Source organism: Bradyrhizobium sp. Mp19 (assembly GCF_029952935.1).
Classification (GTDB): Bacteria; Pseudomonadota; Alphaproteobacteria; order Rhizobiales; family Xanthobacteraceae; genus Bradyrhizobium; species Bradyrhizobium elkanii.
Map to the genome: position 1 here is coordinate 286897 of NZ_JASAUT010000003.1, position 57671 is coordinate 344567.

Here is a 57671-nt window from a genome sequence, read left to right on the forward strand (position 1 = left end):
TCAAGAGGGTCAATCTGGTTGAGCACGATGGTCGACACGCGCTCACGGATGAGCTGCGTTACCGACAAGGCTTCGAGCACGCTCGTACGCTTGGTCTGACCGCATTCCACAACGAAGACGAACTCATCGATGAAGCGCTCGATCAGCCTTGCGTCGACCACCGACATGATCGGCGCCACCTCCACCACGATGTAGTCATAGGATTTCCGTGCAACGGCGAGCAGGTTTTCCATTTCCTGCGAGCCCAGGAGCTCCGCGGCGTTTGGAATCCTGACCGTGCACGCATTTGGCAGGACATCCAGCCCCGAATGCGGCCGCTTGCAAACAAACTCGTCAAGACGAGAGGGATCTTCCAGCGCGTCGAAAAGCCCGACCTTCGCATCCGGGGAAAGTGCAGTCGTGAGATTCCGGAGATGAAGGTCGGCATCGATCAACAGCGTGCGCGATCCAGAGGACGACAATATGAGCGCGGCAAGATTGGCGGCAACGACTGTCTTTCCCTCTTTCGAAACCGCCGACACGACGCCGATGACTTTGCCCCCGGTCGCGGCGGACGAACGGTCGAGCATCGCCTTCACATTGCGAAGGCCTTCCGCGAAGCGCGAGAAGGGGGCAGCAAGGACATGCTCCTCGATTGGCAATTGACCAGCGTAGACGAAGGGCAGTCCGATGCACCGTGTTTCGGTCACCTGTTCGACGGCCTTGGGCGTACGGAATACGTCCGCCATCCATTCACGTCCGAAGGCAGAGCCTATGCCGAGAAACAGGCCAAGAAAAATGCTGCCTGCCGCCACGATGAGGGTCTTCTTGGAACTCTTTGTCAGCGGCGGAACTGCTCTTGCGATGATCTGCGCACTCTGGGCCGGAAGCGTCTCAGCCTGCGCCGCCTCGATCTCCTTATGCTTTTGCAGGAAGCCACTATAAAGATTGCGCAGCGCCTCGGCGGCGCTCTCGAGTTCGCGCAGCCGGCTTCCGGTCTCCGCGGAAAGCTTTGCGGCCGTGTCTTCGAGTTCGGTCTGTCGTGCCTTGGCGACTTCGTATTCGCTGGCGTAGGAATCGGTAATGCGCCCCTCGTCGGACCGAATGGCAGCGTCAACGCTGTTCAGCTGCGCACGAAGCTTGACGACAGCCGCGTGCTTGCGACCGACGCGAGCTTCCATTTCCGCAAGGCGAGACGCAAGGTCGCGCTTTTGCGTGCGGAGACGTGCAAGTTCGCTGTTGTTGAGCGCGAAGTTGATGACTGCCGCCCGCCTGTCGTTGAACAGCGCATCCGTCGACACGGCTGACGGAATCCCGTTTGCCTCTGTCCGCTTGATACGGTCGAGGCGCTCCTTTGCCTCGACTGCCGCGAACTTGGCATTCATCAGTTGGGTATTCAGACTTGCCAGGAGCTCGGTGTCCTGCGCGCCAGTGCTACTGAGGTTGTTAGCCGTCTTGAAGTCCTGCAGCGCCTTGTCCGCGTCGGCTACCTGCTTCTTCAGCTCGATGAGCCGCTCCTGCAGCCATCCGCTCACCTTCTGCGTCGACTTCAATTTTGCGTCCTGCAGGGACGCGAGATAGCTATCCACGATGCCGTTGGCGATCTTCGCGGCCTTCTCCGCACTCTGCGACTCGACCGTCACATTGATAACGTTGGCGACATCCTCTCGCGCAATTGTCACGCGCTTCAACAGAGCTTCGAGAGCAGCTCGTTCAGCCGCAGCTGTGGCTGCCGCCGTGCTGGCGCTCCCGTCTGTGGCGCTCGCAAGCGCAGATCGGCCGGCAAACTCGCTATCACTGGCCAGATTCAGCGAACGAATGACCGGCAGCATTACCCTGTCGGATGAAAGTACGTAAAGCTGACTGCCGACCTCCACTTCGTCCATCGTCGGTTGATCCACGATCTTGTTGGTCTGCAGATAACGATTGAGACTTCGATCGATGAGGATGCGCGCACTGCTCTTGTAGGGCGCCTTCATGACAACAACGGAAGCCCCGGCGACCGCCAGCCCAATCAACAGTCCGATAACGGGCAACCGCCATTCACGGCGCAGAACGTCAACGACGTCCCACAAGCCGAAAGTCGGTCGGGCCGCCGCTGGCGGACCGTAGTCTTCCGCAAGCGGCTGGCCGTATTCCTGAATGACCAATTGATTGGTTCTGGTGTCCATGGCTTCGTCTGATCAGTGGGCCGGTTGGGGAATCGACGGCGGCGGCGGTCTCGTATGCATCTCGGTATTCGACAAAAGATTGACGCTCGCTATGCCATCAGCTGGATGTTTCGGCCGACGGACATTCAGAAGATCATGCACGATCAGTTTGCTGGCGCGCCCGTCACCGAACGGATTGGCACCGAGAGACATGGCTTCGTGCTCCGCTGGCACATCGAGCAGGCGCTCGACGCCCGCAACAATGCGAGCCGGGTCGGTGGTGACCAGGCGAGCTACGCCGGCGTCAACGGCCTCCATGCGCTCGCTGGTATCTCGCATGACGAGCACGGGCTTGCGAAGCGCCGGTGCCTCCTCCTGAATTCCACCGGAATCGGTGAGGATGAGATATGAGCGCGTCATGAGGTAGACGAACTCGGGATAGTTCAAGGGTTCGATCAGGAAGATATTCGACGCATCGCGCAGATGATCAAATACCGGCCCGCGCACGTTCGGATTCAGATGAACGGGATACACGATCTGAATGTCGTCCCGCCGACTGATCGTCTTCAATGCCTCGCAAATTTGCCGGAACCCGGATCCAAAGCTCTCGCGCCGGTGTCCGGTCACGAGAACAAGTCGCTTCGACGTATCGAGCCATGAGTATTTCACCTCGAGCGACCGGCGAAGCTCGCCCGGTTGAGCGATATTTGCGGCCATGCGAAGCAGCCCGTCGATCACGGTATTGCCGGTGACAATGACGGCCTCTGGTGGATAGCCTTCCTTCAGCAGGGCAGAACGCGCACGCGACGTCGGTGCATAATGCCTCGTCGTAACGACCGCAGTGACTCGCCGATTGGCCTCCTCCGGCCATGGACTCATGAGATTGCCGGTTCGCAGTCCCGCCTCGACATGCCCGACACTGACCGACCGGAAGAACGCGGCAAGTGCGGCCGCCGTACTGGTTGCGGTGTCACCCTGTACAAGAACGTAGTCCGGCTTGTAGTCGGCGATGATCGGATCGATTCCGGTCATGACCGCGCTGAACACTTCGCTCAACGACTGGTTGGGTCGCATGATGTTCAGGTCGTAGTCAGCCTTCAGCGAGAACGCCGACATCACATCGTCGAGCATCTGACGATGCTGGCCCGTCACGCAGACGCGCGTTTCAATTCCTTCTGCTTCGCCCAGCGCCAGCACAAGCGGTGCCATCTTGATCGCCTCTGGACGAGTACCAAATACGCTAAGAATACGCATGAAGCCCGACGCCGCCTGTGTTCAAAAATTTTGCCGTTTTGAATATTCTTGCCGTGTCGAAATGATGCGGCACGCTACCGGATTTTCCCGACGCGTTCATCGCCAACGTTGGCTCGGCACATGTTAAATGAAATTTATAGCTAATTCTCGGGGTTGCCGCAGAGGGCGTTGCGCATCATCGAAGCCGGCTGTTGTCAGGCGGTTCCAGATTTAACTTTTTCGGGTTAACGCGCATCCAGTGATTGTCCGCTGACGTTTCTTCACTACCGCCGGCGAGTTCCAGATTTAACTTCTCCAGGTTAACGCGCATTCGCTGTACCGTTCGCAATCGTCATCGATGCATCCTCGGGCTTGCATTCGCAACGGCTCGGCGAGAATGCCCACGCGTGCAATGAACTCCAATGACAGGCTCGCATTATCCAATTTCGGGAAAACTTGGACAAAACAAGATTAAATAGCGTATGTGGACTTGCGTTGATTGGCACCGTCCGTGACGACGATCACCGCGCAACCCGCTGCTGGTCGGGGGATTCCGGAAGTCGTGTGGCCGGCACTTTCCGGCATTTGATAGATCGGAGGCAGCGCCTCGTGGAAGGCAAGGTTTTACTCCTCTCGCAGCGTCGGATTTCCGATCTTGTCGCATTTTGCCTCAGCTATGAGTTCGAGGACAATTTGGCGGCGATGACGCGCGCCGATCGGCTCGATGTTCAAGATCGTGCTGCACTGGAGTTCTCGCGGCGGGTCTACAAGTGGACGCGCCTTGCCTCAGGATCGACCAAACTGGCGGGTGTGCTGGCACCCTCCCCGCCGCAGTTGCGGCTGCAACGCGATTACGAACTGTTCTTTCCGATCTTCAGCAATGCGTATCAGCTCCACGCGCTCGCCGCAATTCCCGACTGGCGCAAGCGGTGTCGCAAGGCCGCATGCTTCATCACTGAAGTCTGGGCAGACGACATCCCGGAGTATCTGATCGAGCTCCTGTCCGGATTTGATCATATATTCGTCGGCCTGCATCACTGCGCACCGCAGATCGCGCGCATAGCGGGTCGACCGTGCAGCTATCTGCCGCTGGCTGTCGACGTGGAGCGGTTCGCGCCGAAGCCCGAGCAGCAGCGATCGATCGCCGTGTGCAACATCGGACGTCGTTCGGCGACGACCCACGCCGCGTTGCTGGCCGGCGCCGAGAGAGAGCGCTTCTTCTACTACTACGACACTGTGGCGGCGAGCGGTTCGAACCGGAAGGAAAGGACGTTCCGGGTCGACAATCCGGAAGAACACCGCATCATGATTGCGAATATCCTCCAGCGCAGCCGCTATTTCATTGCCAATCGCAGCCACGTCAACAACCCGGAGTTCACGGCCGGCCGTGACGAGATTTCCGCTCGCTATTATGAAGGTGCAGCAGCCGGGGCAGTGATGGTCGGAGAAGCGCCGCGCACCGAAGAATTTGCACGGCAGTTCGACTGGCCCGACGCCGTCATTCATGTGCCCTTCGATTCGCCGGACATTTGCCAGATCCTCGAAGCGCTGGACGCAGACCCGGCGCGACTGCGAGCGGTTCAGAACGCAAACGTCCGGGAAGCCGCGCTGCGGCACGATTGGCTCTACCGCATACAGACGGTATTCGACATCCTCGGTATTGCTCACACCGACCAGATGAGCGCACGAGCCAACCGTCTGCGCCAGATCGCCGGATCCTTTGAGCTGCCAGCAGCCGCCTGAAATTGTTCACCTCGAGTGATACGGAGCAATGCGGCATTTCCGCCGGTTTATGGTTAACGCCCTGTTAAGTGGCGGCTGCTACATCCCAGCAGGTAGGCGATCTCGATCATATGATCGCCAGGGTGTCGCGAACGTCCGCAACGGTGGACAAACGTCAAGCTGCGTATCCAGGCATGAAACGCTCCAGTCAGCTTCCCTCGGCTCAAGCGGCCACCCTGAATGCGCCGCCTTTGCCACGTCAGGCAGACAGGCTTGCTGCACCTCTGCGACGGCGTGGCGCCTGGACGCAATTCGTCGAAGCCCGCCTGCGCGAGCCCGTAAATCCGGAGCGCGATCCCGCCGGACCGCCAGACAGTCCGCCCGACAAGCAACCGACGGTCCTTGGCGAGGATCCGGGCTTGCCGAACGGTGGACCGACGAATGAAGCTCATCCGCTCCTTGACCTGGAGCAACCCCGGCAGCCGATTGTGGTCCCGCAGGATGAGGTCAGTCGGCGCCTGAATGAGGCCGCGGAGAACATCGGACGCCGGACGAACGTGACTCGGCCCGATGCCGGACCAGACGATCTGTCCATCTCCCCTGCGGCCGATCCAAACGATGTTTCAGCGGAGGAATCCGACAACCGCCTGCAGCCAGCACCACCGGACTCGCATGCCGGCTCAGCCGTAGCCCTGTACACGACTGAGGCAGATGAAGGAGAGGGATTCAGTCCGGCCGCGGAACCAGGTTCGAACTCGGTGCCACCGGCGTCAATCCGTCTAGCAGCGCAACCGCCCGTGCACACCAGCACTGCCGAGGCGAGCGTCGCGGTGCAGGGACAGCAGACGATACTAATCGAGAAGCTGATCGCCGAAGAACTTCAGAGCTCGCCGCGGGACCGACGTTCGGTCACCAGCGAATGGAAAGTGCGCAACTTTGTATGGTTCCTCGCTCCAACAACGGTTCTGCTCGCGATTGGGACCGGAATGCTCATGCGGGGCAATGTTGCATCCCTGTTCAGCACAGCACCCCAGGTTGTCAGCCATTCGAACGCGACGCCCGTTCAGCCGCCACCGCAAAGCAGACGCAAGCTGAAACCGGCAATTGCCACTTTCGTACATCGTGCTCCGATCGAAGCAGCCGCAACCGCACCACCCGCGCGTTCACTGCCGACGACATATGGGATTTTTGCGTCAAGCAACGGGCGGATGATCCGGCTCGAGCCGATGAACATCCGCCTTCCCGACAGCCGGATCGCCGTGTCGGTATTGACCACGAAGCCGGGCACCGTTGTGGTGCCGCACGGCCCGCTTTCGTTTGTCGCGTATCAGCGCGAGCTTATGACAAGCGCGCCCGACAATGCACAATTACGCATTCTCGCCCAGGTCGCACGAACAGCGTCGTCGCCGGCAGTCGCTATGGCCAACGATGCCTGGGCGATCCGGTCCGTTTCCGTCGACCTGACCGTAGCGCCGGTCCCTGAAAACCGCGAGATGGTCGAGCTGCAGCCAGTGAACCCCGATCTCGTCCTCTCACCCGGCCGTTACGTGCTGGTCTTCAAAAACCAGGCCTACGACTTTGTCGTAGCCGGCAAGGTTACCGATAAGGCACATTGCCTCGAGAGGGCGGAAACGCCGGACGGCGACAGGTTCACCGAGTGCCGCAAGCTCCCGTAATGTAGGGCGGCCCGGTCCTAGGGCGGCGTCGACGCGACCGCGGCTGGCGGCAACTTGGTTGCCTTCGCAGCGGCGGCACCGACGCTGAGCTGGCCGGTCCTACGCCAAAGCAGCAGCCCTGCTCCGCCGCCGATCGTACAGATCGCAAGCAGCACAATTTCCCCGCGCCCCAATCCTCCAGAGATCAGCGCGTAGGGCAGCATGCCCAGCCCCATCCAGAAGAGCTTTTGCCACTGGTAGGAGTCGTACCTCTTGCCAAGATTGCGACGCTTGAACCACAGGTCTTTCGCTTCGCGCGAAAACGGAAGAACACGCCGGCACACGGCCGGCACAAGGCGAAGCGCGAGCAGCAGGGCAAGAAACATCGGCAACGCGACCACGATACGATCGTCGCCGGCTGACAGCAGTCGGAACACCGGCAGAATGCAAAGGCCGAGGCCGATCCTCAGGAATGCCCCGGCGGGCCACGTGTCCAAGTTAATCAGGAAGCGCTCAAAGGAGGTCATGGACGTAATCCAGGATCAGGAGTTGACTTGCAGTCGTACAATGCCGAAATCGCGTAGCAAGGACCACGCGAGTTGCAGTGGCCGCGTGATCCTGAAAACCCCGACCACGACGGCCAGGTAGGCCGTCACACAGATCGCGCTCGCGACGGGGATTCGCAGCAACCGCGGCAATTCCTGCAGGAATGCCTCCTGTATCGAGAAAGCGACCGCGACGGCGACCAGCGCAGCGATGGTCTGCGGCGCTGTCGCGCGCAGGACATCCCCGATTGTGATCCCGACAGGCCTGCCGGCATAGACGAGCGCAGGAACGAACAGCACAAACATGGTGACCGTGTAGGCGATCGTCACTCCGACCACACCGAACGGCAGTCCGGCTGCAAGCGCAACCAGTTGGCAGATTGCACTGAAGATGCCCCATCGCATCCACCGATCGGGACGCCCGACCGCGACATGCACCCAGCCGAGAGTTCGCTCGATGCAGTCGGCAATGCCGCGAATGGCGAGGATGCAGAGCAAGGGGCCCGCGGGAGACCATTTCTCTCCGAGAAGTACGATCACGATGTCATGAGCGCTCACGGCCAGGGCCGCGAAGGCAGGCCCCGAAAAGTAGCAAAGCAATGAAAGCGCGCCTTCCCAGGAGCGCTTCAGTTCGGCTGCACTGTGCTGGAGCTTACTCAGCCCCGAAACCGCGATGTTATGCAGCGGCTCACTGAGAATCGACAGCAGGTTGTTGTAGATCGTAAAGGCGTTCTGAAAATAGCCAAGCGGCCCTGCACCGAGGAAATACCCCATCGCGATTCTGTCCGCCGAACGGGCGAAGTAATCCGTCATGGTGAAGCCGGTGACTCCCAGCCCGAACCGCAGCAGTTCCTTGACCATTGGCGTGAGCCTCGGCCTGCCCGGTATCCATCGACAGGCGGTCCAGGCTCCCACGACGGTCAAGGCCGACGTTATGATCGGCTTGGCGATCAGCGCCCAGTAGCCCCAGCCCGAAAGCGCCAGTCCAACGCTTGCAGCGCTTCCGATGATGTTCGCCGATATGTCGATCATCGCGATGCGGCGAAACTGCATTGCCCGACGCATCAGCGCATAATGTTGCGTCGACAAGGCCATCATCAGGAAGGTCACCGATAATGCCAACGCCATGCCCGCGAGCGATGGCTCGCCGAAGGCACGCGCTATCCACCGACCGGACGCAGCCAGCACGACAGCCAGCACGACGCCGATCAGAACATTCAGCCAGAACAACGTGCTGACCTCGGCGCGCGAGATGCTGCTCCGCTGGGCGGAGGCCTCGCTCATCCCGAGATCGACGAAAAGGGGAGCAAAGCCGATCAGGGCCAGCATCATGGCCACCAACCCGAAATCATGCGGTCCGAGCAGTCGCGCCAGTACGATCGTGGAGGCCAATTGAACGAAGATATTCAGTCCGCGCGCAGCGATGAAGGCCACGCCGCTGTGCAGCGACCTGCGGCCAAGGCCGGAGTATGGCTTGTTGTCCGCAAAATACTGATCGGTGCGTTCGTTCCGATGCACGCGTCGTTCCCGCTCAATTCGCTGGATTCTGGCTTTGAGGTACCCGCTCAAGCCAGATTTCCCGCCAATAGGGATAGATGGCGCGCGGGCAGAAGCGGCGGCAGATCGCATAGCGCGCCTCACACACGACATCCTTCAGGATGATCGCGTCCGTCTTGAAACGGACCATCTTGCACGAACCTTCGTCGATGATCTGCTTTTGACGCCTCTCGACCTCGTACTCGCGTTCCGTGAACGGTACCATCTCCGGATCGAAATACAGGCCGCGATTGCGGTAATTGCAGTCCAGTGTCTCGAGGATGTCCTTGTACGGCTTGACGCGCACGACGTCGCCCACCTGCAGATCAAGCCGGGACTGCGGGACCTTGCTACCCTCCGGCACGCCGAAGGGCCTGATCGGATAAGGTACGCCACCTCTCATGCGCTGGAATGTGTCGTAGATCCAGCGCATCGCGGTGCCAATGCCCAGCCCCGCTTCGGTGACCGTGCGCCAGACCGAGAAGGTCAATCCGGCGACGAGGTCCTGCAACCGCACGTTACCCGAAGTGTAGTCCTCGACATACTGACGCGGATCCCACCACTTCAGGGGTTGCGTGGCGAATTTGACCTGTGTGTTCTGGCAAACGTAGGTCGGCTCGGTTTCGCCGACCTTCGGCGGATGCTTGATCGTGCTCCACAGCGTTTCCTCGCTGCAGCCGCCAGACCTGAACGGCTTGCCAGCGCCAGCTGGCGACGGCCTTTTCTCGCCCGCCGGCTTCAACCAGGCGTCCTTCCAGAATATCAGGCAGGCCGCCTCGCAGCCGTCATGAGCCGCGCCGTTGCAGCGGATGTTCTCGAGATGAACCGTGTTCAGCATCTTGCGCCCGCCGATACCGAGCGCGGGATCGCAGGTCTTGTGAGCTCGCTTGCCGACGCGAAGCGTCTTGCCGCAATGCTTCAGCATCTCGGGCATGAAGGGCATTTCCTCCAGGCGGCCGTTGGCATCCAGCGTCGCGAGGATCTCCTCCTTGCTTCTGACCTCCACCAGGTCACCAGCGCGAAAGATGCTTGAAAATAGCGTGCTCATATCGTGCGCCTTGAGATACACCCTGCAATCAGAAATTCGCCGGCTGCGTGACGTCCGCGCAACCATCGTCAGATCAGTGTCAACTTTCGCCCGAAAAATGCCTCGGCGAAGCGTTCCGTAGCCCTGCACTCCATGCCCCGAATCCGTGCGAGGCCGCGAAAGGTGTCTGCATCGAACCACTGCTTGGATCGCTGCGTCCCGAAATGCCTGAGCAGGAGTTCAATCTTACGATCGAGCGCCGCCGCCGATACCGGCATGTAAACGTTGGGTTGACCGAAGTCGCCATCCCACTTCGGGATCTCGTATTCCAGAATCTGATGATCACGAAACGTGTTCCAGGTCAGGCGGCAGACCTGACGATGGTCCTGATGAGCATCATCCCTGCGATGCGTCAGAATGACGTCGGGCTCGACCCGCCGCTTCAGCGATTCAAACCATTCCTTGATGGCCTCTCCCCTTTCCGGGAAGAATCCATCGGGAAACGACAGCACCTCGACATTCGCGGATGCAGCCTCGCGCAAGAAGTCGGCCGCCGACGCTCTGGCCTCAGCCTCCCGTATGGCGCCACCGCTTAGAACGCACCAATGCACGTCCAGCTTGATGCCGCGCTCGATCAGCCCGAGCAGCGTCGCTCCCGCGCCGATTTCGATATCATCCGAATGGGCGCCAAGGCACAGGATCGACAGACGGTCTCCGGGCCTGGCAAGCTGCAATGCTCTCATTCCGGTTACGCTGCGCTGGCTACCGACGAGTGATTCAGCCGCCATGGCGTGTCGCCGCGCTCCACCATGTCCTCCAACACTTGTCTGTCGCGCAAGGTATCCATGGCGCGCCAAAAACCCTCATAGCGATAGGCCATGAGGTGACCGCCCTCGATCAAACGGTTGAACGGTTCCTGGACAAGCTCTTCTCCCTCCTTGATGTAGTCGAAGATTTCGTTGCGGAAGATGAAGTAGCCGCCGTTGATCCAGATCTCGGACTCCTGGCTGGAGCGAATCCGCTGCACCGACCCCTCGGCATCGAACTCGGCAAGGTGGAAGCTGATCGGTGGATGGATTGCCACGAAGCAACCGATCTTTCCGCTTTCCTTGAACTTCTGGATCATGTCAGGCAGCGGCGCGTCGGTCAGCCCGTCGCTGTAGTTCGCAAGAAACATCTCCTCGTCCTGGACGAGATGGCGGACGGCCAGCAAGCGCTGCCCGATGTTGCGCCATGTCCCCGTATCCACCAGCGAAACCCGCCAGTCCGGCTGATGTTCGCCGATCAGCTCGACCTTCTTGCCGTACTCCGAAATCACGCAGTCGCTGTTCGCAGTCGCGCGATAATTGAGGAAGTAATCCTTGATCACGTTCGCCTTGTAGCCAAGGCACAATATGAAATCATTGTGATTGTATTGGCTGTAATACTGCATCACATGCCAGAGGATCGGCTGATGGCCGATCGGGACCATCGGCTTCGGTATGCTCTCCGAATACTCGCGGATCCGCGTACCGAGACCGCCGCAAAAAAGGACAACCTTCATGGCGCAACCTCACGCGGATCGATGATTTCGACGTTAGGAATCGGAACGATGAACTTGCAGCCCCAGTCCGCGACATGCCGCATTTGCACGACGATTTCCCTCTTCAAATTCCAGGGCAGGATGAACAGGTAGTCGGGGCGAGCCTCGTCGATGGCTTCGACCGGGAGGATCGGAATGTGCATTCCCGGCGTATAGCGGCCGTGCTTGTAGGGGTTGCGGTCCACGGTGAAGTCGAGGAAGTCGGTACCGATGCCGCAGTAGTTCAGCAGCGTGTTGCCCTTGCCGGGAGCGCCATAGCCGCAGATCCGCGCCCCCTTGTTCTTGCTCGCGATCAAGAACGACAGCAGTTCGCGCTTGGTGCGATGAACCCGCGATGTAAACTGCTCGTACTGACCTATGTCTTCCAGGCCGATCCGACGCTCATGGGCCAGCAGTGCGGTCACCGCGGTGGAGACGGCGTGAGGCGCGTCGGCACGGCAGAGATAGACGCGAAGCGAGCCGCCATGCGTTGTGATCTGCTCGACGTCGAAAACCTTCAGGTCGTGCCGCCGCGCCAGACGATCGATCGTCACCAGCGAGAAATAGGAGAAATGCTCGTGATAAATGGTATCGAACTGATTTTCGTCGATGAGCCGCTCAAGATGCGGAAACTCGAGCGTAATCACTCCTTGCGGCGCGAGCAGGCAGGCCATTCCGGCGGTGAAATCGTTTAGATCCGGAACCTGGGCCAGCACGTTGTTGCCGATAATCAGATCGGCCCGCTTGCCATCCGAGACCAGCTTCTGCGCGAGCTCCAGGCCGAAGAACTCGACCATTGTCGGGACGTTCTTCTGCCTCGCAACTTCGGCCACGTTGGCCGCCGGCTCGATTCCCGTGACCGGCACCCCGAGCGGCAGGAAGTGCTGCAACAGGTAGCCATCGTTGCTCGCGATCTCGTAGACGCGGCTGTCGGCACCAAGGTTCAGCCTGGCCTTGATCATCTCACAGTAGCGCCGCGCATGTTCCACCCACGACGTCGAGTAGGACGAGAAGTAGGCATACTCGGTGAAGATATGCTCCGGTTTGACGTATTCCTGGAGTTGCACCAGGAAGCAGGATCCACAAACCACGGTGTGCAGCGGATAGTACGGCTCCATGGCGTCGGTCTGGTCGGCTGTGAGAAAACTTTCACACAGAGGCGACATTCCCAGATCGACAAACGTCGATTTCAACGTCGCGCCGCACAGACGGCAGTTACCGTGAGAGGATTTCGATCGAATCGATTCGAATCTCGAGTGAGCGTTCATTGGGCCGTACCATGAATATAGGATTGCCGAATATAAGATTGCCGGCGCTTAAATCGGGCTCGTTAGATTGAATTTTATCGTATGAAAGCGAACAATATGAAGCGATATCGAACAACAAGGTAAACCACGCAGATGCTGAAAATTTTAGTAAAATTGTATAGAACTGGTCGTCGACAATTGGCCTCTCGGCCGGGAGTGGATACGTCCCATGCGCTTTGAAGCAACAGGACTTGACGGAGCGTGGCTCGTCAAACTCGAGGCTGCACACGATGAGCGCGGCTTTTTCGCGCGCACGTTCTGCGAAGACGAGTTTCGCGCACACGGGCTCGTGACCAGATTTCCCCAGCACAGCATCTCGAGCTCCTCGCGCAAGGCGACATTGCGCGGAATGCACTTCCAGAATGAGCCGCACGGTGAGGTTAAACTCGTGCGCTGCCTGAACGGATCGATTTGGGACGTCATCGTCGATCTGCGTGCGAACTCGCCGACCTTTCGTCAATGGCGCGGCTTCGAGCTTTCAGCGGAGAACGGTTCGCAGCTCTACATCCCCAAGGGGTTCGCACACGGCTTTCAGACCTTGAGCGACAACGCTCAGGTCAATTACCTGATTTCGGAATTCTACGAGCCTTCGGCCGCTAACGGCGTCCGATACGACGATCCGATGTTCGGCATCAGCTGGCCTCTGGCCGTCAGCACGATCTCCGATAAAGACCTGAACTGGCCGCTTCAGGGTGCGTGAGCGCTTACCGCACGGGCGCGAGGAGCCCGTGACGCTCGAGCACCTTTGCCGTCTTCAGAATGACCGGGAACGGCAGGTCGGCACGCTTGGCGATATCAAGCAGTGAATGGTGTCCATCGGACAGGTTTAAAATCCACAGCATCGCCATGTTGGCTGCGGCGGCGTCCTTGTCGCCGCCGATCGCACCATAGAGTCCGCGCTTACCCAGCTGCGGTTCGCCCTTCGGCGACGTGTTATAGTAGCTGCGGTTGCCTTCAAGCAGGTCGATGACTTCGGAAATGATGCGAAAGGATTCCCCGAGGTGCTCCGGCCGAATGAAGCTCAGGTCGTCGGCCGAGGTGTGATACTGGGGGATAGCACCGAAGCGGCTACGCTGGAACAATCCCACCGGCAGGTTGAACCCAGGCGAACAGTATTGCCGCTCATCATAGCCGTAGGGCGAAAACTCCAATATCGTCGGCGTCAGCTTGCAATGCTGCAGCGTGTGCATCATCGCAAGGTCGATTTCAGCATCGCCCTGCCTGCTCTTCTTGTATGTCGGGCCGGCGCCGTCGCCGACCATCGATACCACGAGGCCATGCTTGATGCGAGACACACGATGCTCGTTGCGGGCAAGCCAGGTGACCGCCCCAATCGTTCCTGGCGCAAAGAGAAACCGATAGCTGTATCGCGTTCGCATCTGGGAGACGCGGCTCGCGAGCTCCGCAAGCAGGGCCAGGCCGGAACAGTTGTCATTGGCGAGCGAGGGATGGCAGACATGCGCCGACAGAAGCACCTCGTCGTCTGACTCTCCCCGGTGAAAATACTCACCATAGGTCAAATGCCCGTCGGCGAGGGTCGAGTCGATCACGACCTCGTAGCTATCGTCCCGCAGTTGCTCCAACTGTCGGTGGGCCATGCAGAAAGCCCAGTTCTCCTGGTAGTAAGACGTTCGGTAAGGGACAAGGTCAGGCTGATCGGGCAATGTGAAGATGTGAGGCTTAAGCTCGTCCAGCGACATGGTGCGACACACCGGCACGCTGTAGCTCATCACATGCAGGTTCGATTCGTTGAAATCGATGACCTTCCGGCCCCGCGGGTCCTTGATGTACGCGTCCCGGATGTTCCACTCGCGCGGCACGACCCAGTCGAGAACGGGTGTGCCGGTCGGCACCTCGTGGACATCAAGCGAGATATGCGCGCCGATCTCCCGAAGGGTCTGCCGCACACCATTACCGGTGATGCTGCGGCAGATCGGGTAGATCCTTTGGGCAAGCGCAAAGATTTTTGCGCCTGAACTTGTGAGATCGTCTGCCGCCGACACGCCGTCCTCCTGGTGTGTCAAATCGATCGGCACGTGTATTAGTTCGCGACGAGAGCCGATTGCCCGGCACTCTGCCTCGACGTTACATGGCGGAGATCCGCATCGAGCACACCGTCCGCCAGCAACTTGTTGACGTGGCTGATACGCTGATACCGGGGACCTTCGAACTCTTCGAGCGTGATGCCCGAGGCCCGGTAGGCCTTATAGAGCTGTTCCGCGCCCATCTTCGCATCCCATTGCGGCTTGAACTCCGGCAGCCGGGTTCGGATCTTTTCGAAGCTCACGCGATAGGACCGCGTGTCGGGACCGGCGCCATCTGCAAATTCGATCTGACAGCCTGGGACAACATCGGCGACGATCTTCGCGAGATCGCGAATCTGGTAGTTGTGCGCCGTCTGGCCGACGTTGAAAGCCTCATTGAACACCGCCGCCTCGGGAGCTTCCATCGCCGCGATGAAGGCGCGAGAGATGTCCTCGATGTGAACGATGGGCCGCCAGGGCGTGCCGTCCGATTTCAAGAAGATCTTTCGCGTTGTCACCGCCCAGGCAACAAGATTGTTCAGCACGACATCGAATCGGAGCCGGGGAGATACGCCGTAAGCCGTTGCGGGTCGCAGGTAGACCGGGCAAAACCCGTCACCGGCGAGGCCGGCGATATCGCGCTCCGACTGCACCTTGGATTCGCCATAGGCAGTCACCGGGTTGAGCGCTCCGGTTTCGTCGATCATTCCGTCGCCCGCCTTGCCGTAGTTGCTGCAGGAGGACGCGAACACGAACCGTCGCACACCGGCTTGCTTGGCCAGTTGCGCGAGGCGCACGCTGGCCACATGATTGATCTGGTCGGTAAGGCCGGGTCTCAGATTGCCGAGCGGATCGTTCGACAGCGCGGCAAGATGCAGGACCGCGTCGAAAGCCTTCAGATCGGTAAGTTCTACGTCTCGCGTGTCCTTGCGGATGGCCGGCACATCCACGATCGACCCACCCTCTGCAAATGTGCAGCGAGAGTACAGATCGCTGTCGAGGCCCACGACTTCGTGCCCGGCGCGCCGTAGCATCGGGGTGAGCACTGTTCCGATGTAGCCGAGATGTCCGCTCACGAGAACGCGCATCTTAACGCCTCCAAATTAATTCTGCTTCTATCCCCCCTACTTATTTCAGAATCGCTCGCTGATGCACGTCTTTGTAAAACCTTAGTTAATGGCGCGCATTGAAATTGCGGGAGCGATCCGCTCAAGACGACGGGAAATGGTTGAGCCGCACGCCATGATCGTTGACGTCGCTGGCAGCGGCGCCAGCCGAGAGACGCCGCAGCAGCGCTTGGGGAACTCTGCGTAGTTGCCGGTGAAGCCGGTAACGAATGGTGGAACGGCTGACGTCGAAGCGATTGGCCAGTTCTCCGCCGAACGCCACAACGAACTTGTATCGCGCCTCGTTTTCAATTCCGCCATCGAAATCGAAATGTAGGCCCCGCTCGTGCGCCAGCTCGATGCCACTCCAGAGGAGCAGACTTACCGCGCCTGGATGCGCAATGCTCCTATCCCGCGACGACAGGAAATAGTGCACGAACTTGTGGTCCCAGACGAAGAAGACCTGGGCGTGAACGTTGTTGTTCGAGTCCACCGCCGCCAGGATCTTGCATTGCTGTCGCTCGCTCGCGGCGGCATAGACAGCTTCCAATCGCGAGAGGTCGAAATACGACTTCGCGCCCTCCAGGTTGGCCCGGTAGTACTTCACGAAGTATTTTGCGGACGTGACTTCGCGAATGACGAGCCGTTCCCGCGCGCGTCGTATCACGTTCTTCGTCTTGTCGCGCAATCCCGACCAGAGCTCGTCTCGGGGGCTCGTGCATTTCAGCATGAAAGTCGGATGCGCGCGCACCTCGTAGCCGCACGCGAGGAACGCGGCGACATCGCTGAACCCGGTATCGAGCGTCATCTCGACGTGATCGAAATCCGCGACCTGCTTGAGCAGATCAGTGATGACCGCATGCGCCAACCGCATGCGCGCTTCCGTCTTGCCGGACTGCAGCGTGACTGTCGGTCCGAGAAAGCGTGTGATTTGAGGCATCTCGCAGATGCTCATCCCGCCTTCAGTTCGCGTGACGAACCGGAGAGAACCCACGACGCGCCCGCCACGCGAACAAGTGACTTCGCGCCAGCTACCGGGAGCCAGCGCATCCAGCCACCAATCCTCGTGAAAGACCGATTTGCGCATCAAATTCCTCTTCCGGAGACTAACCGGATAGCGAAACGGCAATCTGATTAAACCAAAACGTGCAGAAATGCCCAACGTCCGCGCGGATCAGAAGGCCTTAGCTTCTATTGTAGTTAACGACGTCTGCAGCATTTGAATCGGGGCGCTGGCCTAGTTAGCCTCTGAGCTCGTCGCCGGTCAGATGACGCATTGACGCAATGCTGCGCCTGTTCGAAACATGTTTAATCATTGTCACGCGATACGTATTCACTGCGGACTTTTGCGTGCCGATCCATCCAAATTCGGCTGCACGAACGGCGTGCCGGCGTCATAGCGCGCCTTGGCTGGAAGCACATGAAGCTTCGTCTCTCCGACCGGGTCCACCCAAGGCCAATCGTATCCGCGCCCGGCGTCGAAGAACGCGGGACGGCCTGCGAGGTACATGGAAGCAGGCAAGGCGCGATCCCCGCTTCCGGAATCCCAGTGCGTTTTGTTGGTGAGGTAATCAAAATTGCCATATCGAATCGTGGACATCGCAACCTTTGCGTCCGTCGGATATGGCTTCACGGCGTCCCAGCCGAGCATCCAGACGCCGGGCTTTGCGTCGGTAAACCGAGTTTCGTACGACCAGCCGCCCATCTGACCGGGAATCCCGAGCACATTTCCAATGAAAGACATCCAGTAGGAATACGCCATCAGGCCGGCGGCGCGCCGCGGCCCATTGCGGGGCTGCGACATATCATCGATCGTCCCGCCCGCCTGATTGTCGAACGCTGCCCGGACGCCACGCAGATAGTTGCGGAAAAACGTGTGATAGATGCTGTTACCGTGAGTGTCGTCGCTGTCGGCGTTCTGGGCGTAGTTGCCCTCGAACAGAACGTGATGGGCGCCCACCATGTGGCTGGCGTTGAGCCCGGTTTCGATCCAGGCTCCATTCGTGTTGATGTAGCCCATGTCCATGTAGTTATAGCCGACCACCGAGCCGGCCCCGGCGGAGCGCGCCACCACCAGCTTGTTGGCCCTCACGGCAATTCCATTCTCGATCAGAACTTCCGACGATCCGGCGGAAAGGCTAATGGCATATCCGCCTCCGCCGGGTTGAGCCCAGGCTGCGTCGTGCACGTAGAACTCGCGCAGTTCGACGCGGAAGGAGCTGTGAACTGCAAAGCCTTCGCCGTGCCAAACCGAATTGTCGACGTTTTTCGCCCACGAAGATGCAGCCCAATTGAAGCGAAGATTGCCCGCGTCGCCCCCCTTGAGCGCCAGATCTTCGACGCCCGCGTGTTTCACATGCGGCTGCGCGAATCGCGACAGTTGAGCGGCGTTTGCTTTCCGATAGCTGATGTGGATTGGAGTCGTGAACGTGATCCTGGAACCGGAGACGGTGCTGATCTCCTTGACCTCGGCAACAGGCCGATCAGGTCTCCCGAACCACGATCCAGCGCTTTGCGGCGTCGACGGAAACGCATCGGGTGCAAAGTCATCGACATACTGAATTGCAGGCTTGTGCTTTTGCCAGACAACCCTGAAATCTTCCGACGCCCAGATCTCCCCTCGCCCCTGAGGGTCGACACGCCAATCAGCGGCCGACGCCTCGTCGAGCAGCACGATCTGTCCAGGCACAAAGCCCGCAGCGTCGTCGACCTCGATCGTTTTTTCGCCCTTGGTGGCGTCATTCCGAAGGTTCGCCGATCGCACGGCATTGACCGTATCGCTCGTACTGGAAAAAAGCGACGGGCCCACCACGACCAGCGGAGACGGCTTGGCACCGACTGCGTCATTGAAAGGTTTTGCGCCATCTTGCTTTTCGAGCATCGTCCGGCCCGGACCGGAGCCGCGCAGCGTGATTGCCTTGTTGAGCAGCAGGAAATTGCCGCCATTTATCAGAAACCGTCCCGCCGCCAGTTGCACGACCTGCCCTACCGGACATGCGTTGATTGCGCCCTGGATTGCCGCAGCATCATCGAGTGTGCCGCCACGAGGCGACAGCGTCGCGCAGATGGTTTTTCGGGAGGGTATCCCACCCTCGGCCATCAGGCCGGGTTGCCAGGTCGTCGCGCGATCTGAGGGCAGTATTTCCATCGAGTCGAGAGCAATTGCGGACGAATGGCTTGAGCATGCAACGAAGATCATCGTTGCAGCCAAGCACCGCCAAGGCCGTCGCAGGGCCGTTCGCAGCGTCTGGTGACCAGGGTTGCGCCGCGTCGCGATGACCTTCCGGTTGAACATGCATCCTCTGACTTGCAGCGCCGAACCGACTGGCTTCGCGCCTGCTAGCGTGACCTCACGGCATTGACGGGAGTGGACGGCGGCCTGAACCGCGGTCCGTGGATGCGCCGCATTGCTGGACGCCCGGCTATCGCCGAATTTGCCGCGGGACGCGCCTGCCTCCAATATCTGGCAGCTTCAACCGCGGCTATAACGAACACGACCCACAGCATTTCGAAGCCGCGCATCCACGTGCTCTCGAGACCGTTCGTGATGGCAACGTAGAGAACGATCGACAGCAGGATCCATGCCCGCGAAAGATCAAACCGCGCCAGGCGACCAATGCCGTGTATCGTCGCAAGGATGAACGCGACAAGCAGGAAAAATCCCACATAACCTAGTTCAAGCAATGTGTCTTCATACCCATTGTGGGCGTTGGGCATCTCCTTGACCCAGCCCGGCGCTTCCACGATGCTCGGCGCATCGGGCCCAACCAGCCAGAACGACTGATAACCCCAGCCCAGCAACGGCTTCTTTGCGATTTGCATATTTGCAAAATCCCAAATGATGGTACGGCCCGTGAAAGTCGAATCGCCGTACAGCATGTACGACACGCGATTCATGCTGAATCCGGTGACGAACGAAAAAACCATCCAGCAAATCGGTATCGATACGACAATCACCCACACCGGAACACGGGTAGCCCTGGAAAGCTTGAGCAAGGTCCAGGCAAACACCGGGACAAGCACCGCAAGAGCAAGCGCCGTCTTTGAATTGCTCAGCAGCAGCAGCGCAACAGACATCAGTGCGGTAACGATGCCGAGAATCCGTCGTCGTCCGGAATGAAGCAGTTCATGGAGCGCAAGCAGGAATGCAACGGCAGCGCATTCACCTAGATAGTTCTTGCCCGAGAAATAGCCCGGGTAGCCCCATGTGGCGAACTTCACATCGATCGGCGGCCGGCCCATGACGAACAGCATGTTCAGCACGGCAGCGATAAAGAAACACCAGAACAAGCCGCGCAGCAGGTCGGTCGATCGAGTTGCAACGATCGCCGGGAGCGCGATCGAGGCAATGATCATGGCCTGCTGCATAAATCTGATCAGCGAAGTCTCCGGCTTGAATGCCCAGGCAACGCTCGCCCCCGCCAGCGCAAGATAGGCGAACAGTATGATCAGGATCGGCGGAAAGCGAAGTCGCGACCGATTGCGCAGCGCAACGACGAGCGCGACAGCGGACAGGATCGGCCAAAAGATTTTGCTCTCTGGACGAGCTTCCAAAAGACAAGCCGAGTCCGTCGGACTACAGGTCACGAGGATCAGGGGAAAGGCAATCGTGGCGTAGACGCAGGCCAGCAGCGGAATGATCGCGTATCTGTCGATTACCCGGCCGGACGGAGCCGCCAAGCCTGGTCGCTGAGAACGCAATACGGCTTCGTGCATGCTCGGGCCCGTCAACTCCAGTCGCCAAAGCAGCACGCTGATCGTCAATCGCCTGCCTTGCCCGATCGCGGGGCCGCGCGGCGATACGATCAGCTTCTCAATGGCACTCGCGCCAACACGTACTCAGACACGACTCCGAACACCAACGATAAGTCAATCTTTCCTGAATTTTTATAGTGAACGCTTCGTTAACGCTTGTCCCCTAGCGTGGCGCACAGGGCGGGCTGTTTCGCTTGGTCGCTTAATATTCCGGGAAATTGTGGATGCCGCGTAAGTACATGTTTACTCGCGCAAATTTCTTCCGAGCCTGTGTCCGGCAATACGGCGGTCGATGCCGAACGGCGACGACCGCAAGCGGCGTGCAAGCGAGCGCGAAGACGAGACCGGCGTTTACCAAGACTGCGTTCGTTAATCTTCGTTAACCAGGGTCCAATGTCGTGCCGAGAAGTGCAGGCAAGAGTAGTCAACGAACGCCGTGCCTGACCACTCGTGAAGTGGCGCCGGCGCATTCGCCTGGCAAATCCTCGCGTCTCAGTGGCCGCCTGTTGGGCGCTCTGGTCATCACAGCGACAATCGCGCTTGCTGGCTGCTCGACCATGCCGACCTCGGGACCGGCAAGCTCCTATGTCCGCGCGGGGCAGACCGACCCTGAAAGCGTGCACTATGCCTTGGTGCGCCTGACAGCTGACACCGAGAGGGTCCTGGTGCGCAACTCGAGGCGGATCGACCGCGTTTTCACGGATCGCCGCGGCCCGCCCGAGATTCGCTTTGGCATCGGCGACACGGTCAGCGTGACGCTGTTTGAATCGATGGCCGGTGGCCTGTTTACTCCAACCGAAGCCGGCACGCGTCAGGGCAATTATGTCACGTTGCCCAATCAGGCCGTGAATTACAAAGGCAACATCACGGTTCCGTATGGGGGCTCGATCCGCGCTGCGGGCCGGACGCCGGAGGAAGTCCAGAATGCGATCGTGAAGTCCCTGCAGGACCGTGCGATCGAACCACAGGCAGTGGTTGCGCTGGTGGATCAGAAGGCAACCTCGATCAGCGTATTGGGCGAGGTCGGAACGCCTGCACGCTTGCCTGCAAGCGCCAGCGGCGAGCGGCTGCTCGACATCATCACGCGCGCGGGCGGCCCCAAGAATCCCGGCTTCGATACCTGGGTGACTCTCGAACGCGACGGACGGCAGGGTACCGCACCGTTCGGATCGCTGCTCAGCCAACCGGCAAACAACATCTTCGTTCGCCCCCAAGATACGGTGTACGTATTCACGCAGCCGCAAACCTTCCTTGCGATGGGCGCTTCCGGGCAACAGGGGCAGTTCTCGTTTGGGGCCTGGCGCCTGACACTCGCCGAGGCCATGGCGAAGGCGGGCGGCCTTAAGGATGATCACGCCGACCCTGGGTCCGTGTTTATCTACCGAGGAGAACCACGCGAAGTTGCCAAGCAGCTCGGCGTCGACTGCACTCGCTATAGTGGGCCCCTTGTCCCCGTTATCTATATTCTCGATTTGAGAGATCCCGGCGGCTACTTCATCGCGACAGAATTCGAGATGCGGAATAAAGATGTCATCTTCGCGTCCAATGCAAATTCTGTCGAAGCGACAAAGTTCATGACTTACCTTCGGTTGATCATCGGCACCGTGAGCGATCCAATCGTCGCCGGGATCGATGCCTACACGCTGAAGGGACTCGCCAACGGCAGCATCTCCGGCGCGACAACCATCGTTACGTCGTCCCGATGACAACAATTGGCCTGGCGGAATCGGCTCCCGCGGCAAGTATGCTGCCGGCAACCGAATCCGCCGACGTAACTGCCCGCGATCGGTGGCCTCGCCTTCAGGGACACATTCCTGCGCTCGACGGCGTGCGCGGACTTGCCATCGTGATGGTGATGCTACTGCACTTCGTCGGCAATACGTTGCCGACCAACGCTGTCGAGAAAATCGTCGTCGGAATCACCAACTACGGCTCCTACGGCGTCGAGTTGTTCTTCGTCCTGTCCGGCTTTCTCATCACCGGAATCCTCTATGATTCACGGGAGGATCCCAGCTTCTTTCGCAATTTCTACATACGGCGAGTTCTGCGCATTTTTCCGCTCTACTATGGCGTGCTCGCGCTTGTCTTCTTCGTCGCTCCGCTTTTGAGCCCGCTGCGTGGTCCGACCCTCGACTATCTGGTAGATCGTCAGGCCTGGGCCTGGCTGTACGGAGTCAACGTCTACATCGCATGGAACGGTGACTGGTCATTCTCGTATCTGGAGCACCTCTGGTCGCTTTGCATCGAGGAGCATTTCTATTTCTTCTGGCCGCTCGTCGTATATCTGGTCGCAAAGCAACCGAGAAAGTTGATTGCGGTCAGCCTTGGCCTATCGGTCGCTGCGATGCTCGCTCGCCTGGGCGGCTCCTTGGCGGGACTTAGCTGGTGGACAACCTATGTGTTGACACCGTTTCGCCTCGACGGTCTGGCCCTCGGCGCCTTTCTCGCCGTGGTCGTCCGACAACCGGGCGGACTTCGGCGACTTGTGGGTGCCCTTCCATACGTTGCGACCACTGCATTTGCCTTGCTTTCCCTGACTTTCATCTGGACGCGCCTGGTGACCGACCAAGGTAACGCTTTCGTCCTTCCGGTTCGGTCTTCCATCATCACTGTGCTGTTGGCTTGTCTCCTGATCTGGGTGCTCGTTGTCCCAAAGCATTCCTTGGTATCGCGCCTTTTCTGCAGCCGACCACTGATGTTTCTCGGGACCTATAGCTACGGCCTGTACGTCTACCATCACTTCATATCGTACTATCTCGTGACTCATCGAACCGAGCTGGCACTCGGCGAATGGCTTGGCTCTCACAGCGCAGCCGTGGCAATACAGGCGACAGCGGGCGCGCTCGTCTCGCTGCTAATCGCTTATCTGAGCTATGAGTTCGTCGAAAAGCGTTTCTTGGAACTGAAGCGGTTCTTCAACGCTCGACGCCCCGTTGCTGCTGGCGACGCGCTGGCGCCTCCCCATCCGTACCGCAACTGACGGCGAGCCTCGTACGGTAGAAGCTCTCGAGAGCGCGAGCTGCTGAACTCCAGGCATACTTGCTTTCGGCCAAATGCCTTGCTGAACGTCCGAGATCCGCAGCGCGATCGGCATCACCCAGCAAGCCGCTGACGCGGGCGGCAAAGCTCTCGACATCGTCCGCGATCATGATGTCGTGGTCCGGCACGGCCTCGATCCCCTCCGCGCCCAGGGTTGTCGAGACGATTGCCTTGCCCATCGCCATAGCCTCGACAATCTTGAGCCGTGTCCCGCCTCCCAATCGCAAAGGGACGACGACGGCTGCCGCCTCGGCAAGATGCGGTCTCAGATCCGGCACGAACCCGGTGAACTCGATTCGGGGCCCTGCCAGCGCCAACAAGGCAGGTGGCGGCGAACCACCAATGATCTTGCAACGCGCATCTGGATGGCTGGCCGCGATCCGCGGCCATATATCGTTGACGAAGTGGATGACACCGTCGACATTCGGTGCATACGACAAGAGGCCGAAGAATACGACGGTGCGTCCGTCGGGCTTCGGATCGTCGGCACGCGGGCGATAGAACTCGATATCCGCGGCATTGGGGATGACGGCGGTCCTGGCTTCCGGTACTTCTTCAAGCAGCCGTCGTTCGTCGGCAGCGCTGCACAGATAGACACCATCTGCGTCACGATAGGTCCCGAGCTCCTCCCTCCGAAGCTTGCGCCAGTTGACTTCGGAATAGAGGCGACGAAACAGGCTGTCGCCGCTTTGGGCGTACTGACGGGCAAGGTCGTAGTCGATGTTGTGAGAATCCACGACCAATACCGGAAGCTTCTCTCCTGCCGGCGCCTTGCGCAGCGCGTAGTGACCAAGGAACGTGAACTCGAGATTAACCACGTCGAAGCGCGTCGACCCAAGCAAGTCGTCCAGCGTCTGCCGCACTACGTCTGCCGTGATTCGCAAACGCTCGAAGCTGAGGGGCGATACCAGGGAGCGCAGTTGAAGCAGGCGCTTCGGCATCCCATCGCGACCAAACGGGTTACGCACGAGCACCACCTTGCGGCAGTAGGCCTGCATGGCAGTTCGGCATTCCTCGATGTCGTGCTCGTCATCCACGAGCATGACTGCCGTCAGGTCATGGCGCTGAGCTAATTCCGTCATCAGACCGTGCATGCGCGCCTGCGCGCCGATGCGCGGTGGGCTCGCAGGCATCTGCGACACGAAGAGAACATTTAGGCGGTCTGAGTGCATCGATCCAAACCTGCCTGCCGACATCGACAGGTACTGAGATGCTCGCTGGGGCCCACATTCACACAGCTCGGCTTACTCAATGCTTAAGCCGGGGGGTTGCGTTAATAGTTGCCTCGCTCCTCTTAACGAAACAATGATAGAAAGGCGGCGTATCCATTTATCCGCTTGGATTTTCGACGTAGAAGCATTGCCGAAGCAGTCTTGGTAGGTTCTCCGCAACGTTACCTGGTGCGGGCCAGCTCAAGCTCAAGCCGCAAAGGCGACGATTGAATGTGCGGTATCTCGGGTATCATCGGCCGGCTTGACGAAAACAACCGGGCCGCGCTCGCTCGGATGAGCAAGGCCATGATCCATCGCGGGCCGGACGGCCACGGCTCGTGGACTTCAACGCCGGATGCCCGCGGCTGGGGTGTCATGCTTGATCACCGCCGCCTCTCGATCCTCGACCTGTCGTCCGCCGGCGCCCAACCGATGGTGGACGATACAACCGGGCACGTGATTTCGTTCAACGGCGAAATCTACAACTATGTCGCCCTACGCAAACGCCTCGAGAGCGAAGGGCAATCCTTTCGGTCCAGCGGCGACACCGCCGTCATGTTGCGGGCACTCGGCCTGCATGGCCTGGAGGCAGTCGGATGGCTGCGCGGCATGTTCGCATTTGCAAGCTGGGATCCGCAACAGCGACGACTTCTGCTTGCGCGCGACCAGCTCGGCATCAAGCCGCTCTATATCGCACGGTCCAGCAATCCGAACACGACCTGGTCGCTGATATTTGCATCCGAACTGCGTGCATTGCTGGCCTCGGGCTTGCTCGGAACGCCGCGTCTTGATCCGCAAGCGGTTGCGAGCAGCGTATGGAACGGCTTTGTTGTCGGCCCTTGCACCGCCGTTCAGGGCGTTGAACTTCTTGCGCCGGGTCACTACGCCGAGTTTGACGGGACAGGCCGTAAAATAGGCGAGCACGATTTCTGGCGCATCCCCGGAGAGTCGCCGAAACCGACGATGGACGAAGCGACGCTTGCCTCGATCCTCGAAGAAGGGATGAAGCTTCACCTCGCCAGTGATGTGCCGCTCGCGGTTTTCCTGTCGGGCGGCATCGATTCCTCCGCGATGGCGAATCTCGCACAACGGACCGCTGACGCCCCTGTTCATACTTTCACGCTCGCGTTCGAGGACCAGCAGTTCAACGAAGCGCCGTTCGCGAGGCAGACCGCTGCGGCAATCGGCACTCAGCATCATGAAGTGATGTTGTCCGAGCAGCGGTTCGTCGACAGTCTGGACGACGCCCTCGATAGTCTCGACCAGCCAACGTTCGATGGACTGAACGCCTATTTCATCTCCCGGGCTATCCGCGAAGCAGGCTTCACCGTCGCGCTGTCGGGAACGGGGGGCGACGAGTTGTTCGGCGGGTATCCGACTTATCGCGATCTTCCGATCTTGCAGCAGTGGTGTCATCGGGGCCGCGCATTTCCCAGAAAATGGCAGGCCACGGCTGCATCTTTGTTGACATGGCCCCTGCGACGATCCTCGCATCCCGTGCCGCCTCAAACGCGCTGGGCGAAGCTTCCGGATATGGTCGATCGTAGCGAGGATTTGCTGGCGTTATACCAGATGGCCTACGCGCTCTTCCTGCCTGGATTTCAGGATGAATTGCTTGCACCGGATTTCGCGGGCACGATTGTGGACGGCCTTCCCGACGCGATGCGCCGGCGGCTGATGGCCGAAACGGCAGGCCGTACCGCTGTTTCCGCCATTAGCGTGATGGAACAACGTCTCTTCTTAGGTGAACGCCTCCTGCGCGACAATGATGCAGCAAGCATGGCTAGTTCGCTCGAGCAGCGCGTTCCGTTGGTCGACCACGTATTGTTTGAAAGCGTCGACGCCCTGCCGGACCGGGCGCGATATCACCCGTTGGGCCGCAAAAATATGCTTCGACGGATCGGATTGCGCGGGCTCGATCCTGCGCTCTTCGAGCGCCCAAAGACCGGCTTCGTCATGCCCTTTGACCGGTGGATTCGCCGCGGATTGAAGGACGCCATGGATCGGTCCATGCGCGATCCGCAGGCGATCGCACCTACGGGCCTAGATCCCACCGCGGTCGAGCGACTTTGGCGAGCCTTTCTCGACGGAGCGCCAGGCATGTACTGGTCGCGAGTCTGGTCCATCTATGCGTTTGTCCGTTGGTGCCATCGCAACGGCGTTTACGCATGAATAGCGAGTGCCCTCACCGGCTTGCTCGCCGCTCACTCTGACCATTCGTCCAATCGATAACGTCGAACTCGAGCCCTCGCTTCAGCATCTCCGCCTCAAGATCGCTGGCATGCCGCTTCCATTCGGCCGTCGACCGGACTCGGAATTTTGGATCTTTGCCGCTTGCCTCGAATTCATCGTCGGCCTTTAGCGCGCCGCGGATAGCTTCATATATCATCCTCAGACTGGGATCGGTGATGGCACCGCAGGCCATTGGTTTCAGTGTCTCGATCTCGTCGAAGTTTTTGCTCATGACTGCGGTCGATCCTCATCTACGCGCGCCAGCGCGGCTTCGATGACCTCGATCTCCTCGCGGAGGATATCGCTCACGATCGACGGCTTGAACCCTGGTATGCTGTGCATCTGAACATCATCCAGCAATTGCTGACGATGGTGCCTCAGCTTTTCCAAGGCTTGGCGATCCTTCAACGCAATGTAGCCGGCAACGATCTGCTCGATGGCTTTCATCGGAAATGCGCTCTACAATAAGAATAACGTACTGCAATCTCTCGAATAAACTGGCCAAATCGCTTCCTGACAAGACCCCCGCCTTTGTGCTCGTGCGGTAGCGTTAACGCTCAGTCCGTAAAGACCCGGGCCATCCACGAAATCATTCCGCCGCTTGGCGGGATCGCCAGCCGGCTTTTCCTGGACTACCAGGCAGGACGATCTGCATACCCGCCCACGAGCAATCCGCCGCCCGGTCGAAATCGGATTGAAGGCAAAGGCGAAGCAGTTGGAACAACGGTCCGCGAAGACAGTGAGACTTGGGAATGCCCTTTATCTGATCGGGTGCTTTGTTGCGGCCATTTGCATCGCCACCGGCGCCATCACGGCGATCGTCATGCACAATTCAGGTGGTATTTTTGACGTGGCGTTTGCCCCAATTGTTGGAGGCGTCATCGCCGCCCTCGGCCTTATCTCGTGGCTCATCGGCCGAGTCTGCCGCTACATCCTCTCCGGTCATTGACACAGGCTGCTTCAGGACTCCCATCATCGGGATGCTGCCCTGCATTACTGCTGGATCAATCTTGTCAGAGATATTGACGGCAAACCTCTCGGCGTACGTTAGCGGCAGTCGTGACTCTCCTTTTGGCTCGACAAGCACTGCAGGCCCGCGCTTGGTTCTCGGTCGTTCTAGAGGGCTCGCCCGAGTTCCATGCGAAGACGACGATCTATCCACCCTCGCGCTGCGCCGGGATGTGATCGGTAACGCATCACCTGCGTTACGAAAGTTCCAAACTCGCCTAACGCCAATCGTCCTCGCACCCGCCGTTAGCGGCCCGCGTTTGGCACCGCCTGTTGCAGCCAAGTTACAGCAATTCCGCACGTGTCTGATAGGCGATGAACTTGGGGCAGGGCCAGTACAAGAAAGTTGGAATGCAAAACATGAAGAAAATTCTGCTCGTCACCGCCAGCATGATCGCGCTCGGCGCGGTCGCGCCCGCTTCCGCGGCTGATCTCGCGCCTCAGCCCTACACCAAGGCTCCGCCCTATGTTGCTCCGACTCCGATCTACAACTGGACCGGATTCTATATCGGTGGTCACGTCGGTGGTGCGTTCGGTGGCAACGACAACGTCCTCGCCCCCGGCTTCGGCGGTGGCAATGACGGTGTGTTCATGGGCGGCGTGCAGGCTGGCTATGATTACCAGTTCGCGCCGAGCTGGGTGATGGGTCTTGAAGCCAACTATAGTTTTCTGGACACCAGTTCGAGCTTCGCCAATCGCGGCCTTGGTTCGGTAACCGGCCGCCTCGGCTACACCTGGGGTCCGGCGCTGCTTTACGTCAAGGGCGGATATGCCTGGGCTGACACGCGCTTCTCGAACGGCTTCGGCGGCGACGGCGGCAGTGACGGCTACACCGTCGGCGCCGGTCTCGAATACATGTTTACTCAGAACTGGTCGGGCAAGCTCGAATACCAGTACTATGACTTCGGCACCATCAACGTGCACGATAATGTCGGCGTTATCGGCAGCTTCCGCAACGACCAGCACACCATCAAGGCGGGCCTGAACTACAGGTTCAACCTGGGCGGACCGGCCGTCGCCAGGTACTGATCGCTCGCTTGACTCCAAGCGACATGAAAGCTCCGGGCCAAGCAAAGGCCCGGAGCTTTTTCGTTGGAGCGGTGGTTCCTTCCGGATTGGAAACCTCCTGCGCGGTGCATTGGCTGACGCGACGCCGTGAGGACCAATGTGGAGATTACGGCGCGATAGACTGATCTGTGACGGTATGACGCACGACGATCAATGCGTGATGGAACTGCCCTCCAAGGGACGATGGCAGCTAACGCTGATCGGTTGATGGAGCGCGAACACCAGGCCCGCTGCGGGGCTTCAGCGGCGATGCCTCATCTGTACGGCCTTCAGATAGTCGGCAACCTGCTCGGCCCAATCGGCGGGTGGGGCCACGCCGGTCACTTGCGGGCTGCGACCGCAGCCAACGCAGATCGGGTGGGTGTCGTGATCGCTCTCGAAGCTATAGTCATCCGCGCCGTCGGTAATCACGCACGGCGTCATGTCGGAGCGCTTGCGGTCGCAGCGGATCATCATAGCCTCCGTTCCCCGGCGAGTGCTAGCCGACACACTTTGCGAGTCCAGTGCTGGATCATGAGTCGCCCACCACCGCCGAGGAGAATGCAAAGTGAGACGCATTCGATGGAACAGCAACACGCGTGAGTGTTTTGGTTGTTGATTGATTATGATGCAATCGTGACGATGGAACCGGTGCTGTTGGCACGGACTGCACATCCCATCACGAGGCGATTGTGATCTCATACGTGCATCGGATCGACCAAGCACGCGCATCGGCTCGGCCAATCCGAAATACTGGCAAAGACGGCTCCGGCGCGGCCCTCAGACAGCACGTCGGGGTCGTCGCTTGTGCCAGCGGAGCTTGCGAGATGGACGAAAGCCATGAAGTGTCATTGTCGGATATGCACGCGCGCGTGTTGACGCGGCGTTGCGGTGCTCAATAGCTTTTGCCGGTTGGGGTGGCTTGATGCGCGGTGATGGCGATGTCGAGAATAGAAGTGAGCGCGGAAGAGAAGGAATTGATTCTAATGCTGCGCGAGTGGAAACGCGACGTGCGCGGATTTGGGTCGTCTGAGGTTTTGATTTCGCGCCAGCATGGACGCGGATGGGAAATCAGGCTTGCGCTTAACGCGGATCAAATGTCGTCCATCGGATTGAGCTTCGGCTGGGCTTGGAATGCGCTCGCGGCAACACAGTTGGGTGCCGCACGACACGACGACATTGGTCGAGCATGAATTATGATACAACCATGGCAACGGCACCGGTTGTGTTGGCACAAAGTGCATTTCCGTCTTGAGCCGAGTGTGATCTGATCACCGCTCGGATCAGCCGAGCCCCACAGCGCATCAAACTCGGATAGTCCGAAACACTGGCGAAGACGGCTCCGACGTCGAAACCCCTCAGACTCACGTCGGAGTCGTCGAAAAATGGTGGCGCCAATGAAAAATCGAACTGGCACCGAATGGGCCATCATCGCCGCTGAATGCTGGCTCGCAGTGGTCGCGGTGGCAATCTTGCTGATCGCGCTACACCCGGAAGTTGGCTGATTGCGACTCGCGCGGCTGTTTAGACGCAGTCACCGCAGAGCCATTCCAGGAGCGACCACGCGGTCGGCGAACCTACAGCGTCTCGAACATGCTTCAACGAGCAACCGTAGGCGGAGATTCAGGAGTTGCGCTGTCGGCCGCGTCGTTCGACTGTTCGGCGGCGACGACGGAACGAATCTCGTCAATCCGTCGACAAGCGCGGATCGCACACTCTCTCAACTCATCGATCGATTGCGCTTCTGCCCGTGCCTTTTCTATCGCTTCGATTTGCGAATTGAGGGCTGCAAGTTCTGCCTGGAGCAGCTCCAGTAGCGATTGGTTGGAACCGACCGCTCTCTCCACCCTTTTTGCCCGCATTGTCATCCCCAAATACGGTTGTACGTTCGTGACAACGATTCGTGGCGCCATTATGAATCCGAATGCCCCAGCTGGACCGGGGCCTCGCGTCGCCGCCAGAACGTTACCAACGGAGTCCGATCGCACTGCCGAACTGATCGTTCATTGCAAGACGCGCAACTTCGTTCGGGACCTTGAGCACGACTCATCGGCGAAGGTCGAACTTCGAACGAAAACGTCCTTGATCGTGTTCTTATATCTATCGCGACTGCAAATGCACGGCCTTCGCCAAGGCTCGCGCCGCCTCTGCCGGAGAAGCCTTGTCGGCATCGCCGTCGACCATGAGGTTAGCGGCGCGCATCGCCTCAACGGGAACCGAGCCGACAAGCGGCACGAGTGCCCGCTTCAGCCGCGCATCGGCGGCGCGCTTTGGCGCGACGAGGATCAGCGCATCATAGGAAGGGATCGCATGCTTCGGGTCAGCCAGCACGAGAAGATCAAGCGCCGCGATACGCCCGTCGCTGGAGAACGCGGAGATGACATCGGCCTCGCCGGATTCGAGAGCATGATACATCATCGTTGGATTGAACGAGCGTCGCGTTCCGAACGACAGACCATAGGCATCCTTAAGCGAACGCCATTCCGGTCGTCCCAGGAACTCAAGGTCATCGCCGATGGTGAGTTGAGGTGCAACACGAGCAAGATCGGCAAGCGACGTGACGTTTAGTGCATGCGCTCTTTCTCGTTTCATCGCGAGAACGTAGGCATTTTCGAAACCAAGCGCGCCAAGTACCGTGACGCCCTGCTCTGCTTTCATCCAGCGGACGATCTCCGCCTGCATCTCCTCGCGCGGTGGCGTGTCGGTGCGGCCGATGACATTGCGCCAGAGCGTGCCGGAGTAATCGACGTAAGCATCAATGTCATTGTGAGCCAGCGCGCGGAAGGCGATAGCCGAACCGAGCCCATCCTTACGCGTTACGCCGACTCCCTCGGCCTTCAGGCGGTCACCCATCAGGTCCGCCAGAATGAACTGTTCGGAGAAGCTCTTCGCGCCGATGACATAGGTTGCTGCTTCGTTCGAGAGCAGCGGCGCGAGACCGGCGAGCGTGCCGAGAGCAAGCCCGGCGATACCGAACACCACACGCTTCCTGTTGCGTTCGGACGCTCCGGTCTCGACAAGACCGAGACAGAAGTCGGTGATCAGAGCAAGCCCGGCGGCGGCGATGCAGCCGAACAGCACGGAAATCCAGTTCTCGGTTTGCAACCCCGTAAAAATGTAATTGCCAAGGCTGGTTTGGCCGACGGGCGTGGAAAGCGTGGCCGCTCCAATCGTCCATACAGCTGCAGTCCGCACTCCAGCCATGATAACAGGCGTGGCGAGCGGCGCCTTGACGCGTGTCAGAATCTGCTGGGGCGTCATGCCAACGCCCTCTGCCGCTTCGACGACAGCAGGACTGATGCCATTCAAGCCAACCACACTGTTGCGCAAGATCGGAAGCATGGCATAGAGCGTCAGTGCAATCAGCGTCGGCAAGAATCCCAGCGCGGGGATGCCGAAGCCGAAGAGCCGTGCCGTCAATGTCGAGAGCGCAAGGAGCAACGGATAGAACAGTGCGAGCAACGCAAGTCCAGGTATGGTCTGGATCAAGCTCGCGATGGCAAGCACCAGCCTGCGTAGCCATGGTCGATCCGCTGCGAGGGCAGCCAGCGGCAGGCTGACGAGCAGTCCAAGCGCCAGCGCGGTGGCGCAAAGTACAATATGTGGCGTGAGATAGGTGGGAAGCAGGCGCCAGGCGTCGAACAAAGCGTCCAATCGGGCACTGGAAAGCAGCTCTGCGCCGGCATCAGGCACGGACAGGTCCGTTCTTGGTCGCAAGCGCGGCGATACGTTCCGCTTGACGTCGCGGCACTTCCATTAAGGCGGTAACGTCCGGATCGTCAGACCCAGAGCCCATCATCAAGGCGTGCGGCGTATCGTCGGCGAGTATGCGGCCGTTCTTCATGACGACGATTCGATCAGCCATCAGCGCGGCCTCCTGGATGTCATGGGTAACCATCAGGGTCGTCATGCCGAACCGGTCGTGCAGCTCACGGTAGGAAGAACCCAGGCTGTCGCGGGTGACAGGATCGAGCGCACCCAGCGGCTCGTCCATCAGAACGATGCGCGGTCGGGCGGCGATTGCACGCGCGACGCCAATCCGTTGGCGCTGACCTCCGGACAGCATGTGCGGAAAGCGGCTGGCGTAATCCTGCGGCAAGTCCACCATATCCAGCATCTCGGCCACCCGCGCTTCGATCGCCTTCGCCTGCCAACCACGCAACCTGAGTGTTACGGCAATGTTGTCGGCAACGCGCATGTGCGGAAACAAACCGATACCCTGAAAGACATAGCCAATGCTCCGCCGCAGCATCGGCGGCTCGGCTTCGCTTACAGGCACTCCGTCGATCCTGACTTCTCCAACGTCAGGATCGACCAGTCGATTGATGGTCTTCAGCAGCGTGGTCTTGCCAGATCCCGAGCCGCCCACGAGCGCAACCAGTGAACCCTGGTGCACGTCGAGCGATACGTTGGAAACAGCAACATTCCGCCCTCCATCGTAGGATTTTGATACAGCATCGATCTTGATATACGGCACGGAAGCAGACGGATTCGAAATCGGCGAAGCTGTCATGAGCAAGGCCTCCCTGTAGACTGCTGAACTGGCGGAAAGTAACCATGCAGGAGTCGGCGCATGATCCACTTGGGTGCACAGGTCCCTGGGTCACACCACGCCCATCTTGGGAAAGCGAGCCCGTCACGGCTCCAACGCGACCTGCAAGCCGTCGTCGCCCTCAATATGAACGTAACGGGGTCCGATCGGACGCCCCCTGCCGCTGGCAACAGTGACAATGTCTTTCAGGGGAGCGGCGCGCGCATCCGCCTCAGGGCGTGACAACATCAGATCGGCGTGAAACAGCCCTTCCGACTCAAGACCGGTAGCATCGACGCCAAGAACCGCCAGGCTGGCCAAGCAACTTTCAAACTCTTCGGCATCGCGAAAACGACGCTGGATAAAAGTCGCGCCGGTAAGACGTTCTGTCACGAGGCCACGCTTCTCGAACGTCGCGGCTAGAGAATCGAACGGGAACATTCGCAGCACGAACGAAATGATCCATGGACGCTTCTCTGTCGCATCGAGAATCTTGCTGAACGTCTTCTCGGTGACGTAGCCGATGCACCCCGTCGACATGATGACATCCGCGGATCGGATAAGATCCACGCTGTCCGCCGAGAGCGCCTCCGTCTCAAGATCAGCGACAATGCCCTGCTCAAGCAGACCGACACCCGTTGCATAGCTTATCGCCGGCGCCGATACATCGAGACCGATAAATCGCGCGAGGCCGACATCCGGCCAAGCCGCGTAAAAATTGCGATCGAGACGCACCAATGTCTCAGAACCGATCGCCCTCATCTCGCGTCGAGCGTAGCGATGGCGCAAGCCCCCGAAAGTCAGCGGAAACCGATGCACCGCTGCATTGATGCCGTATGAACAGCCAACATCAAGCACGGTCGGCTTGACGCCGGCTGCCGAAACCTTCGCTGCCAGAATCTGACGCACAACCGGCTCGGCCACGTCCGGAATCATGTAATCCAAATCTCCCAGGACAGAGAAATATGCCCTGGGATCATCCAGGGCATAAATATCATCGAAGACGGCCTTGGACTGATTGATGCGCGAAAATGTTTGCAACCCGGTCTCCTATTTCAATTTACAAGCCACTCGACGGCTGCTGCGTTCAAGTGCTTGATGCCTTATTGCAGAGATTGACCGGCGCACAAACCCATTGCGCTTTTTTCAACCTCGCTTCGTGGAGCTGCGCACTGATGTGTACGCGCGTGTAACGCGGCCTCCTTTTCGAGACCATCGCCTGCTGGGACGACTCGATGTGCAGTCAGGACGATGTCGAAAACGCCAGTCGCTCTGACCGAGAAAAAAATCAAATCCAATGCTGCACGAATGAAAGCGTGCGGACAGGCGGCATCGATAGTCCACAATGCAGGTAAGGCACGGACGTGGCAGTTGGGAAATCACGCTCACGTTGCGTGCCCGGTGGCGCCAGCGCAGCACCGGAGAACATTTCGCAGAAGCATGGAATGCACTCGCGACGGCATAGCTGCCGACAACAGGTTGAGACCGCGCCAATAGGAAGGCTGCTCAGATGGGAAGGATTGGCCCGCGTAGTTGGCCGATGGATCGAACCTGGCCTACGGACGGACAAGGTGCGCTGGAGCAGTTCCTCGGCAACGGCAACTCACGCACGTGGTTGGGGGCCATGTTAGAAAATGCGCCAAGCCGCCACGCCGAGGATAAGCCAGCTTGAAGCTGATTTGCTGGAACAGCAACTCGCGCATGCGCAGAGGGCTATTGACGGTTTGCATCGCTCGCGAGGCCGATGTGCGGAACTTTGTCGGTTCCATTCCCGCCGATGAGACTCTGACAGCCTTGAACGGACTGGGCTCCTCGCACGGTATCGTCAACGAGATTGAGCGTTTCCAAGGGTCTCGAACACCGTCTGCTGCCAACAATCACCTTCGATCTGATCAAGCACGGCGAGATCGAGCATCGGCCGCAAGGCGCTGTCTTTGGGCAGTACGATCGCATAGCTCTCGCTGCTGAAGCTGGTATCGACGACGCGAGCCGAGGCAGAGAAGTCGCTTCGAACCATCCAGGTCAGCAACGGCTTGTCATGAACAAAGGCATCGATTGTCCCACGCCCCAGCGCGGAGAGGCCGCCCTGGATGTCCGGAAACGTTCGAAACGAAAGCCGCTGACGAGCGAGGTAGTCGGTCGTCGCGGAGTTGGCGACCGCGCCGACGCGCACGGAACGCAGGTCGTTGAAGCCGTGAACGGCGCCCTCGAGCCCTCTGCGCGTCAGGGTGGAGGTGATACCGGCGGTGAACACCGCAATCGCGATCACGGAAGCGATCATCCATCCCATTGCGACGATCCTTCCGGGGAGTGTTGTCGGAGCATTCTGAGCGGCCCCGGCTTGCGTCATGGCGATGGTCGACCACCAGAAGCTGGAGCCGAGTCCCTTGGCGCCGCCACCGAAGTGCTCCGTCTTGCGCCGTTCCAGCATCCAGATCAGGAATCCGACCGCCATTGCGAAACCAAGCAGCACCGCGACGGCCTGGAAAAATCCGAAAGAGAGAAGCGCCCGCCCGATCGCGACCCAGGGGTTTTCGTTGACCGGTACCGCAACGCCGAGCCCGGTGTTGTAAAACGGCTGTGTAAAATCGACTTTGCGCGCACGCTCGGCAGTCACTGTAACCGCCGCGACGCCAACGTCGAATCTGCCGTTTGCGACGCCGTCCAGCAAATCCGGCACGCTCTGGGTTTCGACCAGGCGAAAACGCAGGTGTGCCCGATCGGCGATCCTTTTCCAGAGCGCGATGCTGATACCGCTCCAGCTCCCATCCGGCTGCTTGATCGCAAATGGTGGGGCCTCCTTGGTCGCCACGACCAATTCCTTGTCAGGGGGCGCGGCGGCTTGGGCGTGAAGGGCGCCGCAGCCGAACGCGAGCACCGCCAGCGCCAAGATGCATGACCAGACCGGTCGAATCGACGTCCACTTGCGCTGCGAGATTGGATCTCCCCGCCTGGCGCTGTGGGCAGACATCTCACACGACACCTCCCCCCTCAAATAGCGGTCGTGCAGAGCTGCCGGGAAAGCCTCGAATGAACTCATTGCTCACCTTGACGCATAGCGGGAATGCCGACCAGAGCACCGCTACTCCCTTTGGCATTCGTCACACACCTGTCCGTCAAAACAATGGCGAAGGCGTTCTCGGCCGCCACGGCGGCCGGACACTGCAACGGAGAGAACCGGGCGCTCTGGCAGCGTCGCCTTGAACACCTGCTCCCGAGGACGAAAAAGAAAGGCAAGGTGCGCAGGCCACATCCGTCCCTGCCCGCCCTATGAGGGGCTGTCGGCACTCGAGGTCGAGCTGACTCGCCAAACATGCATCAGCGCACGGATGCTTGAGACCTGCGACCTGTGCCAGACTCCGTTGTGGCGACGGCCGCTCCGAATTAGAGCACAGGGAAAGATATCCGCTATGCGGTGAGTTCACGCGCAATGACCAGCCGCTGGATCTCGCTGGTACCCTCGAGGATACGCAGCACTCTGGCCTCGCCTGGGAGGCTCGACACGTCGAATTCCTCGAATGCGCCGTATCCGCCGTGCACCTGCAGAGCGATATCTGCAACTTCGCCCGCCATTTCCGTTGCGAAGAGCTTGGCCATCGACGTTTCCAACCGAAATGGCCGATCGGCGTCAGCCAGACACGCAGCGTTCCGGATCATCAGCTCGGCTGCGTGGATCTTCGTCAGTGCATCCGCGAGCGGAAAGGTCAGCCCTTGGTGCTGGAAGATCGGCGTGCCCCCAACCTGACGACCGGAGCCGTACACCTTCGCAAGATCGATCGCCTTGCGCGCCAGTCCAAGACCCGTTGCCGCGACGAGTATCCGTCCGATACTCAGCGTCGTCAGGATTTGCCTCAAGCCGTCGCCGCGATTTCCGACCATATTCGCTTTGGGAACTCGACAGTCGTCGAGAAAGAGTTCTACGGAGTCAGCGACACGCCAGCCAATTTTGCGGCTCGCTTTTCCGACCCGGAAGCCAGGTGTGCCGACGGGCACCACGAATGTGGACAGTCCCTTCGCTCCCAATTCAGGGTCCGTAACGGCCACGAACGTCGTAATGCCGTGGAGCGGAGTGCCAGCATTGGTGGAGAACACCTTGGAGCCACTCAAGATGAAAGAATCACCGTCCTCCACGGCACGCATCTTTACGCTCGCGACGTCCGACCCACCACTCGGCTCCGTGACACCGAATGAGGCGATAAAGTCACCGCGACACAGCGGCTCAAGCCATTTGCTCTTTAAGTCATCCGATCCATAGCGAGCGATAACCGTCATGGGAGCGCTATTGCACAGGAAGATGGCGGCAAAGCCGGGCTCTGCGCGAGCGAGCGTCTCGGCCACAATGGCAGCTCCGCGTGTACCGAGCCCTCCACCGCCAAAAGCCGGATCATACGCCGTGCCCATGAAGCCAAGCGCAAGAAATTCCTTCACGAGTTCGGTTGGAAACTCATGCCTGTCGGCGAAGGGCTTGATCCTGGGTCGCAGTGCGCCTGCGGTAAATTGCTCGAGACTGCCTTTTACCAAAGCTTCGTCTTCATTGAGATCCAAGAGCATTGGACCGCTCCTCATGTCGGTGAGCCGGATGTAGTTTAGCGATGTCTGAATTTCTCGAGGGTCGCTTGAGCGGACGTCTCCCGGCAGTTCTCGAGAAATAGACGATTTGCTTCGAAATCCATCGTTTCAGCGTCTTCCATGAGGTAGTTCGAGAAGAAGCGCTTCGTCGCGCGAACAGCGGGACGTGGTAGTTGCGCGAGCTTTTCCGCAATCGCAATCGCTCTCGTCAGCGCTTCGCCGTCATCGCAGCAGTAGTCGACGATGCCGATGGTGCGCGCATCTTCGGAGTTGAGCGCTTCGAGACAAAAGCAGAGAAGGCGCGCCTTGACGAGCCCGACACGGGCGACCAAGGACCTGATTCCCCATGGGGTCAGCCAACCGTGGGGCACCTCCGGAAGACTAAAGAGCGACGAACGCCCCGCTACGACCACATCGCAAGAGGTCGCCAGCGTCAGTCCTCCTCCAATAGCGAACTTCTCGACAGCCGCGACGACGGGCTTTGCCAGATACCCTAGCAAACGGCCGAGATCGCCGCACTCTTGCTCGAACCGCCCCATTGCTTCGAGCTCGAGTCGGCTGATGAATTTCAAATCGCTTCCGGCGCAGAACCCCGGAGCGGTACCCGCTAGAACGATCGCGCCCACGTCGTCGTTGCGATCGAGCTCCAACAAAGCGGCTTCAACTCCGTCGACAAGAGATCGGTCCATCGAATTCCGCCGGGCCGACCGCTGTAACGTGATGATCGCGACGCCGTTACGTTTCTCGACGCTTACCGTCGTCTCTTCGTTACTCATTCGGCTCCACCTGGCACTGGATTGGGTTATGCGCTCAGATACATCTGCTTGACTTCCGTCGTTTCGGACAATTCCTTCGCATGTCCCGAGGTCACGATCCGACCGGATTGCAGCACGTAGGCGCGGTCAGCACAGCCGAGGGCCATCATGGCGTTTTGCTCGGCGAGGAGGATCGTCAGTCCTTCGTGCGCGAGATTTCGCACGATCCGCCCCAGTTCCTCGATAATGATCGGTGCAAGACCGAGTGTCGGCTCGTCCAGCAGCATCAGCGTGGGTCGAGACATCAGCCCTCGTCCGATCGCAAGCATCTGCTGCTCTCCGCCCGACATCGAGCCCGCTTTCTGATCCCGTCGCTCGCGGAGCCGCGGAAACATCGAGAATATTCGCTCCAGGTCGGCGCCTGCGTGATCGCGATCGGCTCGGTGATAGGCGCCGATAATCAGGTTTTCCTGGACCGAGAGCTTGGTGAATATCTGGCGTCCCTCCGGCACGAGAACGAGGCCGGCCCTCACACGGTCCACGGTGGAGGATTCCGTGATGTTTTTTCCAGCGAGATGGATCGTGCCGCGATCGGACGTCTTCAACCCCGCCAGTGTTCGCAGCGCCGTCGATTTGCCGGCGGCATTAGGGCCGATCAAAGTGACCACTTCGCCCTTCTCCAGCTTGAAGGACACCTCCCTGATAACCTTCTGCTTGCCGTAGCTGACGCTGAGATTCGATACATCAAGCATGCTTTTTGCCCAGGTAGGCCGCGACAACGGATTCGTCGGCGAGAACGTCCGAGGTCTTTCCGGAGGCAATGACCGCGCCGTGGTGGAGCGCGATCGAACGGTCCGCAAGCCGGCCCAGAAAGCCGACCTTGTGGTCGATAATGCACAGCGTGACGCCGTGGGATTTGAGGTCCCTGAGAACCGCGTCGAGATTCGCGATCTCCTCATGACCTAGGCCGGAGGCCGGTTCATCAAGGAGCAGAAGCTCTGGCTCGCAAAGCATACCCATTGCAACGCCGAGCATCTTCTCGCCACCATAGGACAGCGCAGCGGCTTGTTCGTTCCTCTGGCTGGAGAGCCGGCAAAGCGCGAGGACTTGGTCGATCTTCTGCTCCAGCAGACGATCCAAACCGACGGGCATGCCTCCGATCAGCGTCCGCAAGCGACCGATTCTCAGCTCGCGCTTGATGTGCAGGTGACATGCGATGCGCATGTGTTCGACGACCGTCAGCTCTGGAAAGAGCTGCGGATTCTGAAAGGTCTTGACCAACCCTTGCTGAGCGACCTCGAACGGCGACAGGGTGCTGATATCGTTCCCTTTCCAGAGAATCACGCCGCTGGTTGGCTTCAGGATCCCGGCGATCAGACTCAGAGTCGTGGTCTTTCCGGAGCCGTTCGGTCCAAATATCCCGATGATTTCCCCGCGCTCGATGCCGAACGCTACGTTGGACACGGCGGTGAGGCCGCCAAAGCGCTTGGTGAGGCTTTTTACGTCAAGCAGCATGTTTTCTGCTCGTAAGTAGGCCGACGATACCCTTCGGCATCACCAGGATCACGAAGATGAGGATGGAGCCGTACAGAGCGATGCGAAGCTCGGCGCTGAGCTCGATCACGTGCGGCAAGGCCGTGAGCACGAGGGCGCCGACAACGGGGCCGATCAGGGAATTGACGCCTCCCAGCAGGACCATCGCGATGATGTCGAGTCCGAGCGAGATCGAGAGGAAATGCGGCTCGACGAACCCTGCGTAGAAGCCGTAGAAGGCGCCAACCAGCCCGGCAAGGCCGCTGCCGATTGCGAAGCCGAGCAACTTGTACTTGAAGACGTCGATGCCCAGCGTTTCGCCCAACTGGTCGTTCAGTCGGATGGCGGCAAGACAACGTCCGATCCAGGACTTCAGGACACGGCTGCACACACCGTATACGACCACCAGCAGAGCCAGCGTCAGGTAGTACCAAGCGACCCCGCCCGCAATCGCAAACGTGCCAGATGGCGTCCAGATCTTCGGCGTATCGACGATCGTAATGCCGAGAGAGCCGTTCGTGACGCTGTTCCAGTTCAATGTGATCAAACGCAGCACTTCGGAAAATGCCAGGGTGACGACGGCAAAATAGAACTCTTTGAGCTTGAAGCGGAAGCAGATCGTTCCGACGATAAGAGACAGGATCACGACAATGGCCAGGGCGGGGGCGATCGCCAGCCAGAAGTTCCAGCCGAACGTAGTCACCAGGATGGTGACCACGTAGGCGGAAACGCCGAAGGACGCGGCGTGAAACATGGAGAGCTGGCCGGTGAATCCGAAGATCAAATTGAAACTGACCGCCAGCGACGCCGCCATGAAGCCGTAGATCGCAATGGAAGTCGGATCGTAGCCATGTCGTTCTGTGAGCCAAGGAGTTGCCAGACATATTTGTCTTCCTAAGACCGCTTGGCCTCCGACTTCAAACAGGCCGCCCGGACGGACGAGAAGGATCAAGATGAGGAATACGAGACCGTAAGCGTCCCTGAAGGCCGACGAAAAGAACACCGATCCGATGTTCTCGCTGATGCCGAGAATGATACCGCCGCCCAATGCGCCGAGCACGCTGCCGACGCCGGCGAGAATGGCAGCCTCGACCGCCTTGAGAACGTAAGCCGATCCGATCGTTGGCTCGATCGAATACATGCTCGCGTACAAACCTCCACCGAGACCCGCCAGCGCCGTCGAATAGACCACGACGATCGTCTGGAGCCTTCCCGTGCGGATGCCCATAAGAGCTGCGGCTTCGGGATTCTGTGCGTAGGCGAATGCCGCGCGCCCCAACCACGTCCGCGTCAAAGCGAGATATGTGCCGAGGATCACAGCCAGGAATACCGCGGCGACCGCGACCTTGATCTTCGGCAGAACGATGCCGGCTACCTTGAGGGCGCCAGGAAGCACGTAAGTCAGATCTTTGGGCGTGGTCGTGAAGGCCGCAAGGACCAAGGCCTCGAAGACCGAAATCATGCCGATCGATACCAGCAGACCGTTGACCAGGTTGCCACGAGTGAAGCGAAACAGTGCAAGATCCGAAACGTAGCCGAAGATGCTCACGACCACGACGGCGCCAATGACGGCCACGGGGTACGGGAAACCCACGACGTCGTAGAGATACCAGGTCGCGTAGGCGCCAAGCATCATGAAGGCGCCGAGCGCGAAATTCACCACGCCGGTCAGGCCGAATGTGAGCGTCACGCCCAGCGCTATGATGCCATAGAGCGTACCCACGATTACGCCATTCAGCAATTGTCCGATAACTAGCTGCGTCATTGATCGAAGGTCCGCGGGAAGCGCATTTCGTGACGCCTTCCCGAGTGGAGAGAGAGCGCTCCGGCTCCGCCAGAGCGCGACGAACGAGCCTTACTCTTTGGTCGGGTCGTAAGGCACTCTCTCGATGGCACCACCCTTGCGCACGTGGACGACATCGAACCCGAACACGGCCTCTCCGGTCTTGTCGTATTTGATTCTCCACATGCCGTCGTAGGTCATGCTCATCAGAGCAGCACGGATCTTTGCCACGTCGTCGACGGTGCCAGCCTTCTGCATGGCCTCCACGAGCATGTAGACATGGTCGTAACAAGATGAGGAGCAGAGCGGTGCTTGATCGTAGGGAAATTCGCGCTTGAACAGCTTCTGATAGCTTTCGATAAAGGCACGGACCTTCGGCTCGGTCTTCTCGGCACCCTCGAAGTACTTCGGAACGTATGCGATATAGTCTTCGATCGCGTCCTTGTTCTTCAGCGCCGGCCCGATGGAGCCACGAACGAGAAAGAAGCGATTGCCGAAACCGGATTCGGTCGACTGCCTCACGATATCGTAGAGGACGGCATCCGAATAACCCGGGAAGAGAATGTCCGGCTTGCCGGCCGCGAGCTTCGCGAGCACCGCGCTGAAGTCCTTCGTGCCGGGCTCGAACAATTCGACCTGCAGTTCAATTCCGGCATCCTTGAACAGCGCGCTATAGATATCGACGGCGGTCTTGCCGAAGGCGTCGTTCTGGAAAAGCATCGCCACCTTCCTGGTATTGAGCTTCTTCAAATAGTCCACCATCAGCTTGCCGAAACCCGCTGATCCCGCGTCCCAGTTCCAGGTTCGCAGCAGATAGTCATGATCGGGCTTGCCAAGCGCTGCGTGTGCCGACGTCGCGCCCGCGAACAGCAGGAACTTGCCGTTGTTCTGATTGGCTATCGGCTCGATGGCGTTGAAGACATTGGTCAGAAACGGCCCGAAGACGAAGTGGACTTTTTCTTCCATCATCTTGCGGAACTGTACGGTCGCCTCGCGGGGCTCGCCGCGCGTATCGACCTGCTGCAGTTCGAGCTTGTAAGTCCTGTCGCCGACCTTGAAGCCGCCCTTGGCGTTGATTTCCTCGACCGCAACCTTGGTACCCTGCGCCGACATCCAGCCGTAGGTAGCGGTTGCGCCGGTCAGGGCCTCGATCTGCCCGATCTTGACGACATCTTCGGCCTTGGCCGCCGGTCCGAACAGCAGTCCGGAAGCGATGCCCCCTGCAATCAGGGCCCCTTTCCAGCAAGACATGAATATCCTCCCTCGGCGTTGTTGCGCTCGTGCTGTACTAGTAATATCTTACAAAAGTTTCGTCAACACATCATTGCGTTTTCCCGGATGATGGCCGCTCAGCCCCGGGAGGGGTCGATTTAGGTGTGCGCATTGTGCGAGATGCGCTCGTGCTGCGCTTGTCCCGAACGTCGCAGCGAGGATATTCGTAAGAGACACCCACATCGCGCCTTGGGCGCGCTAAGAGCTTGGCGTCCAATGGCGAAAAAGGTCGGAGTACTTTCCCCTCCCGAGTCTCAGGCCGACACGGCTCACCGACGGCTCGAGGAGATGATCGTGACACTGCAGCTGCCGCCCGGCAGTCACTGGTCTGAGGAGGGATTGGCAGAGGAGATCGGCATCGGCCGCACACCGGTGCGCGAGGCGGTGAAACGCCTTCAGGCGGACCGTCTCGTGACCATTCTGCCCCGACACGGCTTGATGATCACCGAGATAAATGTTCATGAGCAGTTGTTGGCGATCGAGCTGCGGCGCGAACTCGAGATTTTCATTTCGATAAGGGCGGCTCGCCGCATCCTTGCAAGCGACCGGGAGCGCCTTCTCGCTGCTGCCGACGAAATCGAAGCCGCGGGCAAGCACGGCAACCTCGAAAAATACTTGCGTGAGGTCTTTAAGGCGAACGCTCTTATCGCCGCGGCTGCCGGCAACCCATTCGCAACCCGCTCAATCTCGCCGCTTCACGCGATGTCGCGGAGATTCTACTACAGGTACGAAAGCGACCTGCAGAACCTCGGTGCAATGGGCGTCCTTCATGCGGCGCGAGCACGCGCGGTGTCGCGGCATGACGAGCAAGGTGCACTCGTTGCGGTTACCGCTCTGATGGAGCAGATCGAAAATTACACACGACAAATATTCGAGATCAGCGTCGGGTCGGGCAGATGATCGGAATCCCCGTCTCGTCGAGACCGGGGAACTTCTTAACCGGCTTGTCCCCGAACCGCGCTTGTCTGACCGGGATCGACGAAGAAGCTTGCATCCATCACCTTCAGTTCGTCTGCGACTTGCCAGGGGGCGAACTCCATCTGCTCAAGCACATCGCGCCGAACGTCGATACCTGGCGCCACTTCCGTCAGCACCAGTCCCTCCGGAGCAACTTCGAACACCGCTCGCTCGGTGATCACCAGCGCGGTCTGGCCGCGCTTGACGCCGTCGGTGACCGCGTAGGTGATGTGCTCCACCTGCTTCGCGAACTTGCGAACCTTGCCTTCCTTGACGATGCTCAGTTTCCCGCCGTCGAAACCGACATCGAGCCCACCGGTGGTGAAGGTTCCGGTAAAGACCAAACGCTTGGCGCTTTGCGCGATGTCGATAAAGCCGCCCGCGCCCGGATTGGCAGCGCCGAACTTCGATACGTTGACTCGGCCGCGCTGGTCGAACTGAGCGAAGGCGAGTGCCGCAAAGTTGCATAACCCTCCATCAATGGCGTCGAACTGATAGACGCCGTCGAGGATCGCATCGGGATTCAGATTCGCGGAAAACTGCCATCCAGACATGACAATCCCGCCGTAGGATCCGTGCTCGGTGGTAAACCAATAGTCCTTGAGCTCGTCGCCGTGAAGCAGCCCCTGCTCCGCCATGACGAGCGGCACATCGGCCGCCGCTCCGAAACCAAAAATGGAAAGTTCGCGTTTCCGCACTTCCTTCGCTGCCCGCGATGCGACGACCTTGTCGGCGGACGACGGGATCGGAGGGAGCTGAGACAACGCCCTGCGCTCACCGCCGAAGTAGGCCGGGTCGAACTCGACGTCGGTCGTCATCATCATCTTGGGGTCGACGACGACTGCATCGACAAACATGCCTGGAATCCGGACCTCGGATGCGGCTCTCTGGCCGTGAGGCACGGCTCGCCGCACTTGCGCTACGACGCGGCCGCCATGGGCCTTGGCTGCCAGCACCAGCGCAATATTCGAGGACACAAGCGCCTCGTTCTCGAAAGACAGATTTCCGAACTCGTCTGAGGTCGATGCGTAGATGAACACGGTGTCCAACTTCCATGCCGGATAGAATAGATACGGCTTTCCGTCGAATTCGATTTTTCTAACGAGATCGTCATGTGCTCTTTCCGTGAACCGGCCGCCGCCATTGTCGGGATCGATGTAGGTGCCGATCCCGATTTCGGTCATGTAACCTGGGCTGCGACGAGCTATCTCGCGTAGCCAATGCATCGTCGCTCCGATCGGCCAGGAGTAGGCTTCGATCCTGTTCTCACGGATGAGACGCATGAGTTCGGGTCGCTTTCCCGTCTTGGGGTCGACAGGATTGATGTATGAACCGCTCACCATGCGCTTCATCAATCCTTCCTGCGCTACATGGTCCATGCCCTTGATGCCCTGAGCGTCGCCAGTCCCGACCGGGAAGTAGAAGGTCAGGTTCTTCGGGCTGCCTGTATTGCGGAATTTGTCGCCAAGGGCCTTCAAAAGAGTATCGGGCGTTACCCAACCGATCACACCCACGCAACCTACCGAGGATCCGTCCTGAATGGATGCAACTGCCGTCGCGGCATCAACGATTTTATTCACGACTTCACCGTAAAGCGTTCAAAGGTTTTTTGGGAACTTGGCGTTTCGCAGTTCGACGCGAACTCCCGGGACGAGACTTCGTCCAGGCGCTCGGCGTCCGCCATGATGAAGCGGTCGAAGAAGCGCTTCGTCGACGCGACGGCTTCGGGCGGCACTTTGGAAAGACCGACGGCAATCTCCGTTGCCAGAGAAAGCGCGGCGCCCGGCTCGGCGACCTCATCGACCAAGCCGATCCTCGCCGCCTCGATCGTGTCGATCGATGCCGCGCCCCACGTGAGACGGCGCGCCCGCACCGGGCCGACCCGAGTCAGGAGTGCCGTAAGCCCCCACGGCGGCAGCCAGCCGTTCGGGGCTTCCGGCAGATGCCATCGTGCGTTCGACGCAGCGACCACGATGTCGCACGATGCCGCAAGGATCATTCCGCCTCCCAGAGCGTATCCTTCGACGGCCGCGATGACCGGCTTGGCGCGGTAGCCGATCGCGCGCGCGAACGTTGCGGTTTCGGCCTCGTGCTTGCACATATCCGCGATAGAGAGGCCTGCCAGCTCCTTGAGGTCGCTGCCGGCGCAGAATGCGGGCGGAGCACCCGTCAGCACAACTGCACTGATCGCGTCATTGCGCTCTGAATCGGCCAGGGCAGCGTTCAGATCCCGCACGAGCTGCGAACCCAACGCATTGCGGCGCTCCGCGCGATTGATGGTAACGATGGCGATCGGACCTTGATTGTCCAGCTTGATCATCTGTTCACGATCCTGTTAATCGAGGCGCGCGCCGTCGGCGTTCACCGCTGCCCTCACTTGCTGCCCGTCAATGTGCCTCGGCGCGATTCCGCCGCGCACCGCAATCACCGCTGCATGACCGATCGCATGACCGTAGGAGAAGCACTGAGCCGTGACACGGGCTGAAGCGACTGCTTCGTGCTCCGCCGAGAGGCAGCGACCGGCAACCAGCAACCCCTCCCCGCGCTCCGGCACGAAGCACCCATACGGCACCTCGTAGTAGTCGTTCAGCAGCCACTCGACGCGAGGCTTGACGCCCGAGTGCAGCTCGATCGGCCAGGGCGAGACCGCAATGCCGTCAGATGACTTGGCGCCTTTGACGACGTCTTCGTTTGAAAGCCTCTTTACACCAGAGACCTGACGGGTCTGGCGCACGCCGACCTGGACGCCCGTATCGTTCAGAAAGGCGGCTTCGCATCCCACGAGATTGTCGCGAAAGAAACGAGCGTATTCTCGCGCCTGAAGCCTTCCCTCGATTTCGGCGTCGGTGAAATCCTGATGGAAAAGCGTGTTGAGCTCACGCCCGTCCGGCCCGATCACACGCGTGCAATTACACAGCAACTCGTTGGGTCGAGTGGTGGGGAATAGCCAGATTTTGGCGCGCGGCAGCCGGTATTCACCAGCATTGTGCTTTGCGCGGATCATGTCGGATATCTTTTCCGGCATGATGGTGTCGGCACCGTATTCTGTGACGAAACGATCGACATCGACACCCATCATTCGAAAGATCATCGTCGGGTTCTGAACCCTGCCGTTGTCGCCAATGAAGCTGGGCAAGCCGGCCATTGCGACGACATCAGCATCTCCGCTCGCATCGACGACAACTTTGGCGCGCGCATCGAGGGGTCCTTGTTTCGTCCAGATGACCACCCCCCCGATCCTGTCGCCCTCCATGCTCACGTCGCTAGCGACAGCATGGAACACGACGCGTACTCCGGCTTCCCGCAGCATCGCGTCTGCTTCCTCGCGCCAAACCAAGGGGTCGTGGACCCGCGCCCAGGTCTTTCCGTAGAGCAGCGGATCGCCAAGCCCGCCTTTGGCTTCCAATCGGCGGCAAAATTCGTCGGCAAAACCAAACACAACCTGCTTCGGTTTGGCGTTGATCGCTTCGGTCGCCTCGTACAGACCGCACACCGTGCCCGACAGCCCGGCCACAGCGCCGCCGCCGCAAAAGCCATACCGCTCCACGAGCGTGACTTTCAGACCCCTTCGAGCGGCGGTTACAGCGGCCGCAACTCCTGCGGCTCCCCCTCCGACGACGAGCACATCGCTATCGACACGGTTAGACCCACGGGCGTCCAATTGTGCTCTCCCTGTGATATCTTAGTGGTGTATTACAATTATTTCAATGCATGTTGGTTTGCAAGCGCCTTCGGGCAAAAAAATTGCCCGCGATCGCGCGGCAGATTTGCGAGTGACAAAAGGCAAGCTGCTTGGAGGCGGCAGCGGCGACTGCGGACTGGAGGCGACGAGAGGGCTGAAGTTGACCTGGCGGTCCCTGCGAACGACGCGACCGGAGTGCTCGCTACAGCCAGCGGTCGGCTCGTCGGGCACGGGATCAGGGCAACAGGCCATGCCGCAGGCGCTATTCGGTAGCGGCGAAAACCTGCGGCGCTGCGAGACTGCGGCAATCCGGCTGTTCAACAGAGGGTGCCGTCAATGCGACGATAGCGCGCGCATACTCGGTTCTTACTGAGGTATCTCGTCCACTGACGATACAGTTTTCGCAATCACGGCGTCCGAAGCCGTGCCGCCAGGCGTAGCGCATCGCGGAAGATCGTGGTTTGGCGCAGAAAATCGTACGCATGGTAGCGGGGGAGGGACGCGCTGCCAGGTCCAAAACCGAAGCGAAATCCTGAGCTTTTCCAGCACGTTGTCCGGAATGTGGTAGCGGATTTGATGGTGTTACATCCCACGGGAATGTCTCACCCGGCCCGCCCCCCGGAAAGGCCTACGCGTGGCTCGTCCTTCCTACCTCGCCCGGCGCGGCGATGGACGCTATTTCCTGCAGATTCGGCTGGGGAAACAGGCCGCTCAGCTCTTTGGGCTCCCCCTCCTTCGTGTCAGCCTCAGGACCGGGAATTTTGATGAGGCTAGGCGGCGGCTGATGGACAATCTCGGATGGGTGCAGGAGCTGATCGCGGCTCCCGACCTGGAGGCGTTGGGGACCATCCTCGATGCGCGGCTGCACGCCTATGTCGAGCATGGCGTGCCGGCGAACGAGCGGCTGCTGGCCGAGCGCTGCGCGTTCGAACATGAGGTCAGGCGCTATCTCGGCCGGGCGCAGGACCGCGGCTATGCCTACCCGCAGCGTTTCCCTCGGATGCCGAGCACCTGGGTCGACTTCGTCAACCAGAACAAGGCGGCCGAAAGCGAGATCGCCCGCCTAAACGTTCGGCGTGCCTATGAAAACGGCCGGCATGACGCGGCCGAGGCGGTCAAGGAAGGCTGGACGGCGCCCGCCGCCCCGGCGGTCGCACAACCGTTCGATCCCATCGCGATGATCGATCGCCTCGTGCAGGACGCAGTCGCCCAAAGGCTTCCGTTGCTTCCGGCGCAGAAGGTGGGCTCGATCTCGCCGGTCTCCGAGCCCGCGGTATGTGCCCCCACCGGGGAGGCCGCCGAAGACAATTCCTGCCGGATGTCCGACGTGCTCGCGGAATTTCTCAAACCGCTGGACCGCAAGCGGAAACACACCGCGAAGGGCCGCGGAGAAGCTGAACCCGTCATCCAGTTCGCCATCGATTTCCTGGACAACCCGCGGATGGATGAACTGACCGATGCCAAATGGAAGCAACTCGACGAGGCGCTGCCGGATATCCCCAATCGCGATAACATTCCACGCCGGTTCGCGAAGACGCTTTTCCAGCGCTACAAATATGCGGAAGAGACGAAGTGGTCGCAGCTCGAGCGCGTGACGACCACCACCATCAAGAGCCGGTACTGGGCCGGGCTCTATAAGTTCGTCGACTTCGCCATCGCGGAAAAGCATTACTGCGGACCGCGTCCCAAGTTCGTGTGCATCGATCCCGAAAATTTGGCGCCGCTGCCGCGCGATGCCTTCGACGATGACGAGCTGCTGACGCTGTTGCGCCTGCCGCTCTTCACCGGCTGCAAGAATCGCGTGCACGTCTGGCAGCCCGGCCGGTACTTCGTGCAATCGCACATCTACTGGGGTTTCTTGATCTGCATCCTCACCGGCATGAGGCCCGGCGAGGTCGGCCAGCTCAAATGCGCCGATATCCGAACCGATGGCGAGTTCTACTATTTCGACTTGCGCCCGTTCGATGCTCGCCATGGCCGCGTCGCGGTGAAGGATCTGCGCAATCTGAAGACGAACGCTGCCGGGCGGGTCATTCCGATCCATCCGCTTCTCATCGAGTTGGGGCTGCTGGATCGAATGCAGGATCTGATGGACAAGCAAGAGGAACGGCTCTTCCCGGAATGGGACGCCTATACTCGCAAAGACGGTACGATCCGCTGGTCGCAGCCGCTGAGCAAGGCATGGCAGTACGTGAAGACGAAACTGAAACTCAATCGCGCGGACCTTACCCTCTATTCGACGCGGCACCTCATGGCCGATTGGCTCGACAATGATGCGATCGCACAACGCACGCGCGACCGCATTCTCGGACATGCCAGCGACGTTCGAGGGCGGTATGGCCGCAAAGGCATTCTTGATCCGCAGATCGCGGCGAAGATCGAAGCCCTAGAACCGCAGGTGATCAAGCAGATGAGGGAGATCTTGCTCGCCGCCAAAAACCGAGCCGATGCCGGCGAGCTCACAATGCTGAAGACGTACTGAGTCAGAGTTCGTTGGACTGTTCTGAATGGCGCGCCACTCAGAACAAAACTGCGAACTCGTATGTAATTGAAATTACTGTGTAATTCAGCCATACATTGCTTAAGGGTTGAGCCTATCTTCAATAGGACAAGCGCGCCGGCTGGAAGGACATTGGGCCAAGAGAAAGCGAGTGGCCTCAAGTGCCGTCATGCAGCCGAGACCGGCGTGACAGCCTGCCGATAGACGCCGCCCCCCACGTCGCCAGCCGCAAAGAGGCCTGGCCTGAGCGTCGCAAATCGCTGAGAGCTACGCTCGCCTGCGCTGATGATCGGAGGAACGAGAATACGTTTTGCTCCTTCAAACAGGTTTTTTGCGCTCGAGCGCATTGGTGGCGCGCCGCAACGGCTCTAGGTAAACTGGCGATATTGACGATCGTCGAGAGCGGGAGACAAGGCAATGATACGGGATGAGAAGCTCCAACGGATCATCGAACGCGCTATTCAATCAGCTTTCGTTGATTTTCCAGACGCGGGAAACGGGACGGTGTGGCCGAAAACTTACAAAGAGCCCAACGAATGCAAGACTATCGCAACAGCCGTCCTCGCCGCTCTCGAAAGTGCAGGCTACAGAATTTCGCTCGATGCAAACTGAGGCATCAAGGTAAGCCACCTAAGCCTCGATCAGGCCGCGCTCATAGCAGGCTTTATAGTAAGGAAAAACGACCGCCGGATCGGGCCTGTGGAGACGACGGTGCTTTCCGGGATAGTGCAGCCGCCACAGAACATCGCGAATGATATTAAGTCGCGCATGTTCCTTGTCGCCGGCCCGGACCACGGACACGCTCAACTCCAGCACGGTTGTACCAACTGCGATTGAACAGCACGATCTCTCCTGCCGCGGGCAAGTGCGAAACGTGACGCTGGAAGTACCATGAACACCGCTCCCGATTGCTCGGCGGCCCCAGCGCTACGATGCGGGTATCACGCGGGCTTAGATGTTCGACAATCGACTTGATCGTGCCATCCTTGCCGGCGGCGTCGCGACCTTCGACGATGCCAAGGATTCGCTGGCCGCGCTCAATCACGCTGCGCTGCAGCTTGACGAGCTCGATTTGCAGCCGGACCAGCAGCGCGTGATACCTATGGCGACTCAAATGTTGCGGAAGCGGTGGCCGGTTCTTCATGGTTCGATCCCTCCTAGTCGCCTCACTATCCAGGGTTGTCATGCCGACACGACGCTGTCCATCATTTGCGGCCCTCCGACCAGCGGTCACGTCACACTTGTCGGATCCTGTCGCACCGCGAAACTGATGTTGTGCTTGCACTTCGACACCCGTCAACATGACCGTATGAATGAATCGCAGCGTTCTTGCTCGGTGCCTCGTCCGCAAATCCGCCCGGGTTTCGGTCGTCTGGATTGACATTTGCATGGGCACGTTCAACTTGGCCATACTTCCCGAGGGGACCACCGGATAAGGGCCTGTCAGACGCTGCCGCGGATTGGAGCTTGCGTTGATTACGCTGAAGGTTCTTCACACGACGACCTATCGATTCAACGAACACGTGCACCTGTTGCCGCACCGCTTGATGCTTCGTCCGCGCGAAAGCCGCGAGCTTCGTTTGATTTCGAGCAACGTCACGGTGACGCCGCATGCGGCCTTGACCTGGGCGCACGATGTGTTTGGCAATGCAATCGCGACGGCCACGTTTCAGATGACAGCCTCCAACCTGGTGATCGCCAGCGTCGCGGAGCTTCAGCTCGACGCGGTTGCATGGCCGGTGTTCGATATCGCTGTCTCGGCCATGTCTTACCCATTCCGCTATTCTGATGACGATTGGACCGATCTCGGCGCCCTGGCTCTCCCCCAGTTCTCGGACACGGCGGGGGTCCTACGAAGTTGGGCACAAATGTTCGTTCGAGGAAGTCGGACTGATACGCTGTCGCTGCTAAAGGACCTGAGCGTCGGCGTTTCGGAAGCTGTCCGGTACCAGAGCCGTGAGGATGAGGGTACCCAAACGCCGGTAGAAACGTTAAATCGTGGCTGGGGGTCATGCCGGGATTTCGCGATGCTGTTTACCGAAGCAGCACGCATGCTCGGGTTCGGAGCCAGGATCGTCTCCGGCTATCTTTACAATCCAGAGCAACAGAGCGTCGGATCGAGCAATGCGGGATCAACCCATGCGTGGGCCGAGGTCTTCGTACCGGGCGCCGGCTGGATCACTTTCGACCCGACGAATCGCAGCCTCGGCGGCCTCAATCTGATCCCAGTCGCGGTCGCGCGCGACATCCGGCAGACGATTCCAGTGTCCGGCAGCTTCGTCGGCAGCATCGGCGCCTTCGCCGGGATGTCCGTAGAAGTTCTTGTCACATCATAGATCGACGCATTGGACCTTCGGCAACCTTTCTGATCAGTCGTTCAGCTTCAAGGCCCTCACGTTTTCTAGAAGGGACTTCAGGCGCCCGCTCATGATGGGCATCGCCTGTTGCGCCTACTCGTCAGTGGGGCTTGGGCCAAAGAGTGACATTGCGATCAGTGATGCCGTCCTAATCTGATGGCAAATTCCCTTTCGTTAAATTTTCTTGAATGAGCAATTTTGACCATGAGCTCGCGCCGCGTTGCGGCACAATACTTCTCACCGCCCTGCTCTCGGCATCCATCGATGATTGAGAGAATGTTTGCGAGGAGCGCAGCTATAGCCAAATGATTCCCGCTAACGGCAACACCCGCTGAAGGATCGCCGCTAGGCAGAATGGAATTGGGCGATTGGCATAACCTGTCGACAGACTTTCAGGGCTGTCGCTGACCCACGTCAATCCACACGAAACAAACAAATCGGCGATAGCTGGAACTCTTGTCGGCTTTGCCCTGTTCATTCTTTGTCCGATTCCGGACGCATAAGAATTGGTGGATACTATGAAAAGAATTCTATTAGCGACAGTCTCTGTTCTCGCATTCGCTTCTCCGTCGTTCGCGGCGGAGACTGGCAAAACCGTTGGCCAATCGCCCTCCTCGTTCTACCTGGCTCAGGATACTGCGACCATGAAGTGTCAGATCGTCGAGAGCCAGCCTGCTGCCGGCGGCAGCATGAAGGTTGTCGGCGCCGCTCACACGACAAAGGCCTCGGCAGAAGCGGCTTTGAAGGCGGACAAAACTTGCGCCAAGTAATCGGTTAAGTCGCGGCGCGAGTACAAAGGCGGCTCTGCGAGTTCGCTAGAACCACGAATCCTCGGATCCGCCCCCACCAGCGCCTCGAGCGCCCTGGGTCGAGGTTCTTTATCGGCCAGCGGCACGCAATCGACTTGCCGCTAGAGATGCTCCAAATTCGAGAGGATACGACCATGAACCAGCAGACAATGAAATACGCGATTGCGGTCGCACTCTTCGGTGCGGCGACGCTCGCCTCGGTGCTGCCTTCGGGGGCAGCTCCGATCTCGCCGAGCACGACTCTTCCGACAGAAGCGGCTTCGTCGTCCGCAGTGACAGAAGTCTACTACCGACGCCACTACCGCGGTCGCGGCTACTACGGCGCTCCGGGGGCCGCAATTGGTCTTGGCATCCTGGGTGCCGCGGCTGGAGCCGCCGCCTACGGGGCCTACGGAGCCTACGGGCCAGGCTACGCGCCGGGCTACTATGCGCCAGATTACTACGGCGGCCCGTATCCCTATCGCCGCCAATACTACGCCCCGTATTGAGGGCACGAGCGACGCTGTTTGGGCGTGGCAACCTCTGTCACAGACCATTCCCACTCAACACGCGCTCGAGCGCGCACTGGATCGCGATGGCGCGGCTGCGCCCTTGTGATCCGGTCAACTGCATCGGCCCCTCCTATCCGGGGTCGCCTGCGGACTCTTGCAGGAGGTCGACGACTCGCAAGACAGACAAAACTTGAGACCCAATATCCACAAGGTCCCACCAAAGGAGTCGGACAATGTCGATCGGACTTATCCTCATCATCCTCCTCATCATCTTCCTGCTTGGTGGCTTCAGCGGCCGCTTCGGCGGCTACGGCTACGGCTATGGCCACGGTGGGATGGGGGTCATCGGTACCATCCTGGTCATCCTCGTCGTATTGCTACTTCTGGGTCGGCTCTGACCCTCGCAGGGTCGGCTGTGTCGACCGGGCGCCTCCCAAAATATCCTTTCCCCGCGTACCGGGTCCCAACGAGCTCGACCAGCTGAAGCCGACAATGCCCGCCGATGAAGGGGTGTTTGTGCCTGCCTCGGTCCTGCTGCAGCGGCTGCACGACGAGGCACCGGCAAGATCGCTTTACCCTGGGCTGGCTGATGGGTCGCCTACACAAGCGCTCCTTCGGCCCTATTATGCCGCTGCTCGCTGTGGTCGCTATTGCACCGGATGTCTCGATCGTAGCCGGCCTGCTACTCATGATCCCCGCGTCCCAGATGATCGCGGTCTTCGGTCTAATCACGGGGGCGACCAACCAGGGCGGAGCTATGCACTTCCCAAAATCCAGTAACGGTGGGGTGAGTCCTGACTGGTTTGGTAACAATTCTCACCCGCCACCCGGCTGCAATGCAAAGTGCTGATTTTGAGATATTGCACAAGGCGTCCTCACGGAAATCCGTGAAACGGCGAGAATTCATCACGCTTCTCGGCGGCCGCTTTTTACTGATTCCTGCAAAAAAGGCCCAAGCATCTCTGCCGGGCCTTCGTTATTGTTGAGCTCTGAACGAGTAGGACTTAAAAATCCATACCACCCATGCCGCCACCTTGAGGCATGCCGCCACCGCCGGCGTTCTTCTTTGGCAATTCGGCCACCATGGCTTCGGTAGTGATCAGGAGCGCCGCAACAGAAGCCGCATTCTGAATCGCCACACGAACGACCTTGGTCGGGTCGATGATGCCCTTGGTGACCAGGTTGCCGTACTCGCCGGACTGGGAGTCAAAGCCGTAGCCATACTGATCCTTCTCCAGGATCTTGCCGACGATAACGGAGCCGTCCTCGCCAGCGTTGATCGCGATCTGGCGGGCCGGCGCAGACAGCGCCTTGCGCACGATCTCGACGCCGGTCTTCTGGTCATCGTTCTTGGTGCGCAGCCCCTTGAGATGCTCGGAAGCACGCAGCAGGGCGACGCCGCCGCCCGGCAGGATGCCTTCCTCGACGGCCGCGCGGGTCGCATGCATCGCGTCATCAACGCGATCCTTGCGCTCCTTCACCTCGACCTCGGTCGCGCCGCCGACGCGGATCACCGCGACGCCGCCCGCGAGTTTGGCAAGACGCTCCTGCAGCTTTTCACGGTCATAGTCCGAGGAGGTCTCCTCGATCTGCGCCTTGATCTGCGCCACCCGCGCCTCTATGTCGGCCTTCTTACCGGCGCCGCTGACGATGGTGGTGTTCTCCTTGTCGATCATCACCTTCTTGGCGCGACCGAGCATGTTGAGCGTGACGTTCTCGAGCTTGATGCCCAGATCTTCCGAGATCGCCTGGCCGCCGGTCAGGATCGCGATGTCCTGCAGCATGGCCTTGCGGCGATCGCCGAAGCCCGGAGCCTTCACGGCCGCGACCTTCAGACCGCCGCGGAGGCGGTTCACGACCAGGGTCGCGAGCGCTTCGCCCTCGACGTCTTCCGCGATAATCACAAGCGGCTTGCCACTCTGGACGACGGCTTCCAGCAGCGGAAGCAGTTCATTCAACTGAGATAGCTTCTTTTCGTGGATGAGGACGTAGGCGTCTTCCATTTCGGCGCGCATTTTGTCGGCGTTGGTGACGAAGTACGGCGAGATGTAGCCGCGGTCGAATTGCATCCCTTCGACGACCTCGAGTTCGGTCTCGAGCGACTTGGCTTCTTCAACCGTGATGACGCCCTCGTTGCCGACCTTCTTCATGGCGTCGGAGAGGAACTTGCCGATCTCCGCGTCGCCGTTGGCCGAGATGGTGCCGACCTGGGCGATCTCCTCGTTCGAGGTGACCTTCTTGGAGTTCTTCACGAGATCGGCGACCACGGCTTCCACCGCGAGGTCGATACCGCGCTTCAGGTCCATCGGGTTCATACCGGCGGCAACCGCCTTCGCGCCTTCACGGACGATCGCAGCCGCGAGCACGGTCGCGGTGGTGGTGCCATCGCCAGCTGCATCTGCCGATTTGGAGGCAACTTCTCGCACCATCTGCGCGCCCATGTTCTCGAACTTGTCCTCAAGCTCGATCTCCTTGGCGACGGTGACGCCGTCCTTGGTGATGCGGGGAGCGCCGAACGACTTGTCGAGCACGACGTTCCGGCCCTTGGGCCCCAGCGTGACCTTAACCGCATTGTTGAGAATTTCAACACCGCGCAACATCCTGTCGCGGGCGTCGACGCCGAACTTAACTTCTTTGGCCGACATAATGATCTCCGTTTTCAACTGGTCAGATCCAAGGACCGTGCGACTGGACGAGCCCTTAAGTGGCGGGACTTGAATTTGCAGGCCTCGTCCTTCGAGACGCGGGCTGCAGGGACGGCTCAGGATAAGGAAAATTGGCTGGCGTCTATGCGACCTTCTTCTTGGCGGCGGGCAGCTCAGTGAGAACGCCCATAATGTCGCTTTCCTTCATGATCAGTAGTTCCTGACCATCGAGCTTGACCTCGGTGCCTGACCACTTGCCGAACAGGACGCGGTCGCCAACCTTGAGATCGATGGGAATCAGTTTGCCGGATTCATCTCGGCCGCCTGGGCCAACCGCCGTGATCTCGCCCTGCGAAGGTTTTTCCTTGGCAGTGTCCGGAATGATGATGCCACCAGCGGTTTTGTCTTCGGCCTCAATGCGCTTGACCACAACGCGGTCGTGAAGCGGACGGAATTTCATGCTGTCCTCCTGTTTTCTTGTTGTTGTTGCTTTGGACGAAATGGCAGTCGTGGCCAGCGAGTGCTAATCAGCACATAAGCCGCCGCAAGGGGACGTACAAGACCGTCCCGAAACGATATTCTGCTCAGAGCAACACGAAATAGCTGCCAAGACCGCGGCGGCTAAGGATCCGGTGAAGGCCAGCTGTGTG

The 57671-nt window shown here is 59.7% G+C and carries 48 protein-coding genes (1 of these 48 running past the window's edge); 14 read left to right on the forward strand and 34 right to left on the reverse strand.

Annotated features, from left to right (window positions below; genetic code table 11):
- A protein-coding gene (locus QJT82_RS06310; protein WP_028338416.1) for an AAA family ATPase crosses the window boundary here: on the reverse strand, positions 1–2150 show its 5' portion. It extends 58 nt beyond the left edge of the window; the window shows 2150 of its 2208 coding nt (coding positions 1–2150); it begins with the start codon at positions 2148–2150; its stop codon lies beyond the left edge, outside the window.
- 12 nt (positions 2151–2162) lie between these two features.
- On the reverse strand, positions 2163–3383 hold the full coding sequence (gene wecB, locus QJT82_RS06315) for a UDP-N-acetylglucosamine 2-epimerase (non-hydrolyzing) (RefSeq protein ID WP_080686625.1): 1221 nt from the start codon (positions 3381–3383) through the stop codon (positions 2163–2165).
- 588 nt (positions 3384–3971) lie between these two features.
- Here wecB and QJT82_RS06320 point away from each other — a divergent pair.
- Both QJT82_RS06320 and QJT82_RS06325 read left to right on the forward strand, forming a co-directional pair.
- Positions 3972–5105, forward strand: a complete 1134-nt coding sequence (locus QJT82_RS06320) for a glycosyltransferase (protein ID WP_028338414.1) — start codon at positions 3972–3974, stop codon at positions 5103–5105.
- 173 nt (positions 5106–5278) lie between these two features.
- The gene (locus QJT82_RS06325) at positions 5279–6760 is read left to right on the forward strand and encodes a hypothetical protein (RefSeq protein ID WP_155258323.1); all 1482 of its coding nucleotides are present in this window, start codon (positions 5279–5281) and stop codon (positions 6758–6760) included.
- Between the two features lie 17 nt (positions 6761–6777).
- Here the strand turns inward: QJT82_RS06325 and QJT82_RS06330 are convergent, their stop codons facing one another.
- From QJT82_RS06330 to QJT82_RS06355, 6 genes are all read right to left on the reverse strand, one after another.
- Positions 6778–7266 carry a hypothetical protein gene (locus QJT82_RS06330; protein WP_028338412.1) on the reverse strand — a complete coding sequence of 163 codons (489 nt, stop codon included), beginning with the start codon at positions 7264–7266 and terminating at the stop codon, positions 6778–6780.
- A 15-nt stretch (positions 7267–7281) separates the two neighbouring features.
- The gene (locus tag QJT82_RS06335) at positions 7282–8853 is read right to left on the reverse strand and encodes a lipopolysaccharide biosynthesis protein (protein ID WP_245288610.1); all 1572 of its coding nucleotides are present in this window, start codon (positions 8851–8853) and stop codon (positions 7282–7284) included.
- Positions 8816–9868 carry a hypothetical protein gene (locus QJT82_RS06340; RefSeq protein ID WP_035630859.1) on the reverse strand — a complete coding sequence of 351 codons (1053 nt, stop codon included), beginning with the start codon at positions 9866–9868 and terminating at the stop codon, positions 8816–8818. The genes QJT82_RS06335 and QJT82_RS06340 overlap by 38 nt, the downstream gene beginning before the upstream one ends.
- A gap of 68 nt (positions 9869–9936) precedes the next feature.
- Positions 9937–10590: a PIG-L deacetylase family protein gene (locus QJT82_RS06345; RefSeq protein WP_028338409.1), complete on the reverse strand. Its 654-nt coding sequence runs from the start codon at positions 10588–10590 to the stop codon at positions 9937–9939.
- Positions 10591–10595: 5 nt separating this feature from the next.
- Positions 10596–11390: a glucose-1-phosphate cytidylyltransferase gene (locus QJT82_RS06350; protein ID WP_028338408.1), complete on the reverse strand. Its 795-nt coding sequence runs from the start codon at positions 11388–11390 to the stop codon at positions 10596–10598.
- Positions 11387–12676: a class I SAM-dependent methyltransferase gene (locus QJT82_RS06355; protein WP_051447690.1), complete on the reverse strand. Its 1290-nt coding sequence runs from the start codon at positions 12674–12676 to the stop codon at positions 11387–11389. The genes QJT82_RS06350 and QJT82_RS06355 overlap by 4 nt, the downstream gene beginning before the upstream one ends.
- A 208-nt stretch (positions 12677–12884) precedes the next feature.
- Here QJT82_RS06355 and rfbC point away from each other — a divergent pair, with 208 nt between their 5' ends.
- Positions 12885–13415 carry a dTDP-4-dehydrorhamnose 3,5-epimerase gene (gene rfbC, locus QJT82_RS06360; RefSeq protein ID WP_028338406.1) on the forward strand — a complete coding sequence of 177 codons (531 nt, stop codon included), beginning with the start codon at positions 12885–12887 and terminating at the stop codon, positions 13413–13415.
- Positions 13416–13419: 4 nt separating this feature from the next.
- Here the strand turns inward: rfbC and QJT82_RS06365 are convergent, their stop codons facing one another.
- The 5 genes from QJT82_RS06365 to QJT82_RS06385 form a co-directional block, all read right to left on the reverse strand.
- Complete coding sequence (locus tag QJT82_RS06365; protein WP_028338405.1) at positions 13420–14739, reverse strand: DUF4910 domain-containing protein; 1320 nt, start codon at positions 14737–14739, stop codon at positions 13420–13422.
- A gap of 17 nt (positions 14740–14756) precedes the next feature.
- The gene (locus QJT82_RS06370) at positions 14757–15827 is read right to left on the reverse strand and encodes an SDR family oxidoreductase (RefSeq protein ID WP_028338404.1); all 1071 of its coding nucleotides are present in this window, start codon (positions 15825–15827) and stop codon (positions 14757–14759) included.
- Between the two features lie 121 nt (positions 15828–15948).
- Positions 15949–16932, reverse strand: a complete 984-nt coding sequence (locus QJT82_RS06375; protein WP_245288609.1) for a GNAT family N-acetyltransferase — start codon at positions 16930–16932, stop codon at positions 15949–15951.
- 246 nt (positions 16933–17178) lie between these two features.
- Positions 17179–19044 (reverse strand): glycoside hydrolase family 55 protein, encoded by a 1866-nt coding sequence (locus QJT82_RS06380; protein WP_245288608.1) that lies wholly within the window; start codon positions 19042–19044, stop codon positions 17179–17181.
- Between the two features lie 140 nt (positions 19045–19184).
- On the reverse strand, positions 19185–20609 hold the full coding sequence (locus QJT82_RS06385) for an O-antigen ligase family protein (RefSeq protein WP_245288607.1): 1425 nt from the start codon (positions 20607–20609) through the stop codon (positions 19185–19187).
- Between the two features lie 548 nt (positions 20610–21157).
- Between QJT82_RS06385 and QJT82_RS06390 the strand changes: the two genes are divergently transcribed.
- The gene (locus QJT82_RS06390; protein WP_348652170.1) at positions 21158–22306 is read left to right on the forward strand and encodes a polysaccharide biosynthesis/export family protein; all 1149 of its coding nucleotides are present in this window, start codon (positions 21158–21160) and stop codon (positions 22304–22306) included.
- 38 nt (positions 22307–22344) lie between these two features.
- Positions 22345–23580 carry an acyltransferase gene (locus QJT82_RS06395; protein WP_281446625.1) on the forward strand — a complete coding sequence of 412 codons (1236 nt, stop codon included), beginning with the start codon at positions 22345–22347 and terminating at the stop codon, positions 23578–23580.
- Here the strand turns inward: QJT82_RS06395 and QJT82_RS06400 are convergent.
- Complete coding sequence (locus tag QJT82_RS06400; protein WP_245288606.1) at positions 23516–24811, reverse strand: glycosyltransferase family 4 protein; 1296 nt, start codon at positions 24809–24811, stop codon at positions 23516–23518. The genes QJT82_RS06395 and QJT82_RS06400 overlap by 65 nt on opposite strands.
- A 270-nt stretch (positions 24812–25081) precedes the next feature.
- On the opposite strand from QJT82_RS06400, the gene asnB reads away from it, so the two are divergent.
- The gene (gene asnB / locus QJT82_RS06405; protein WP_028338398.1) at positions 25082–27022 is read left to right on the forward strand and encodes an asparagine synthase (glutamine-hydrolyzing); all 1941 of its coding nucleotides are present in this window, start codon (positions 25082–25084) and stop codon (positions 27020–27022) included.
- Positions 27023–27035: 13 nt separating this feature from the next.
- Here the strand turns inward: asnB and QJT82_RS06410 are convergent, their stop codons facing one another.
- Together QJT82_RS06410 and QJT82_RS06415 are read right to left on the reverse strand one after the other, a co-directional pair.
- Complete coding sequence (locus tag QJT82_RS06410; protein ID WP_035630805.1) at positions 27036–27314, reverse strand: hypothetical protein; 279 nt, start codon at positions 27312–27314, stop codon at positions 27036–27038.
- Positions 27311–27529, reverse strand: coding sequence for a hypothetical protein (locus tag QJT82_RS06415; protein WP_028338396.1), 219 nt, complete (start codon positions 27527–27529; stop codon positions 27311–27313). The genes QJT82_RS06410 and QJT82_RS06415 overlap by 4 nt, the downstream gene beginning before the upstream one ends.
- Positions 27530–27776: 247 nt before the next feature.
- Between QJT82_RS06415 and QJT82_RS06420 the strand changes: the two genes are divergently transcribed.
- Positions 27777–28031 carry a hypothetical protein gene (locus QJT82_RS06420; protein ID WP_028338395.1) on the forward strand — a complete coding sequence of 85 codons (255 nt, stop codon included), beginning with the start codon at positions 27777–27779 and terminating at the stop codon, positions 28029–28031.
- Between the two features lie 419 nt (positions 28032–28450).
- Positions 28451–29119 carry an outer membrane beta-barrel protein gene (locus QJT82_RS06425; RefSeq protein ID WP_028338394.1) on the forward strand — a complete coding sequence of 223 codons (669 nt, stop codon included), beginning with the start codon at positions 28451–28453 and terminating at the stop codon, positions 29117–29119.
- A 279-nt stretch (positions 29120–29398) separates the two neighbouring features.
- Here QJT82_RS06425 and QJT82_RS06430 read toward each other — a convergent pair whose 3' ends face one another.
- On the reverse strand, positions 29399–29611 hold the full coding sequence (locus tag QJT82_RS06430) for a hypothetical protein (protein WP_259266130.1): 213 nt from the start codon (positions 29609–29611) through the stop codon (positions 29399–29401).
- A gap of 482 nt (positions 29612–30093) precedes the next feature.
- Here QJT82_RS06430 and QJT82_RS06435 point away from each other — a divergent pair, with 482 nt between their 5' ends.
- A complete protein-coding gene (locus QJT82_RS06435) occupies positions 30094–30330 on the forward strand; it encodes a hypothetical protein (protein ID WP_264641721.1) in 237 nt (78 codons plus the stop codon).
- Between the two features lie 405 nt (positions 30331–30735).
- Here QJT82_RS06435 and QJT82_RS06440 read toward each other — a convergent pair whose 3' ends face one another.
- The 11 genes from QJT82_RS06440 to QJT82_RS06490 form a co-directional block, all read right to left on the reverse strand.
- Positions 30736–31050, reverse strand: a complete 315-nt coding sequence (locus tag QJT82_RS06440; RefSeq protein ID WP_155258321.1) for a hypothetical protein — start codon at positions 31048–31050, stop codon at positions 30736–30738.
- 187 nt (positions 31051–31237) lie between these two features.
- Positions 31238–32830, reverse strand: a complete 1593-nt coding sequence (locus tag QJT82_RS06445; protein WP_245288605.1) for an ABC transporter permease/substrate-binding protein — start codon at positions 32828–32830, stop codon at positions 31238–31240.
- Positions 32823–33650, reverse strand: a complete 828-nt coding sequence (locus QJT82_RS06450; RefSeq protein ID WP_035630803.1) for an ATP-binding cassette domain-containing protein — start codon at positions 33648–33650, stop codon at positions 32823–32825. Before QJT82_RS06450 ends, QJT82_RS06445 begins: the two co-directional genes overlap by 8 nt.
- A gap of 123 nt (positions 33651–33773) precedes the next feature.
- Positions 33774–34709: a hypothetical protein gene (locus QJT82_RS06455; protein ID WP_028338389.1), complete on the reverse strand. Its 936-nt coding sequence runs from the start codon at positions 34707–34709 to the stop codon at positions 33774–33776.
- 784 nt (positions 34710–35493) lie between these two features.
- Complete coding sequence (locus tag QJT82_RS06460; RefSeq protein ID WP_035630801.1) at positions 35494–36558, reverse strand: transporter substrate-binding domain-containing protein; 1065 nt, start codon at positions 36556–36558, stop codon at positions 35494–35496.
- Positions 36559–37076: 518 nt separating this feature from the next.
- Positions 37077–38219: an acyl-CoA dehydrogenase family protein gene (locus QJT82_RS06465; protein WP_028338387.1), complete on the reverse strand. Its 1143-nt coding sequence runs from the start codon at positions 38217–38219 to the stop codon at positions 37077–37079.
- A 35-nt stretch (positions 38220–38254) separates the two neighbouring features.
- A complete protein-coding gene (locus QJT82_RS06470; RefSeq protein WP_028338386.1) occupies positions 38255–39013 on the reverse strand; it encodes an enoyl-CoA hydratase/isomerase family protein in 759 nt (252 codons plus the stop codon).
- 26 nt (positions 39014–39039) lie between these two features.
- A complete protein-coding gene (locus QJT82_RS06475; RefSeq protein WP_028338385.1) occupies positions 39040–39744 on the reverse strand; it encodes an ABC transporter ATP-binding protein in 705 nt (234 codons plus the stop codon).
- Entirely contained in the window at positions 39737–40507 is a 771-nt protein-coding gene (locus QJT82_RS06480; RefSeq protein WP_028338384.1) for an ABC transporter ATP-binding protein, read from the reverse strand. The genes QJT82_RS06475 and QJT82_RS06480 overlap by 8 nt, the downstream gene beginning before the upstream one ends.
- Positions 40497–42290 carry an ABC transporter permease gene (locus QJT82_RS06485; protein ID WP_281446626.1) on the reverse strand — a complete coding sequence of 598 codons (1794 nt, stop codon included), beginning with the start codon at positions 42288–42290 and terminating at the stop codon, positions 40497–40499. The genes QJT82_RS06480 and QJT82_RS06485 overlap by 11 nt, the downstream gene beginning before the upstream one ends.
- A gap of 90 nt (positions 42291–42380) precedes the next feature.
- Positions 42381–43559 (reverse strand): ABC transporter substrate-binding protein, encoded by a 1179-nt coding sequence (locus QJT82_RS06490; protein ID WP_028338382.1) that lies wholly within the window; start codon positions 43557–43559, stop codon positions 42381–42383.
- Positions 43560–43796: 237 nt separating this feature from the next.
- Between QJT82_RS06490 and QJT82_RS06495 the strand changes: the two genes are divergently transcribed.
- Positions 43797–44480, forward strand: a complete 684-nt coding sequence (locus QJT82_RS06495; protein ID WP_028338381.1) for a GntR family transcriptional regulator — start codon at positions 43797–43799, stop codon at positions 44478–44480.
- Between the two features lie 35 nt (positions 44481–44515).
- Here QJT82_RS06495 and QJT82_RS06500 read toward each other — a convergent pair whose 3' ends face one another.
- Genes QJT82_RS06500 through QJT82_RS06510 form a run of 3 tightly spaced genes read right to left on the reverse strand, consistent with a single transcriptional unit; the run spans position 44516 to position 48162 of the window.
- On the reverse strand, positions 44516–46117 hold the full coding sequence (locus QJT82_RS06500; protein WP_028338380.1) for a CoA-transferase: 1602 nt from the start codon (positions 46115–46117) through the stop codon (positions 44516–44518).
- Positions 46114–46857, reverse strand: a complete 744-nt coding sequence (locus QJT82_RS06505; RefSeq protein WP_028338379.1) for an enoyl-CoA hydratase/isomerase family protein — start codon at positions 46855–46857, stop codon at positions 46114–46116. Before QJT82_RS06505 ends, QJT82_RS06500 begins: the two co-directional genes overlap by 4 nt.
- A gap of 15 nt (positions 46858–46872) precedes the next feature.
- The gene (locus QJT82_RS06510) at positions 46873–48162 is read right to left on the reverse strand and encodes an FAD-dependent oxidoreductase (RefSeq protein WP_245288620.1); all 1290 of its coding nucleotides are present in this window, start codon (positions 48160–48162) and stop codon (positions 46873–46875) included.
- 691 nt (positions 48163–48853) lie between these two features.
- On the opposite strand from QJT82_RS06510, the gene QJT82_RS06515 reads away from it, so the two are divergent.
- Entirely contained in the window at positions 48854–50701 is a 1848-nt protein-coding gene (locus tag QJT82_RS06515; RefSeq protein WP_245288603.1) for a site-specific integrase, read from the forward strand.
- Between the two features lie 775 nt (positions 50702–51476).
- On the opposite strand, the gene QJT82_RS06520 is transcribed toward QJT82_RS06515, so the two are convergent.
- Complete coding sequence (locus QJT82_RS06520) at positions 51477–51863, reverse strand: hypothetical protein (protein WP_080686631.1); 387 nt, start codon at positions 51861–51863, stop codon at positions 51477–51479.
- 328 nt (positions 51864–52191) lie between these two features.
- Here QJT82_RS06520 and QJT82_RS06525 point away from each other — a divergent pair, with 328 nt between their 5' ends.
- The 3 genes from QJT82_RS06525 (at position 52192) to QJT82_RS06535 (ending at position 54774) form a co-directional block, all read left to right on the forward strand.
- Positions 52192–53055 (forward strand): transglutaminase family protein, encoded by an 864-nt coding sequence (locus QJT82_RS06525; RefSeq protein ID WP_018646273.1) that lies wholly within the window; start codon positions 52192–52194, stop codon positions 53053–53055.
- 964 nt (positions 53056–54019) lie between these two features.
- On the forward strand, positions 54020–54373 hold the full coding sequence (locus tag QJT82_RS06530; protein WP_245288602.1) for a hypothetical protein: 354 nt from the start codon (positions 54020–54022) through the stop codon (positions 54371–54373).
- A 236-nt stretch (positions 54374–54609) separates the two neighbouring features.
- Complete coding sequence (locus QJT82_RS06535; RefSeq protein WP_018646276.1) at positions 54610–54774, forward strand: DUF3309 family protein; 165 nt, start codon at positions 54610–54612, stop codon at positions 54772–54774.
- Positions 54775–55380: 606 nt separating this feature from the next.
- Here the strand turns inward: QJT82_RS06535 and groL are convergent.
- Entirely contained in the window at positions 55381–57021 is a 1641-nt protein-coding gene (gene groL / locus QJT82_RS06540; protein ID WP_028338372.1) for a chaperonin GroEL, read from the reverse strand.
- Between the two features lie 142 nt (positions 57022–57163).
- The gene (locus QJT82_RS06545; protein WP_018648612.1) at positions 57164–57481 is read right to left on the reverse strand and encodes a co-chaperone GroES; all 318 of its coding nucleotides are present in this window, start codon (positions 57479–57481) and stop codon (positions 57164–57166) included.
- Positions 57482–57671: the final 190 nt, after the last annotated feature.

Coding starts and splice junctions, on each gene's coding strand:
- wecB (WP_080686625.1), bottom strand. CDS start 3,383: ATGCGTATTCTTAGCGTATTTGGTACTCGTCCAGAGGCGATCAAGATG.
- QJT82_RS06325 (WP_155258323.1), top strand. CDS start 5,279: ATGAAACGCTCCAGTCAGCTTCCCTCGGCTCAAGCGGCCACCCTGAAT.
- QJT82_RS06330 (WP_028338412.1), bottom strand. CDS start 7,266: ATGACCTCCTTTGAGCGCTTCCTGATTAACTTGGACACGTGGCCCGCC.
- QJT82_RS06340 (WP_035630859.1), bottom strand. CDS start 9,868: ATGAGCACGCTATTTTCAAGCATCTTTCGCGCTGGTGACCTGGTGGAG.
- QJT82_RS06345 (WP_028338409.1), bottom strand. CDS start 10,590: ATGAGAGCATTGCAGCTTGCCAGGCCCGGAGACCGTCTGTCGATCCTG.
- QJT82_RS06350 (WP_028338408.1), bottom strand. CDS start 11,390: ATGAAGGTTGTCCTTTTTTGCGGCGGTCTCGGTACGCGGATCCGCGAG.
- QJT82_RS06355 (WP_051447690.1), bottom strand. CDS start 12,676: ATGAACGCTCACTCGAGATTCGAATCGATTCGATCGAAATCCTCTCAC.
- rfbC (WP_028338406.1), top strand. CDS start 12,885: ATGCGCTTTGAAGCAACAGGACTTGACGGAGCGTGGCTCGTCAAACTC.
- QJT82_RS06370 (WP_028338404.1), bottom strand. CDS start 15,827: ATGCGCGTTCTCGTGAGCGGACATCTCGGCTACATCGGAACAGTGCTC.
- QJT82_RS06375 (WP_245288609.1), bottom strand. CDS start 16,932: ATGCGCAAATCGGTCTTTCACGAGGATTGGTGGCTGGATGCGCTGGCT.
- QJT82_RS06380 (WP_245288608.1), bottom strand. CDS start 19,044: ATGATCTTCGTTGCATGCTCAAGCCATTCGTCCGCAATTGCTCTCGAC.
- QJT82_RS06390 (WP_348652170.1), top strand. CDS start 21,158: ATGCCGACCTCGGGACCGGCAAGCTCCTATGTCCGCGCGGGGCAGACC.
- QJT82_RS06395 (WP_281446625.1), top strand. CDS start 22,345: ATGCTGCCGGCAACCGAATCCGCCGACGTAACTGCCCGCGATCGGTGG.
- QJT82_RS06400 (WP_245288606.1), bottom strand. CDS start 24,811: ATGCACTCAGACCGCCTAAATGTTCTCTTCGTGTCGCAGATGCCTGCG.
- asnB (WP_028338398.1), top strand. CDS start 25,082: ATGTGCGGTATCTCGGGTATCATCGGCCGGCTTGACGAAAACAACCGG.
- QJT82_RS06410 (WP_035630805.1), bottom strand. CDS start 27,314: ATGAGCAAAAACTTCGACGAGATCGAGACACTGAAACCAATGGCCTGC.
- QJT82_RS06415 (WP_028338396.1), bottom strand. CDS start 27,529: ATGAAAGCCATCGAGCAGATCGTTGCCGGCTACATTGCGTTGAAGGAT.
- QJT82_RS06425 (WP_028338394.1), top strand. CDS start 28,451: ATGAAGAAAATTCTGCTCGTCACCGCCAGCATGATCGCGCTCGGCGCG.
- QJT82_RS06430 (WP_259266130.1), bottom strand. CDS start 29,611: ATGATCCGCTGCGACCGCAAGCGCTCCGACATGACGCCGTGCGTGATT.
- QJT82_RS06440 (WP_155258321.1), bottom strand. CDS start 31,050: ATGGCGCCACGAATCGTTGTCACGAACGTACAACCGTATTTGGGGATG.
- QJT82_RS06450 (WP_035630803.1), bottom strand. CDS start 33,650: ATGACAGCTTCGCCGATTTCGAATCCGTCTGCTTCCGTGCCGTATATC.
- QJT82_RS06465 (WP_028338387.1), bottom strand. CDS start 38,219: ATGCTCTTGGATCTCAATGAAGACGAAGCTTTGGTAAAAGGCAGTCTC.
- QJT82_RS06470 (WP_028338386.1), bottom strand. CDS start 39,013: ATGAGTAACGAAGAGACGACGGTAAGCGTCGAGAAACGTAACGGCGTC.
- QJT82_RS06475 (WP_028338385.1), bottom strand. CDS start 39,744: ATGCTTGATGTATCGAATCTCAGCGTCAGCTACGGCAAGCAGAAGGTT.
- QJT82_RS06480 (WP_028338384.1), bottom strand. CDS start 40,507: ATGCTGCTTGACGTAAAAAGCCTCACCAAGCGCTTTGGCGGCCTCACC.
- QJT82_RS06485 (WP_281446626.1), bottom strand. CDS start 42,290: ATGACGCAGCTAGTTATCGGACAATTGCTGAATGGCGTAATCGTGGGT.
- QJT82_RS06490 (WP_028338382.1), bottom strand. CDS start 43,559: ATGTCTTGCTGGAAAGGGGCCCTGATTGCAGGGGGCATCGCTTCCGGA.
- QJT82_RS06495 (WP_028338381.1), top strand. CDS start 43,797: ATGGCGAAAAAGGTCGGAGTACTTTCCCCTCCCGAGTCTCAGGCCGAC.
- QJT82_RS06505 (WP_028338379.1), bottom strand. CDS start 46,857: ATGATCAAGCTGGACAATCAAGGTCCGATCGCCATCGTTACCATCAAT.
- QJT82_RS06520 (WP_080686631.1), bottom strand. CDS start 51,863: ATGAAGAACCGGCCACCGCTTCCGCAACATTTGAGTCGCCATAGGTAT.
- QJT82_RS06530 (WP_245288602.1), top strand. CDS start 54,020: ATGAACCAGCAGACAATGAAATACGCGATTGCGGTCGCACTCTTCGGT.
- QJT82_RS06535 (WP_018646276.1), top strand. CDS start 54,610: ATGTCGATCGGACTTATCCTCATCATCCTCCTCATCATCTTCCTGCTT.
- groL (WP_028338372.1), bottom strand. CDS start 57,021: ATGTCGGCCAAAGAAGTTAAGTTCGGCGTCGACGCCCGCGACAGGATG.
- QJT82_RS06545 (WP_018648612.1), bottom strand. CDS start 57,481: ATGAAATTCCGTCCGCTTCACGACCGCGTTGTGGTCAAGCGCATTGAG.